This window comes from Proteus vulgaris (assembly GCF_016239305.1).
GTDB classification, from domain to species: Bacteria; Pseudomonadota; Gammaproteobacteria; order Enterobacterales; family Enterobacteriaceae; genus Proteus; species Proteus vulgaris_C.
In genome coordinates this window covers 57,672-115,342 of the sequence record NZ_JAEHOQ010000002.1, presented here as the reverse complement: position 1 = coordinate 115,342, position 57,671 = coordinate 57,672, and the positions used below count along the sequence as shown (strand labels likewise).

The 57,671-nt window shown below is 35.5% G+C and carries 55 protein-coding genes (2 of these 55 cut by a window edge); 23 read left to right on the top strand and 32 right to left on the bottom strand.

Annotation, left to right across the window (positions count from 1 at the left end):
• Positions 1-435, top strand: partial view of a Fe(3+)-hydroxamate ABC transporter permease FhuB gene (gene fhuB / locus JEP40_RS02040; RefSeq protein WP_198622228.1) — the 3' portion only. The gene continues 1,533 nt to the left of window position 1, outside the view; 435 of the gene's 1,968 nt are visible here — the last part of the coding sequence; its start codon lies beyond the left edge, outside the window; it ends in the stop codon at positions 433-435.
• Positions 436-498: 63 nt separating this feature from the next.
• Here fhuB and JEP40_RS02035 read toward each other — a convergent pair whose 3' ends face one another.
• Together JEP40_RS02035 and JEP40_RS02030 are read right to left on the bottom strand one after the other, a co-directional pair.
• Positions 499-675, bottom strand: coding sequence for a hypothetical protein (locus tag JEP40_RS02035; RefSeq protein WP_198622227.1), 177 nt, complete (start codon positions 673-675; stop codon positions 499-501).
• A 65-nt stretch (positions 676-740) separates the two neighbouring features.
• Positions 741-1,337 (bottom strand): TetR/AcrR family transcriptional regulator, encoded by a 597-nt coding sequence (locus JEP40_RS02030; RefSeq protein ID WP_198622226.1) that lies wholly within the window; start codon positions 1,335-1,337, stop codon positions 741-743.
• A gap of 152 nt (positions 1,338-1,489) precedes the next feature.
• On the opposite strand from JEP40_RS02030, the gene JEP40_RS02025 reads away from it, so the two are divergent.
• Entirely contained in the window at positions 1,490-2,992 is a 1,503-nt protein-coding gene (locus JEP40_RS02025; protein WP_198622225.1) for an MFS transporter, read from the top strand.
• 3 nt (positions 2,993-2,995) lie between these two features.
• On the opposite strand, the gene JEP40_RS02020 is transcribed toward JEP40_RS02025, so the two are convergent.
• Both JEP40_RS02020 and accA read right to left on the bottom strand, forming a co-directional pair.
• Complete coding sequence (locus JEP40_RS02020; protein WP_198622355.1) at positions 2,996-3,883, bottom strand: LysR family transcriptional regulator; 888 nt, start codon at positions 3,881-3,883, stop codon at positions 2,996-2,998.
• A gap of 78 nt (positions 3,884-3,961) precedes the next feature.
• Positions 3,962-4,924, bottom strand: a complete 963-nt coding sequence (gene accA, locus JEP40_RS02015; RefSeq protein ID WP_198622224.1) for an acetyl-CoA carboxylase carboxyl transferase subunit alpha — start codon at positions 4,922-4,924, stop codon at positions 3,962-3,964.
• A 303-nt stretch (positions 4,925-5,227) separates the two neighbouring features.
• Here accA and ydeE point away from each other — a divergent pair, with 303 nt between their 5' ends.
• The gene (gene ydeE, locus JEP40_RS02010) at positions 5,228-6,415 is read left to right on the top strand and encodes an efflux MFS transporter YdeE (protein WP_198622223.1); all 1,188 of its coding nucleotides are present in this window, start codon (positions 5,228-5,230) and stop codon (positions 6,413-6,415) included.
• Between the two features lie 189 nt (positions 6,416-6,604).
• Here the strand turns inward: ydeE and JEP40_RS02005 are convergent, their stop codons facing one another.
• Together JEP40_RS02005 and JEP40_RS02000 are read right to left on the bottom strand one after the other, a co-directional pair.
• Complete coding sequence (locus JEP40_RS02005) at positions 6,605-7,141, bottom strand: metallophosphoesterase (RefSeq protein WP_072068090.1); 537 nt, start codon at positions 7,139-7,141, stop codon at positions 6,605-6,607.
• 132 nt (positions 7,142-7,273) lie between these two features.
• A complete protein-coding gene (locus tag JEP40_RS02000) occupies positions 7,274-8,053 on the bottom strand; it encodes a helix-turn-helix domain-containing protein (RefSeq protein ID WP_232799124.1) in 780 nt (259 codons plus the stop codon).
• A gap of 282 nt (positions 8,054-8,335) precedes the next feature.
• Here JEP40_RS02000 and JEP40_RS01995 point away from each other — a divergent pair, with 282 nt between their 5' ends.
• Positions 8,336-8,890, top strand: coding sequence for a GNAT family N-acetyltransferase (locus tag JEP40_RS01995; protein WP_198622221.1), 555 nt, complete (start codon positions 8,336-8,338; stop codon positions 8,888-8,890).
• A 69-nt stretch (positions 8,891-8,959) separates the two neighbouring features.
• Here the strand turns inward: JEP40_RS01995 and JEP40_RS01990 are convergent, their stop codons facing one another.
• From JEP40_RS01990 to JEP40_RS01975, 4 genes are all read right to left on the bottom strand, one after another.
• The gene (locus tag JEP40_RS01990) at positions 8,960-10,243 is read right to left on the bottom strand and encodes a cystathionine gamma-synthase family protein (protein ID WP_198622220.1); all 1,284 of its coding nucleotides are present in this window, start codon (positions 10,241-10,243) and stop codon (positions 8,960-8,962) included.
• 281 nt (positions 10,244-10,524) lie between these two features.
• Positions 10,525-11,325 carry a MetQ/NlpA family lipoprotein gene (locus JEP40_RS01985; protein WP_198622219.1) on the bottom strand — a complete coding sequence of 267 codons (801 nt, stop codon included), beginning with the start codon at positions 11,323-11,325 and terminating at the stop codon, positions 10,525-10,527.
• A 217-nt stretch (positions 11,326-11,542) separates the two neighbouring features.
• Positions 11,543-12,076: a carbapenem self-resistance protein CarG family protein gene (locus JEP40_RS01980; RefSeq protein WP_198622218.1), complete on the bottom strand. Its 534-nt coding sequence runs from the start codon at positions 12,074-12,076 to the stop codon at positions 11,543-11,545.
• A 205-nt stretch (positions 12,077-12,281) separates the two neighbouring features.
• Complete coding sequence (locus tag JEP40_RS01975) at positions 12,282-12,659, bottom strand: lysozyme inhibitor LprI family protein (RefSeq protein WP_232799123.1); 378 nt, start codon at positions 12,657-12,659, stop codon at positions 12,282-12,284.
• Between the two features lie 554 nt (positions 12,660-13,213).
• Between JEP40_RS01975 and JEP40_RS01970 the strand changes: the two genes are divergently transcribed.
• Positions 13,214-14,302 carry an alpha/beta hydrolase family protein gene (locus JEP40_RS01970; RefSeq protein WP_198622216.1) on the top strand — a complete coding sequence of 363 codons (1,089 nt, stop codon included), beginning with the start codon at positions 13,214-13,216 and terminating at the stop codon, positions 14,300-14,302.
• 58 nt (positions 14,303-14,360) lie between these two features.
• Here JEP40_RS01970 and JEP40_RS01965 read toward each other — a convergent pair whose 3' ends face one another.
• Complete coding sequence (locus JEP40_RS01965) at positions 14,361-15,695, bottom strand: PLP-dependent aminotransferase family protein (RefSeq protein WP_198622215.1); 1,335 nt, start codon at positions 15,693-15,695, stop codon at positions 14,361-14,363.
• Between the two features lie 177 nt (positions 15,696-15,872).
• On the opposite strand from JEP40_RS01965, the gene JEP40_RS01960 reads away from it, so the two are divergent.
• Positions 15,873-16,748 (top strand): DMT family transporter, encoded by an 876-nt coding sequence (locus JEP40_RS01960; RefSeq protein ID WP_198622214.1) that lies wholly within the window; start codon positions 15,873-15,875, stop codon positions 16,746-16,748.
• Between the two features lie 66 nt (positions 16,749-16,814).
• Here JEP40_RS01960 and ddlA read toward each other — a convergent pair whose 3' ends face one another.
• Positions 16,815-17,915, bottom strand: a complete 1,101-nt coding sequence (gene ddlA / locus JEP40_RS01955) for a D-alanine--D-alanine ligase (RefSeq protein ID WP_198622213.1) — start codon at positions 17,913-17,915, stop codon at positions 16,815-16,817.
• 202 nt (positions 17,916-18,117) lie between these two features.
• Here ddlA and JEP40_RS01950 point away from each other — a divergent pair, with 202 nt between their 5' ends.
• The 3 genes from JEP40_RS01950 to JEP40_RS01940 all read left to right on the top strand — a co-directional run bounded on the left by JEP40_RS01950 (position 18,118) and on the right by JEP40_RS01940 (position 21,991).
• Positions 18,118-18,564, top strand: a complete 447-nt coding sequence (locus JEP40_RS01950) for a helix-turn-helix domain-containing protein (RefSeq protein ID WP_198622212.1) — start codon at positions 18,118-18,120, stop codon at positions 18,562-18,564.
• A 120-nt stretch (positions 18,565-18,684) separates the two neighbouring features.
• Positions 18,685-19,866 carry an MFS transporter gene (locus JEP40_RS01945; protein WP_198622211.1) on the top strand — a complete coding sequence of 394 codons (1,182 nt, stop codon included), beginning with the start codon at positions 18,685-18,687 and terminating at the stop codon, positions 19,864-19,866.
• A gap of 388 nt (positions 19,867-20,254) precedes the next feature.
• The gene (locus tag JEP40_RS01940) at positions 20,255-21,991 is read left to right on the top strand and encodes an ABC-F family ATP-binding cassette domain-containing protein (RefSeq protein WP_198622210.1); all 1,737 of its coding nucleotides are present in this window, start codon (positions 20,255-20,257) and stop codon (positions 21,989-21,991) included.
• Positions 21,992-22,048: 57 nt separating this feature from the next.
• On the opposite strand, the gene yqfB is transcribed toward JEP40_RS01940, so the two are convergent.
• From yqfB to JEP40_RS01925, 3 genes are all read right to left on the bottom strand, one after another.
• A complete protein-coding gene (gene yqfB / locus JEP40_RS01935; RefSeq protein ID WP_198622209.1) occupies positions 22,049-22,369 on the bottom strand; it encodes a N(4)-acetylcytidine aminohydrolase in 321 nt (106 codons plus the stop codon).
• A 60-nt stretch (positions 22,370-22,429) separates the two neighbouring features.
• Complete coding sequence (ada, locus tag JEP40_RS01930) at positions 22,430-23,278, bottom strand: bifunctional DNA-binding transcriptional regulator/O6-methylguanine-DNA methyltransferase Ada (RefSeq protein ID WP_198622208.1); 849 nt, start codon at positions 23,276-23,278, stop codon at positions 22,430-22,432.
• A 65-nt stretch (positions 23,279-23,343) separates the two neighbouring features.
• Positions 23,344-23,964: a DNA-3-methyladenine glycosylase family protein gene (locus JEP40_RS01925; RefSeq protein WP_198622207.1), complete on the bottom strand. Its 621-nt coding sequence runs from the start codon at positions 23,962-23,964 to the stop codon at positions 23,344-23,346.
• Between the two features lie 369 nt (positions 23,965-24,333).
• Here JEP40_RS01925 and JEP40_RS01920 point away from each other — a divergent pair, with 369 nt between their 5' ends.
• The gene (locus JEP40_RS01920; RefSeq protein WP_198622206.1) at positions 24,334-25,356 is read left to right on the top strand and encodes a methyltransferase; all 1,023 of its coding nucleotides are present in this window, start codon (positions 24,334-24,336) and stop codon (positions 25,354-25,356) included.
• A 64-nt stretch (positions 25,357-25,420) separates the two neighbouring features.
• On the opposite strand, the gene leuE is transcribed toward JEP40_RS01920, so the two are convergent.
• A complete protein-coding gene (gene leuE / locus JEP40_RS01915) occupies positions 25,421-26,068 on the bottom strand; it encodes a leucine efflux protein LeuE (protein ID WP_198622205.1) in 648 nt (215 codons plus the stop codon).
• A gap of 544 nt (positions 26,069-26,612) precedes the next feature.
• Here leuE and JEP40_RS01910 point away from each other — a divergent pair.
• Together JEP40_RS01910 and JEP40_RS01905 are read left to right on the top strand one after the other, a co-directional pair.
• Positions 26,613-27,725: an NAD(P)/FAD-dependent oxidoreductase gene (locus tag JEP40_RS01910; protein ID WP_198622204.1), complete on the top strand. Its 1,113-nt coding sequence runs from the start codon at positions 26,613-26,615 to the stop codon at positions 27,723-27,725.
• Between the two features lie 9 nt (positions 27,726-27,734).
• Positions 27,735-28,502, top strand: a complete 768-nt coding sequence (locus JEP40_RS01905) for a GNAT family N-acetyltransferase (protein WP_198622203.1) — start codon at positions 27,735-27,737, stop codon at positions 28,500-28,502.
• Positions 28,503-28,549: 47 nt separating this feature from the next.
• On the opposite strand, the gene JEP40_RS01900 is transcribed toward JEP40_RS01905, so the two are convergent.
• Together JEP40_RS01900 and JEP40_RS01895 are read right to left on the bottom strand one after the other, a co-directional pair.
• Positions 28,550-29,146, bottom strand: a complete 597-nt coding sequence (locus tag JEP40_RS01900) for a sugar O-acetyltransferase (protein ID WP_198622202.1) — start codon at positions 29,144-29,146, stop codon at positions 28,550-28,552.
• Between the two features lie 80 nt (positions 29,147-29,226).
• Positions 29,227-29,985, bottom strand: coding sequence for a DJ-1/PfpI family protein (locus JEP40_RS01895; protein WP_198622201.1), 759 nt, complete (start codon positions 29,983-29,985; stop codon positions 29,227-29,229).
• 85 nt (positions 29,986-30,070) lie between these two features.
• On the opposite strand from JEP40_RS01895, the gene JEP40_RS01890 reads away from it, so the two are divergent.
• On the top strand, positions 30,071-30,694 hold the full coding sequence (locus JEP40_RS01890) for a TetR/AcrR family transcriptional regulator (protein WP_198622200.1): 624 nt from the start codon (positions 30,071-30,073) through the stop codon (positions 30,692-30,694).
• Between the two features lie 24 nt (positions 30,695-30,718).
• Here JEP40_RS01890 and JEP40_RS01885 read toward each other — a convergent pair whose 3' ends face one another.
• Positions 30,719-31,444: a sulfite exporter TauE/SafE family protein gene (locus JEP40_RS01885; protein WP_332873023.1), complete on the bottom strand. Its 726-nt coding sequence runs from the start codon at positions 31,442-31,444 to the stop codon at positions 30,719-30,721.
• Positions 31,445-31,588: 144 nt separating this feature from the next.
• On the opposite strand from JEP40_RS01885, the gene JEP40_RS01880 reads away from it, so the two are divergent.
• The 6 genes from JEP40_RS01880 (at position 31,589) to glgP (ending at position 42,384) form a co-directional block, all read left to right on the top strand.
• Positions 31,589-32,470 carry a LysR substrate-binding domain-containing protein gene (locus JEP40_RS01880; protein WP_232799122.1) on the top strand — a complete coding sequence of 294 codons (882 nt, stop codon included), beginning with the start codon at positions 31,589-31,591 and terminating at the stop codon, positions 32,468-32,470.
• A 364-nt stretch (positions 32,471-32,834) separates the two neighbouring features.
• A complete protein-coding gene (glgB, locus tag JEP40_RS01875) occupies positions 32,835-35,018 on the top strand; it encodes a 1,4-alpha-glucan branching protein GlgB (protein WP_198622198.1) in 2,184 nt (727 codons plus the stop codon).
• 1 nt (position 35,019) lies between these two features.
• Positions 35,020-37,089 carry a glycogen debranching protein GlgX gene (gene glgX / locus JEP40_RS01870; protein WP_198622197.1) on the top strand — a complete coding sequence of 690 codons (2,070 nt, stop codon included), beginning with the start codon at positions 35,020-35,022 and terminating at the stop codon, positions 37,087-37,089.
• A gap of 21 nt (positions 37,090-37,110) precedes the next feature.
• The gene (gene glgC / locus JEP40_RS01865; RefSeq protein ID WP_198622196.1) at positions 37,111-38,460 is read left to right on the top strand and encodes a glucose-1-phosphate adenylyltransferase; all 1,350 of its coding nucleotides are present in this window, start codon (positions 37,111-37,113) and stop codon (positions 38,458-38,460) included.
• A complete protein-coding gene (gene glgA, locus JEP40_RS01860; protein WP_198622195.1) occupies positions 38,457-39,890 on the top strand; it encodes a glycogen synthase GlgA in 1,434 nt (477 codons plus the stop codon). Before glgC ends, glgA begins: the two co-directional genes overlap by 4 nt.
• Before the next feature lie 43 nt (positions 39,891-39,933).
• Positions 39,934-42,384, top strand: a complete 2,451-nt coding sequence (gene glgP, locus JEP40_RS01855; protein ID WP_198622194.1) for a glycogen/starch/alpha-glucan family phosphorylase — start codon at positions 39,934-39,936, stop codon at positions 42,382-42,384.
• Between the two features lie 84 nt (positions 42,385-42,468).
• Here glgP and JEP40_RS01850 read toward each other — a convergent pair whose 3' ends face one another.
• Positions 42,469-43,119 (bottom strand): helix-turn-helix transcriptional regulator, encoded by a 651-nt coding sequence (locus JEP40_RS01850; RefSeq protein ID WP_198622193.1) that lies wholly within the window; start codon positions 43,117-43,119, stop codon positions 42,469-42,471.
• Positions 43,120-43,212: 93 nt separating this feature from the next.
• Here JEP40_RS01850 and JEP40_RS01845 point away from each other — a divergent pair, with 93 nt between their 5' ends.
• The 4 genes from JEP40_RS01845 (at position 43,213) to JEP40_RS01830 (ending at position 47,120) form a co-directional block, all read left to right on the top strand.
• Positions 43,213-44,628, top strand: a complete 1,416-nt coding sequence (locus tag JEP40_RS01845; RefSeq protein ID WP_198622192.1) for an MFS transporter — start codon at positions 43,213-43,215, stop codon at positions 44,626-44,628.
• Between the two features lie 207 nt (positions 44,629-44,835).
• The gene (locus JEP40_RS01840; RefSeq protein WP_198622191.1) at positions 44,836-45,630 is read left to right on the top strand and encodes a hypothetical protein; all 795 of its coding nucleotides are present in this window, start codon (positions 44,836-44,838) and stop codon (positions 45,628-45,630) included.
• A gap of 127 nt (positions 45,631-45,757) precedes the next feature.
• Positions 45,758-46,159 carry a RidA family protein gene (locus tag JEP40_RS01835; RefSeq protein ID WP_198622190.1) on the top strand — a complete coding sequence of 134 codons (402 nt, stop codon included), beginning with the start codon at positions 45,758-45,760 and terminating at the stop codon, positions 46,157-46,159.
• Complete coding sequence (locus tag JEP40_RS01830) at positions 46,152-47,120, top strand: threo-3-hydroxy-L-aspartate ammonia-lyase (protein ID WP_198622189.1); 969 nt, start codon at positions 46,152-46,154, stop codon at positions 47,118-47,120. The genes JEP40_RS01835 and JEP40_RS01830 overlap by 8 nt, the downstream gene beginning before the upstream one ends.
• A 120-nt stretch (positions 47,121-47,240) precedes the next feature.
• Here the strand turns inward: JEP40_RS01830 and JEP40_RS01825 are convergent, their stop codons facing one another.
• The 12 genes from JEP40_RS01825 to JEP40_RS01770 all read right to left on the bottom strand — a co-directional run.
• Positions 47,241-48,152, bottom strand: a complete 912-nt coding sequence (locus tag JEP40_RS01825; RefSeq protein ID WP_198622188.1) for a dihydrodipicolinate synthase family protein — start codon at positions 48,150-48,152, stop codon at positions 47,241-47,243.
• An 18-nt stretch (positions 48,153-48,170) separates the two neighbouring features.
• Positions 48,171-48,776, bottom strand: coding sequence for a dihydroxyacetone kinase subunit L (locus JEP40_RS01820; protein WP_198622187.1), 606 nt, complete (start codon positions 48,774-48,776; stop codon positions 48,171-48,173).
• Positions 48,777-48,778: 2 nt separating this feature from the next.
• On the bottom strand, positions 48,779-49,774 hold the full coding sequence (locus tag JEP40_RS01815; protein WP_198622186.1) for a dihydroxyacetone kinase subunit DhaK: 996 nt from the start codon (positions 49,772-49,774) through the stop codon (positions 48,779-48,781).
• Positions 49,775-49,913: 139 nt separating this feature from the next.
• A complete protein-coding gene (locus JEP40_RS01810; protein WP_198622185.1) occupies positions 49,914-51,404 on the bottom strand; it encodes a tripartite tricarboxylate transporter permease in 1,491 nt (496 codons plus the stop codon).
• Between the two features lie 15 nt (positions 51,405-51,419).
• Positions 51,420-51,857: a tripartite tricarboxylate transporter TctB family protein gene (locus JEP40_RS01805; RefSeq protein ID WP_198622184.1), complete on the bottom strand. Its 438-nt coding sequence runs from the start codon at positions 51,855-51,857 to the stop codon at positions 51,420-51,422.
• Between the two features lie 31 nt (positions 51,858-51,888).
• Positions 51,889-52,833: a tripartite tricarboxylate transporter substrate binding protein gene (locus tag JEP40_RS01800; RefSeq protein ID WP_198622183.1), complete on the bottom strand. Its 945-nt coding sequence runs from the start codon at positions 52,831-52,833 to the stop codon at positions 51,889-51,891.
• Positions 52,833-54,077, bottom strand: a complete 1,245-nt coding sequence (locus tag JEP40_RS01795) for a PfkB family carbohydrate kinase (RefSeq protein ID WP_198622182.1) — start codon at positions 54,075-54,077, stop codon at positions 52,833-52,835. Before JEP40_RS01795 ends, JEP40_RS01800 begins: the two co-directional genes overlap by 1 nt.
• A gap of 314 nt (positions 54,078-54,391) precedes the next feature.
• Positions 54,392-54,706, bottom strand: coding sequence for an AzlD domain-containing protein (locus JEP40_RS01790; RefSeq protein WP_198622181.1), 315 nt, complete (start codon positions 54,704-54,706; stop codon positions 54,392-54,394).
• A complete protein-coding gene (locus tag JEP40_RS01785) occupies positions 54,703-55,416 on the bottom strand; it encodes an AzlC family ABC transporter permease (RefSeq protein ID WP_232799121.1) in 714 nt (237 codons plus the stop codon). The genes JEP40_RS01790 and JEP40_RS01785 overlap by 4 nt, the downstream gene beginning before the upstream one ends.
• 98 nt (positions 55,417-55,514) lie before the next feature.
• Entirely contained in the window at positions 55,515-56,366 is an 852-nt protein-coding gene (locus JEP40_RS01780; RefSeq protein ID WP_198622180.1) for an AraC family transcriptional regulator, read from the bottom strand.
• Positions 56,367-56,448: 82 nt separating this feature from the next.
• Positions 56,449-57,459, bottom strand: coding sequence for a LacI family DNA-binding transcriptional regulator (locus JEP40_RS01775; protein ID WP_198622179.1), 1,011 nt, complete (start codon positions 57,457-57,459; stop codon positions 56,449-56,451).
• A gap of 63 nt (positions 57,460-57,522) precedes the next feature.
• A protein-coding gene (locus JEP40_RS01770) for a sucrose-6-phosphate hydrolase (RefSeq protein ID WP_198622178.1) crosses the window boundary here: on the bottom strand, positions 57,523-57,671 show its 3' end. Its footprint extends 1,258 nt past the window's final position; the window shows 149 of its 1,407 coding nt (coding positions 1,259-1,407); the start codon falls outside the window, past its right edge; it ends in the stop codon at positions 57,523-57,525.

Sequence of the window (57,671 nt, the reverse complement as noted above, 5' to 3'; positions counted from 1 at the left end):
CGTGTTAACAGTGAACAGGCTCTCTATTTTGCATTCGCAATCACATTAATTGTAGGAGGCGTCTTTTTATTAACACGCTGGCTAGCATTAATATCAATAGGTCGAAGTTTTGCCTCAGCTCGTGGATTACACACGGAGCACGCAAGTATTATTTTATTAATCATCGTTTCACTATTATGTGCCTTAGTGACTTCAACAGTAGGCCCTATTGCCTTTATTGGCTTAGTTGCTCCTCATATGGCAGTTTTACTTGGTGCTCAAAAAATTAAATCACAATTAATGGTTTCAGGGTTAATTGGTGGAACCTTAATGGTTTGGGCTGATTGGCTTGGACAAATATTTATTTATCCCGCACAAATTGCCGCAGGAACTTTAGTGGCTATTTTAGGTGGTAGCTATTTCCTTTGCTTAATGTTGTTAAATCGTAGCCGTTGATTTGAAAAGCCTAAGATATTGGTGTTATTTTTGCTGATATGCTTAGGCTTTGAGCGTGATTAATTATGGATAGCTTTTGCTGTTTTTACGATTAATGCGTTGATAACCTAAAAATGCGATTAACATTACTAAAGCACTTGCTCCAATTGCAATCCATACGCCAGATTGAACACCAGAGTAATTTGGATGTTTTATTAAATAGCCTACGTACCTCAAAATAGTAAAAAATAACGAGGCCATTAATAGGTTTCGTTATTTTACATTAAAAGCGGATCTTTAATGTGACATTGTCACAATATGAGGTTTTACTTTAGCAACTGGGTAAATTGTTGATATAACATATAACCTAGTGTTTTTGCGGTATATTCTTCACTATGACCTAAATTATCTACAGCAGCATGCATACCATGATAAATCAATGTACTGGTTAATTCAGGCTGTGTAACGTGCCACGTTTTATTTTCAGTTCCTGCAATTAACAATGTCTGTATTTGTTGTAATGCTCTATTTTCATGAATATTACTGCTTTGATGAAAAACTTGATGAAAAAGCATATCGTGTAATTGTTGTTTTTCAACATAAGCAATCACACTAATTTCACACCACTGTTTTAATTTTTTACGGTGATTTTGCTGTGAACAGGCATTCATCGCACTCTCTATTTTATCCAAGTACCAATCCATATAGCGAGTTCTTAAAGCATCAAGAACATCTGTTTTGGCAGAAAAATAGTGATAGTAGGTTCCTTTGGCTACCCCGGCCTTTTTTACGATATCGCTCACGGTTGTTGCATCAAAGCCTTTATCCAAAAACAATGTTTCTGCTGCATTCATTAACTCTTCTAAACGAACCTCTGCGGGTTTTGTTCTTGGCTTATCTGTAGTTTGTTCTTCTAATGACATTGCTTATCTCCCTCAAAATCGCTTGTAAAGAGTACTCTATATTAAAGCGAGCCACAATGATGATAAATGAAACTCATTATCAATATTAATTGACCGACGGTCAGTCGAGTATTATTATGCCATTATTATTTATCATTAAGGCAATAAAGCTTATGACTTATTTAAAACGATTGTCACTTATCTGTGCCATTTGCTTAGGCACTTTTATGGCAACACTTGATATTAGTATTGTGAATGTAGCATTACCCACTATTCAAAATGATATCCATGCTGATATGGCAACCTTACAGTGGATTGTCGATGCTTATGCGCTTTGTTTATCAGCCTGTATTTTGTCATCTGGCCCTTTAAGTGATCGCTTTGGGCGAAAAAAAGTATGGTTATGGGGCGTGATTATTTTTACGGTGGGATCTGTGATCTGTGCTATTGCACAGCAACATGAAGTGCTTATTTTAGGTCGTATTATTCAAGGTATTGCTGCCGCTGCACTTATTCCTGGTGCTTTGTCTTTAATTACACATGCTTTTCCTATTGATATTGAGCGCGTCCGTATTATAGGTATTTGGTCTTCTGTCAGTGCGCTATCACTGATTATTGGCCCTATTTTAGGAGGGATATTAGTTCATACCAGCGGTTGGGCAAGTATATTCCTTATTAATATTCCTATTGGAATAATTACTGTATTACTAGGTTGGTATGGATTAAGTGAAAGCGCTGATCCTGAAAATGTAGCACTAGATCCTTTTGGTCAATTAACCAGTATGTTGGGGCTGGGGTTGCTGACTTATGGTTTAATTGAAGCCGGAACAGTAGGTTGGTCGCATTATCGGACTTTATCAACATTGATTATAGGCGTTATATTCCTCGTCCTTTTTTTAATGATAGAAAAACGTGTTAAACGCCCTTTATTACCTCTTACTTTATTTAAAGATCGTGCATTTTTTCAATATAACCTTTCTTCTTTCACTTTGGGTTTTGCCACTTATAGTAATGTTTTTTTTATTGCCTTTTTTCTGCAAAAAGCACAAGGCTGGAGTGCGTTAGAAACAGGTTGGCGAATGGCGCCTGAATTTATTGCAATGGCCCTATTTTCAATGTCTTTTGGTCGTTTATCTGCATATTTTTCAGTCAGAAAATTAATGATTTGTGGTTTCTTGTTTATTGCTATTTCCTCTTGTTTATTAGCGACATTGGCAACAAATAGCCACTATGGAATAACTGGAAGTTATCTATTTGTATTAGGTGCTGGGATGGGATTATCAACACCTGCAATTGGTGCGCTAGTGATGAAAAGTGTTTCACCATTTCGTTCTGGTATGGCGTCTGCAACCATGAATGCATTAAGACAAACAGGAATGACAATGGGGATTGCTTTACTAGGCACATTAATGGTGCAACAAGCAATCCATTATATGGCTATTCAAAGTCAGGTATTAGGAATATCTGTAAGCTATATCGATATTGTCAGTCTGGTAACTGAAAATACGACGGGCAATTTAGACAAAGGTGTCGTCACTCTGTTACCCGAGGCATTTAATTCAGGATTTGCTTATGCAATTGCAACGGCTGGGATCTCATGTTTTGTCACTCTATTTATCGTGTTATTTCCTTTTAAAACAAAACATAGCGCACTTTCCCAGCAAATAACGGATTAATATTTATAAACGTTGAGTGAGAAATTCAAGAAAAGATTCAATATTGCGAGAAAGCGTACTACGACTTGCATATATTGCGATTAAATTAATACTTGCGGGCTGTTGAGGAAACTCAATAGCTCGCAATTCCCCTGTTTTAATTGCATCAAAACAACAATGTTCAGCCAAAATAGCAAATCCTAATCCTTTTAATACGGCAGCTCTCGCCAATATGGCACTATTTACTCGATAGTGGCTATTTATAGTAACTTTTATTGGTTTTTTATGTTCATCAATAAATATCCATGGTTGCCCTTCTAGTGCGCTTAAACTAGAAATACAAGGCATTTGACTTAATTGTTCGATATGAGTTGGAACACCTGTTTTTTCTAACAACTCATTAGAGGCAACAACAATACTGCGCCACGATTTAATTAAACGTGAGTGATAACTGCTGTCTGCTAGATTTCCACGATGAAAAGTTAATAGTAAATCCATATCATCATCGATGATATTTCTTGGCATTAATTGGGTATCACATTGAATAAGTAAATTAGGATGAAGAACTGCAAAATCAGCCAAAATATCAGCAAGTAGCTCACTGCCATATTCACTTGGAATAGTTAAGCGGAATGTTCCTGTTAATGGGCCATCACTGGTGATATTGCTTACAACATTGTCTAACTCAGTTAAGGCTTTCTTTCCTTGTTGATAGAGTAATTTACCTTGTTCAGTAAGGCGCATCTTTCGAGTTGTTCTATCAATAAGTTTACAATTGAGTTGCTGTTCAAGCTGTTTAATTGCACGACTGATATTTGAAGTAGGCATCGATAATAGCCGAGCAGCAGCGGCAAATTGTCCTTGCTCAGCAACGGCAGAAAAAATACGTAATAAATTAAGATCGATTTGCATAAATAATTCACTGCCTACTGTATTTCTATTGCTTAATATAGGCAGTGTATCACTCATTTTCTTTTCTCTCGTTAATAATTAGCAGTAACCGTGAGACATGAGCTTTTGATAACGTTTATCCAAAAGCTCCTCGGTTGAATAGCTTTTTAATAAGGCTAAGTCAGTTAATAACTGTTGTTTAAGAAATTCAGCAGCTTGTTCATGATCACGATGAGCTCCACCTAGTGGCTCTGGAATAATAGCGTCGATAATACCTAATGATTGTAATTTAGGTGCTGTCATTCCCATGGTTTCTGCCGCTATTGGCGCTTTATCAGAACTTTTCCATAAAATAGAAGCACACCCTTCTGGTGAAATTGCTGCATAAGTGCTGTATTGCAACATATTAACTTTATCACCAACACCAATTGCTAGCGCACCTCCAGAAAATCCTTCACCAGTAATAGTGCAAATAATCGGTGTTTTTAATCGTGACATTTCAAGAATATTACGAGCGATAGCTTCTGCTTGTCCTCTTTCTTCAGCACCAACACCAGGATAAGCACCCGCGGAATCAATAAAAATAATAACCGGTAGATGAAAACGTTCAGCCATTTTCATTAAACGTAATGCTTTTCTATAACCTTCAGGTGATGGCATACCAAAATTGCGAAGAATTTTCTCTTTTGTATCACGTCCTTTTTGTTGCCCAATTACCATGACGGGCATTTTGTCTAAACGCGCTAAACCCGCAACAATCGCTTTATCATCGGCATAAGCTCTATCACCCGCTAACTCCTGAAAATCAGTAAAAATCGCTTTAATATAGTCAAGGGTATATGGACGCATGGGATGACGAGCAAGTTGCACAATTTCCCAAGCACCTAAATCAGTAAAAATAGATTTAGTCAGCGAAAGGCTTTTTTGCCTTAAACGTGCGATCTCTTCATCTAAATTAATACCAGTGGGTTCATCTTGGGATTGCTTAAAGGTAAGCAATGCATCTATTTTTTCGTCTAATTCAACAATAGGTTTTTCAAACTCAAGATGAATAAAAGACATAACGACCTCAGATTTAATGCAGTAAATAAAACAGTAATTGGTCCAGTTTAGAAAAAATAACGGTATGGTGATAGATAAGAATTTGATAAATACTATTATCAAAAATGGGATAATTAAATCTTACTACAAGATCAGCAAGAAAAAAGACAAGATCAAAAAGAGCTTTTTCTCGGACTTTAAGCTATACAGTAATTACTAAGTCATGTATTAATATACAGTGCGATTTTGTTCTTTTTGCACCTGTAAAAATCGCGCAAATTATAAAACACTCCATAAAATACAAATAATTAGAATAAAGATAATATGTTCTCAAAAAAAACACGATCAACAACTGCACTGCTATTTTCATCACTTCTTCTTACAATAGGAAGAGGTGCAACATTACCATTTATGGCGATCTATTTATCGCGGGAATATCAATTACCTGTTGATGATATCGGTATTGCCATGTCTATTGCATTAACAACTGGTATTTTTTTCAGCCTTGGCTTTGGGATGCTTGCTGATAAATTTGAGAAAAAACGTTATATGTTGCTATCTATTATAACGTTTATCTTTGGATTTGCTGCAATACCTATGGTTCACAGCACTGTTCTAGTGATTATCTTTTTCTCGGTCATTAACTGCTCTTATTTAGTGTTTTCAACCGTGTTAAAAGCCTATTTTTCTGAAACTTTGTCGGTTTCAGCGAAACCTAAAATATTCTCGCTAAACTATACCTTTATTAATATGGGGTGGACGGTTGGCCCACCTATTGGCACCTTATTATTAATGTATGGAACACAATTACCCTTCTGGCTTGCTGCTATTTCTGCCAGTGTTCCACTTTTTATGATCCAACTATTTGTTCAACGTTCTAAAGCGATAAATATAGGTGAAGAAAATAGTGTGAAATGGGATCCGAAAATAATGCTAAAAGATAGAGCATTAAGTTGGTTTGTGCTCTCGACTTTTTTTGGCACTTTAACATTTGGTTCTTTTGCATCATGTATTTCGCAATATATCTTAGTGGTTTATGACGCTAAATTAGCGGAGTCCGTTATTGCTGTTGTATTACCTGTAAACGCTGCTATTGTCGTTTCTTTGCAATATATTGTGGGTAAGCATGTTACAGCCGACAGATTGCGTAAATTAATGACCTTAGGCACGTTATTTTTTATGATCGGCTTACTTGGCTTTATGTTTGCTGGCGATAACTTAATATTTTGGGCATTAGCTATTGCCGTCTTTACTCTGGGTGAGTTAATTTATGCGCCCGGTGAGTATATGATGATTGATAACATTGCACCGTTAGGAATGAAAGCAAGTTATTTTTCTGCACAGTCATTAGGCTGGTTAGGCGCAGCACTAAATCCATTAGCCAGTGGTTTTATTTTAACGTCATTCCCTCCTATTTCTTTGTTTGCTATTTTAATGGTCGTTTCTGCATTAGCTTGGTTTTGTATGATCCAAGGAATGAATGCGAGTAAAAAAAGAGCGATTGCACTTTAATTTCTGTAAACTTCATAAACTAAAAAGACACCTTAAAGGTGTCTTTTTTATGGTTTGTAGGTGACTTATATTGTCTCTACTTTTTTCTGCAATAGATTAAGTAAGGCATATTTCTTCTCAACCTTGAGTTCTATGGTTAGTTAATGCCATACACTATTGAATTTTAAATAAAAATATTGAAAAATAAAACTATTTCGATGTTCTTTTGAGTATTGTTTCAATGCTAATTGGGAAGAAATCGTTGACATCGACACCGACATTAATTGCATTTTTTCCTAAAACATCTAAGCGCTTACGTTGAGTTGGATCTTTTTGTGAATTGTGCACATGACCATATAAATGAATGGCGTCACGGAAAAAACCACCCCATTCTAATATAGGGTAATGAAACATCACAATTTTTCGTTTTTTATAATCCAATTCAAAGTAGTCTTTCACCCATTCAAATACTGATGCGTCAAATTCCGGATCATCGAGAAATTTGTCATGATTTCCACGGATAAGGTATTTTTTACCGTTTAACCGACGTAAAATTCGGTTCGCATCTTGTCCAGTTCCTCGATAGAGAAAATCACCTAAAATATAGATTTCGTCATGATCAGATACATAAGCGTTCCAATTATGGATTAACGTATCATTCATATGGCTTACACTATTGAAAGGACGATCACAAAGATTGAGGATATTTGAATGGCAAAAATGTGTATCAGAAGTAAAATAAATCATAGTAATTTCTTAATAAGTAATAAAAATATTAACCTTAAGAAAATATTTTCCCTCGGTTTGTATAGTGATATTTTTTTAACATAATTACCTCCTTTAATTAAAAATAGAACAATAAATACAATATCATCTGTTTTATTGTCGTTGATGTTGTTTACGGTAACCAGATAAAGAATAACCAGTCTCTCTTTTAAAATATCGGCATAAATAAGAGGGATCATCAAAATGAAGCTTTATTGATACCTCATTTACTGAAAGCGAAGTGTGCATTAATAATGCTTTTATTTCAAGAATAACTTGACGATTAATCAAGGTCTTAGGCGAATCATTAAAAAATTGTTTTGTTATTTGTGATAAATAAAATGGCGTAATATTAAGACAATTTGCATAAAAAGCAACTTCCCTATGCTTTAAACAATGTTTTCCAATTAACTCCCAAAATTGCCAACAAAGCTTTTCTTTACGGCTAAATTCTTTTTTAGCGATAGAAAAATGTGTTGGTATTGATTCTGTGATCGCAAAGAAGAGATTTTGTAGGTGGTTTTTTAACATCAGTTTTCGATGTTCAGTATAGTGATTATCTATATATTTTAGTTGTTCTATCCATCTATTTAAGGCCGCTTTTTGTTCATTTTTTGGGAAACAAATGGGATTTTCATGGAGAAAGGCAAATAAAGTATTAGAAAGAGAATAAGCAATTTCTGAAGCAAAAGATTTATCGAGAAAACAATAAAATAAGCGAAAATTTACTGATTTTTGGCTCAAAACGGTCATCATATCATCGCCTAAAATAAGAATATGATTCGCTTTGATCACCTGTTTCTGAAAACCAATATTGATTACAGCCCTTCCTTCTAAGCAAACCATGACCACTATGTAGGACAATGGTAATGGATAATTAATTTCATTTGCCATACTGCTTTCACCCACAATGGCGTGTTGCGATGAGGTATTCAGTTGTGACAATACTTGGCTTAACATAAATCTATCGCCCTCTTTTTATTCTAATCTAATAGTTTTTATATTTGACGATATTAAACTTAATAACAAGTATTTCCTTTTATTTAGTTTTCAAAAGTACTGATTTTACCTCTTTTATGCCATTTGGTTTTTTATTTCTTTTCTTTAGAATGCACATACCTTAAAAACGTAAGATAAATCATAACGTATTGATAAAAAATAAGAAAAGTGATTAAAATGAGAATATTAAAAACAGAAAGACTTATACTACGGCCATGGAAACTCTCTGATGCACCAAGCCTGTATGAATACGCGAAAGATAAACGAGTTGGCCCTATTGCTGGTTGGCCAATTCATAAAAGTGTTGAAGAAAGTGCTGAAATAATTCGTACTATATTTATGCGAGATGAAGTTTATGCTGTTACATTAATTGATGATGATCGCGCTATCGGCTTAGTGGGTTTATCTTTTGCTAACGAGAGTAATTTCCCAATAGGTGATAATGATGCTGAAGTCTCTTATTGGATTGGAGTTCCGTTTTGGGGGAAAGGTTTAATTCCTGAAGCGGTGAGAGAAATTAGCCGGCATAGCTTTGAAACATTGGAATTAGATAGTTTATGGTGTGGATACTTCGCTGATAACAAGAAGTCACAAAAAGCACAAGAAAAATGTGGATTTAAATTTCATCATGTTATTGAAGAGCAATACGCAGAATTTTTAGATGAAGTGAAAGTTGAAAATATTTGTCGCTTAACTAAAGATGAATGGGTTGAAAACCAAAAACAGATGTAATGAAAATAAAACACCAGGTAACCGGTTGTTATCTGGTGTTTTTCCAATATAGACAGGCTAATCGTCTAATTAAGCGTTTGCTAATGCTTGAGATAAATCAGCAATTAAATCTTGCGGATTTTCAATACCAATAGATAAACGAATTGTAGAGTCTTGAATACCAATATTATGACGTAATGAGATCGGTACGCCAGAATGAGTTGTTGAACCAGGATGACAGGCTAAAGATTCTGTTCCCCCCAGACTAACTGCAAGTTTAAAAATTCTCATAGCATTAAGAAAACGGAAAGCTTCACTTTCTCCACCCACAATATCAAATGAGAATGTTGAACCGGCACCTGTACATTGTTTTGCAAATACTTGGCCTTCAACGGAGTTTTTATCCGCAAACGGCAAATAGTGAATGGTTTTTACTTTTTCATGATCACGTAGAAACTCTGCAACTAATAAAGCGTTCTGGTTCGCTTTTTCCATTCTAATTTGTAATGTTTCTAAAGAGCGACCAAGCATCCAACAAGAATGCGGATCAAGTTGTGTTCCTATTGCACCTCTTAGTAATCGGATTTGATTAATAAGTTCACGAGAGCCCATTGCTGCACCGGCAACTAAATCCGAATGACCACCAACATATTTAGTCAAAGAATAAACAGAAATATCCGCACCTTGCTCAATTGGGTGCTGATAAACTGGGCCAAGTAATGTGTTATCACAAACAATAATGGGACGATAGCCCTGCTTTTCTTCTAGTTTATCAGCAACAATTTTTAATGCGTTAATATCGACTAATGAATTAGTTGGGTTTGCAGGTGTTTCTGCAAAAATAACGGCAACACGCCCTTTTTGACTAGCGTTATCGGCTTGCTCTTGGATCAAAGAAAGGTTTAAGCCGTCAGTAAATGGAGTGGCTTGAATACCAAATTTAGCCAGTGTTTTTGCAATTAATGTCTCTGTTCCACCATAAAGAGGTTGAGAATGTAAAATGACATCACCAGGCTGAGTTAAGGCCATTAATGTCGTGGTGATTGCAGACATACCTGAAGAGAATAATACACAAGATTGTGTATTTTCATAAACAGCAAGTCTATCTTCAACAATTTCACTATTGGGCTGATTAAAGCGAGAATAAACCAAGCCTGCTTTTTCACCTTCAGGTAAAGGTTTTCTTCCGCTCACTGTATCAAAGAAAGCTTTGCCTTCTTCTGCACTTTTAAAAATAAAGGTAGATGTTAAAAATACAGGTGGCTTTACCGAACCTTCAGAAAGCAATGGATCATACCCATAACTCATCATAAGTGTTTCAGGTGATAGTTTGTGTTCACCGATATATTGTTTTTTTAGTTGAGAGTCAGCCATTTTTTTATTTCTTCTGTGTAATGGAGGATGAGTTATCATACTGAAAAAAATTCATGTTGTTAGAATGTTTTATAAAGTATAAAAACTAGCGGTTATATAAAAATAGCGAAATTAGGAATAAAAATAAGGTTTAATAATGAAATGATAAGAATTGAGTGATCTTTAGACAAGAAAATACACCGAAGAAGAGAGAATTATTCTAGGGAAAAAGAGCAATTAAGGTAGAAAAATAATGAGAACTTAAAGATAAAAAGAACTCTCTCTATCTTTAAGTTAGGACGTTACCATGCTCTTACTGCATCACCTTTATACATTTCTTTAAACTTCAACTCGATTTGTCGTGAGTGAAGCACTGAAATCAGCTTTTTTATATTTTCATCATCTTTGTTATCTTCGCGGGTTACGATAACATTGGCATAAGGGGAATTTTTATTTTCTAGAATTAACCCATCACGAGTTGCAATTAACCCAATTTGAGACGAAAAATTATTATTAATAATCGCCATTGTAATTACTGGATCATTTAATGCTTCAGTGAGCTGTGGCGTATCGACTTCAATAAACCTAATTTCTTTAGGGTTATAGATAATGTCATCTAATGTTGGGGTGAAGCCAACGTTCTCATTGAGAGTAATAAGATGGTTTTCTGCTAATAATAAAAGTGCTCGACCTTTCATACTGGCTTCATTTGAGATGGCAACGAGAGATCCTGATTGTAATTCATTTATATCGCTAATTTTTTTAGAGTATGCTGCTAAAGGAAAAATATAGGTTTTACCCACGATATGAAATTTATAACTATTTTCTTTCATCTGTGTTTGAAGGTAAGGAATGGATTGAAATACATTCGCATCTACTTCTTTATTATTTAATGCTTTATTAGGGAGTACATAATCATTAAAAGCGATAACTTCAACGTCTAACCCTTCTGTTAATTTCGCTAAACGAATAACTTCATCCCAAATCACTTGATCAGGTCCTGTATTAATTGCCACCTTTACCTTATGTGTATCTTCTTGTGAACAAGACACGGTAAATAGTGATATTGAGGCTAGAAGTAAACCCGTGATAATCTCCTTCATATCTCCCTCTTAAACAGCCCCCGATAAGAACAACACTATTAATATCATTTTGATTAAGAAATATCCTAACAGTAGATTAATAACAAGGAACAAGAAATGATACAAGTACTCAATGAATATAAACAAAGGAATATTCTTTGTATTCTTACAATTCATTGTTTTATAAAATAAAAAATAACACATCAGAATGTGATGTATTTGTTAGCAACTTGTAGATTTATTCATTAATAATTTTATTTATACAAGCATCAGAATATGAATCTTCAACGCTAAGATAAGATAATTCAGTGACGCAATAAGTATTAAACTGCCATTTAAACTGAATTTCATCCCCCAGTTTCTTTTCTGATATTTCATAACTAGAAAAACGAATAGGCGTTGGCTGTTGTAAATTATTTCCTATTTTTTCAGCACTTAATAACACAACTCGACCCTTTTTTTCAATGAATTCGAAATCAGAAATAGTGATATCAGTACCTTTAATCTTATTGTTGTAAAGACTTAACGAATTAGAATATATGGATGGGACAATATACACTTTTTGATCGCTGCTTTTGATATAAACAGTAGCCATATCAAAAGATGATGAGTCATTTAATGATCGTCGAGACTTAACTACAACATCAGGAACACCGTCACCATTAAAATCGATAAGATTTACTCCATATTCGAGTTTAATTTCAGATGATGTTGAAGTAAAAGGTAATGATGCAAAAAGTAATCCTAGCCCAAGTTTTAATCTCTTATTCATTGTATTCGCTTCTTTTTTTGCTTATTACTTGAGCATCAGACTACTTTGTGGCAATGATTAGTCAAGGCATTTTGTGTTTCAAAATAATACAGAAGTTACAATTATATCACTTATGAAATATTTCTATGCTAATGACCTTACTTATTCGACCATTATAAAATGATTTGTTTTTTATTTTCTATTCTTTTAAGGATTAATTTTTTATTTAATATAAAGCAATGTAATTTTTAAGATCATTAATTCTTTCTTTCGTTTTATCTTTTAGGCAACTGCTATATACCATTGGCGCTAAACTACCACCTTGATAATAGTCAGCTTCATACTGACAAGAGAGATCTCTAAAATTAATCCATACTAACTGTGCTTGCTTTAATTGCTCTTTTCTAGTGCTATCTAACTTGGCATAATATTGCTGATAAATGTGGTTAAGTTCTTCATCTTTTTGCTGAAAATCTTGATGTACACATTGGTTTATTTCAGTTTGTGTTGCTGCATTTCGGCAATCAAAGTTATCTGCTTGTAAATGTATAGACCAAAAGAGTATACCGCCAGATATTACACTTAATAGAATAAGTTTTTTCATCGCACCGTCCATTTTTTGATTAAAAATATCGCTAAAGATATTTATTTCACTCCTTTAGTATTTAATTTAAAGGATGAGGATAAAGTAAAGTCTTTATCATTTTAGCAATACTTCTCATATAACAATTACGTGAAGACAACACAAAATCTCTCTATTTAAGATAATCTAAATAAGATAAAAGCATTAACATCTAGTAATTATACTGATATTTTTTTAGAAAAAATATTTATTTAAAACAAATTAAAAAAAATAATAACTTAATATCTTTTCTCTTTAACAAGAAATATTATTTGAAAAAATATTAAGCGAAATAGAGGTCATATTCTATTGTTTGTTTTTTTCCATTGGATCATTTTTATTAAAAATATCTAATTAATTTCACTTCAACAAGCTACTCATCTTACCTGTTCCCATTTAAGCAAGTTTTAATAAAACTAGCTCAATTAATTAGACTATTCAGTCTAATTAATGCATATTATTTAATACAATCATAAATGGTTTATTTATAATACTCACGGGTCTATACCCATGGCCCATGGCGGATTTTTCAGAATATGAAAAAATATTTCAGATCAATTTGGTCTTATTTAGGACTTATCACACTTATTCTTGTGATTATCATTAGTGGTGGTCAGTATTTTGACTTTGAATTAGATGATAATACATCAACCATAATACCGATTAGTTTTGTTTCTAAAACAGGTACTTTATCTGGTACATTAATTTTGCCTAACCATAACAATATAAAAGCAGTTGCTATTCTTGTTCATGGCGATGGTGCCCAAGATCGCTTTTCTAATAGTGGATATTTACCATTAATTAATAGCTTAGTAGATGCTGGTATTGGTGTTTATACGTGGGATAAAGCTGGTGTAGGAGAAAGCCAAGGAAATTGGTTACTTCAATCTATGCAAGATAGAGCGGATGAAGCACAAGTAGCATTACATGTTATTCAAAAAAAATTTATCTATACAGAGATTAAAGTTGGTTATTTGGGTTTTTCACAGGCTGGATGGGTTATTCCTATTGCAGCGACGCAATCTAAACCTGATTTTTCCGTTATTATTGGCGGTGCTGTAAACTGGCGAGATCAAGGTGCTTATTATCATCAAGTACGTTTAAAAGCCGACAATATTGATGATAATGAAATTACCCGAAGGGTCTCAGAGCAATTGCAACAAAACGATCGTGTGTTTGGCGTCAATGGGAGTCATGATATTTCAGCTCAGGGAGATATGTCTGATAATCGCTTCTATTTTGTTATTCAAAACTATTTGAGTGATTCATCTAAAGATTTACCTCATATGCATGGGCGAGTACTGGCTATGTTTGGTGAGTTAGATCTTAATGTTGATGCGCCAAAAAATGCATGTTTATATCGAATATTATTGGAAAATCATGTTGATAAAACAGTCACTCTATTTCCCAATGCTTCTCATGGTTTATTAAAGGCACCTTTCTTTAATTACCAATTAGATAATCAATGGCCTTGGTGGAAACAGATGCTTTTTATTTATCAGGGGCGGGATAGTTACTCCCCAGATGTTTTAAACTACTTAACATCATGGATCACTGAAGAGACAACAATACCTTCTGATTACATTGATTTTAAATGTGAAAATATCAGTTTAGAATTAAGATAAAATGTAGATAACATCTAAAGACTAAGCGTTTTTTTAGGTGCTATCTAATTAGTAACATTTATAAATCAATGTGATATTTAATGATATCCCTTATTTTTATTAACGCATCACGTAATAAATTAATTTCAACTGAAGCTAATGCGATACGAATAGCATGAGGAATATGGGGCGTAGTGGCATAAGGCTCAGCGGTGGCGACAGATATTTGTAATTGATGCAAGGAAGCGACAATTTTATCAGCCCTAACTTCTTCTGGTAATGGGATCCATAAAAAGTAAGAAATGGGATGATGAATATAAGCTATTCCTTCAAAGATTTCGCTGACGATTTTTTGCCGTTGCTGTGCATCTTTGCGTAATAATCGTTCTAATTTATCAACAACGCCCTCTTTAATCCATTGACAGACAATTGATGTCATCAGTGCTGGCGTATTCCATGTTGTCACCCGCATTGCTCGTTCTAATAATGGAATTGAATTCGTTGGTGCGACAATAAAACCGACTCTTAACCCTGATGCAATATTTTTAGAAAACCCTGAAATGTAAAAGGTAATCTCTGGCGCTAAGGTCACAATGGGAGCCGGCGATTTTTGAACTAAGAAAGCGTAAGTGGCATCTTCAATGATAATAAAGTGGTACTTTCGCGCTAAAGCAATTAAGTGTTGTCGTTGTTGTAATGTTAATACCCACCCCATTGGATTATGCAGTGTAGGAATACAATAAAGTGCGCGAACTGCTCGCTTCTTGCATAATTCCTCCAATTTTTCTAAATCAGGACCTAATGGTGTTATCGGAATAGGTAATATTTCCAAATGATGAGCTAATGCCGCTAATTTAAATCCAGGATAGCTTAATGCATCAACAGCAACGACATCACCTGGTTTTAATACACCTAATAATGTAATTGCAATACCCTGTTGTGCACCGTTAGTGATAATAATATTTTCAGGTTCAACTGTGATTTTTTTATTTTTAAGATATTGCGAAAACACTGTTTTATCGTGTAATTTGCCACTATGTGGTTGATAGCGGAGTAATGATTCAATTTCACCAGAAGTCGATAATCTTTTTAGCTCAGAGCGTAATAATTCAGCTTGAATAGGTAATGATGGATAATTGAAATTTAGATCCAACATATCTGTTGCCGCTGGATTTTCTATTCCATGATTGCTGGGTAATGATAATTCACGAACAAATGTTCCTCTCCCTGTTTCACCAATCACTAATCCCATATTTTCTAATTCGGCATAAACACGACTTGCGGTGGCTAATGACATTTTATGTTCTGTTGCTAAATGTCGATGTGTCGGCAACTGCATGCCTGGTAATAGTTTTCCTATACGTATTTCATGTGCCAATTTATCAACTAAAGATTTATAACGAGGTTGAACCATAGAAATTGTATCCATGACAATTATTTGATTGTCATGATTGTGGCCCATAAGATAGCGCTCAGCAAGTACATTATAGATACAATTATTTTTAATAAATTTTATCTCTCCACTTCTATGTAAGAAGTATAATTAATTGTTTTTCAATGAGAATTAATCATAATAATTATGGAATATCGTATGCAACAAATAAAACAAAAAACGCAAACTAATGGTTGGATAAATGGCTTTATTGGTATGCTAATTTTTAGTGGATCGTTACCTGCTACAAAAGCAGCAGTATTAGGTTTTGAACCTTTATTTCTAACAGCCGCAAGAGCTAGTATTGCTGGATTATTATCTTTATTGATGTTGTTGTTATATAAAGAAAAATTACCCGTGTTTAAGCAATGGGTTTCATTAACAATCGTTTCATTAGGTGTCGTGGTAGGTTTTCCTCTGTTAACCGCTATTGCATTACAAGAGATAACATCAGCACATTCCCTCGTTTTTCTTGCTTTATTACCATTATCTACCGCAATTTTTGCTGTAATACGTGGTGGTGAAAAGCCTCGTCCTATTTTTTGGCTTTTTTCTATTGTTGGCAGTTTATTAGTTATGGGATATGCCCTTTCTCAAGGTGGGGCATCATCCATCAATGCTGATTTATTAATGATAGCATCAGTAATTGTTTGTGGTTTAGGTTACGCAGAAGGCGCAACATTAACGAAACAGCTAGGTGGTTGGCAAGTTATCTGTTGGGCGTTAATCGTATCATTGCCTCCAATGCTTATTCTTAGCTTTATTCTCATGCCAGAAGAGTTAACAAAAATTAGCCTTTCTGCATGGGCCGGTTTAGGTTATGTCTCACTTTTTAGTATGTTGATAGGTTTTATATTTTGGTACAAAGGATTATCGCAAGGTGGGATCGCAGCAGTAGGACAGCTTCAATTATTACAGCCTTTCTTTGGATTAGGTTTAGCTGCCGTATTACTTCATGAATCTGTCAATTTGTTGATGTTGCTAGTAACCGTTGGCGTTATTTTTTGTGTTGCAGGTTCACGAAAATACGCTTAATTAATATCAATCTCTAAAAGCTAAAAAACACGCTAAATAAAAATATTTAGCGTGTTTTCATTTTAATTAAAGCTCACACTTCGTTTTCAAAGTAGCCGTTTTTTTATGGTGATCCAGTGCTAACTCAATTAATTTAGTAATTAACGACTGATAACCTAAACCAGCACTTTGCCATAATTTTGGATACATACTGATATTTGTAAACCCTGGCAATGTGTTTATTTCATTAATTACAACTCGGTTATCTTGAGTTAAGAATACATCAACACGAGCCATACCTAAGCAGTTAAGAACGCGGTATGCTTTTAATGCCACTTGGCGAATATGTAAGCTAGTGTCTTCGTTCATTACTGCTGGAACAACGACTTTCGCGCCGTCGTCATCAATGTATTTTGTGTTATAGGCATAAAAGGCATCGTTTAAGACTATCTCGCCACAAGGGCTGACCTCAGGATTTTCGTTACCTAAAACTGCACACTCGATTTCACGACCCACAATAGCGCTTTCAACAATCACTTTAAGATCATACTCAAACGCCATTGCTAATGCTGCATTAAATTCTTCTTCATTATTAACTTTGCTTATTCCTACAGAAGAACCTAGATTTGCAGGCTTAATAAATAAAGGAAGTCCTAATTGACGAACCATCTCGTTGTAAGGAATATCATTAATTTGATGCGCCATGATCGTAATAAACGGTGCGACCGCTAATCCAGCACCATCAAGAAGGCGTTTAGTAATGTCTTTATCCATACAAGCAGCGGAACTCATGATATTTGGGCCAACATACGGTATATCAATCATGTGTAATAAACCTTGCAATGTACCATCTTCGCCATAAGCGCCATGGACAATTGGAAATACGACATCAATTTGAGGAAGCGCTTTACCGTCTTCTAAAGAAATGAATTGATTTTTTTCACTACCTGGAATAATTGCAACTGCTCTTAACGGTTTGCTTAATGAGATAGTTTTAGGATTATCGCTATTGAGTAGATAGTCAGCTTCTGAATATTCATGCCACTGCCCTTGTTCATTAATACCGATTAAGCAAAGGTCGAATTTCGTTCGATCTAATTCATTAATAATATTTTTTGCTGATTGTAATGAAACTTGATGTTCTGTGGATTTTCCACCAAAAATAATAGCGACTCTTAATTTACTCATTTTCTAACCTTTTATAGGACAGCTATAGCGAATGAGTAGCAATATATCATGATAAAAACCCCCAATGTAGGTAGATAGTTCTTATCTGCAAAAAATTACGATAAAATGATGAAATTCTATGATTTAGAGTGTAAAAACATCACTCCTTCAAGAGATAACAGCTCAATAACGATAACAATGCTATTCGCATAAGGTAAACGCCATGTCTGGTATAAAACAATCGATTGAAATGGATATTACCGAAGTCTCGAAAGCCACAGGACTCGCCTCTTCAGCGATCCGTTATTATGAGAAAAAAGGACTTATTTATTCAATAGGACGAAAAGGACTTAAACGTGTCTATCATCGAGATGTACTAAGTCGTTTAGCATTAATTTCTTTGGCACAACAAGCGCATTTTTCTTTAGATGAGATAGCCCAACTTAGTACTAATCAAAAAATTCTTGTTATTGATAGAAATATTGTTCATTTAAAAATTGAAGAAATTGATAATAAGATCAATGAACTTAAACGTCTTAAAAAAGGTTTAGAGCATATTCAAGTTTGCCCTGAAGAAAATCATTTTCAATGTAGCCGATTTCAAAAAATCTTAGCGCTAAGCTTAAAAAAGAACAAGAAACGTATGAATAAAAAAATAACGATAAAGTAAGCTTTGCTATAAATAGCCACTCCCAATTCTCACCATTTTTGATACCACTTGACTTAAAGTTAACTTTAAGTTGTAAGATGCCTATCTCTTAAATTTATTATTGTATTAATGGAGATATTTATGCCTAAATCAGTATGGTGGTTGGCATTTTCTTTGGCACTTTTTACAACAGGAAATGCATTGGTACTTTCTGTTGCTGTTCTTGTGGGAGAGCAACTGGCTAAAGATCCCATCTATTCTACAGTTCCTTTATTAAGCCAATATATTGGGATAATTACCGCAAGCATTCCAATGGCACATTTTATGATGAAATACTCACGTAAAGCCGGTTTTATTATTGGCAGTATAGGTGGGTTGATTGGCGCATTATTATCTATTACAGGTATTTATTATCATAATTTAATGCTGTTTTCATTCGGCACTTATTTTACTGGAATAGCGATTGGTACAGCACAGCAATATCGCTTTGCTGCGCTTGAAGAAGCGCCTATTAACATGCATGCGAGAGCAATTGGGTTAGTAATGAGTGGAGGTATTGTAGCGGCAATTATTGGACCAACTTTAGCTGTAGCAACACGCCAGTTTTTTGCAGATTATCCATTTATTGGGCCATTTACTGCATTGAGTATAATTTACATTTTAGCCTTTGCCTTGTTATTAAAAATCCCTTTAAAAAGTGGAATGAAATCAAAAACTCAATCTAATGAAAAATTAAGAAGTTATTATCAATTATACAGTCAGCCATTATTGTTTTTAGTAACTATTGTTAGTGCATTAGGTTATGGTGTTGTCGTGTATATGGTTGGTGCTATTCCGCTGTCTATGAAACAAAATGGTTTTGAATTTGCCTCGATTGCTTTTGTATTTCAATGTCATATTTTAGGTATGTTTGCCCCCTCCTTTATTACTGGGCAACTTATTCATCGATTTGGCGTTAAAGTTTTCTTTTTTACTGCAATACTATTATTAATCATAGCGTTAAGTATCAATTTACACGGTAATACTTTTTACCATTACCTTATTAGTTTTGTTTTAATTGGTATTTCATGGAATTTAAATTTGATTAGCTCCACTCATTTATTGTCTAAGACTTATTTATCTCACGAGCGAGCAAAAGTTCAAGGAACTAACGACTTTTTAGTTTTTTCCTTTGGTGCGCTAGGAAGTATCACCGGTGGTGTTACCTTTTATTTAATCGGTTGGCAAAATACCAATCTTGTCGGTATTGCAATTGCTGTTAGCATTTTATTGTCTGCAATCAAATTGAGGAAATACTTGCCTATGGCGGTATTAATAAAATAATTTTTTAAAATCATATTGTTACATTTTGTTATTAAAAAACCGAATAAAAAGCACTCTATTTACTCATAATTAGCTGAAGCCCGCTTAATAGTGGGTTTTCACACGAAATAACATGTTTTATCTTCGCTATTAGATTGCATATAAGAAATCTATCTTGATAGAATCAAGTTACCGATTAACATTTAAACTTAGAAAAGGAGGCTAATTATGCTTTTGTGTGATCTTATTGAATACTCACACTTCTTTGGTAATCGCCATAGCTCAGGCTTTCACAGTATTTTACTGCGTTAACCTGCCTGAGCGACGTTAACTATGACCTCTCCTCGGCTTACAGGGTTATCGCGAGATATTACCCAAGGCGTTATTACGTCTAAAAAATGAGTAAGCTATGAGCACATTATTATCTACACAAAATCTGTCTTTTCATAATAACCACGGATTATTACTAAATGATATTTCTTTAGCACTAATTAAAGGTGAGAAAATTGGTCTAATTGGCCATAACGGTTGTGGAAAAAGCACATTATTAAAACTTTTATCACACCAATTAACACCGAATGAAGGTGTTATTTCCATTGCCAATCAAACTGTAATGGCTTATATAGAGCAGCACCTACCTCAAGAGCTACAGCCAATGACATTAATGGATGCTGTACTTCATAAACTCCCTGAAGAATACAGATTATCTGAAGGTTGGCGCGCAGAATTACTACTTAGCGAAATGGGCTTCACGTTTGATGAAAAAGATCTACGCGTTTCACAATTAAGTGGTGGCCAACATACTCGTTTATTATTAGCGAGGGCGTTAATTATTGAGCCTGATCTATTATTACTTGATGAGCCAAGTAACCATCTCGATTTACCGACTATTTTGTGGTTGGAAGCATTTCTCAAATTGTGGCGTGGCAGTTTTATCTTGGTTTCACATGATAATACGTTATTAGACAATGTAACGAATTGTACATGGATCATTCGTGATAAATCGCTATCTATTTTTCGTTTACCTTGCTCTCAAGCTAGAGCGGCACAAGAAGAGCAAGATATCAGTGCACAACATCGTCATAATGCACAACAAAAAGAGATAGATAGAATTGCCCAAAGTGCGAAGCAACTTGCAATATGGGGACACGTTTATGACAACGAGAGTTTATCTCGTAAAGCGAAACAGATGGAAAAACATATTGTTCGTTTAAAAGATGAACAAACTGAAGTCACTGCAGGAAATCAATGGGTATTAAAGTTCTCGGGAACGTTATTACGCGCGGATAGACTTTGTGAATTAAACCAATTGTCTGTTATTCCTGCTGAAAATGCCCCCATTTTATATACTGTAGAAAATCAGCGTATCAAAAGTGGTGATCGGGTGGCAATAATTGGTGCTAATGGAACCGGAAAGTCATCACTATTGAAGATGATCTGGTCACTTAGCTCAGTTAAAACAAATGAACTAAATGAAATAAGGTTGCATCCTCGTGTTGAACTGGGTTATTACGATCAAAAAATTGCTCAATTGATTGATAATGATACGCTTTCTGATGCATTAAAACCTTTTGCTCCATTAACAGATGAACAACGTAAAATGGCACTGATTAGTGCAGGCTTTGTCTATGCTCGTCATGGACAAAAAGTCAGCACATTAAGTGGTGGTGAACGTGCTCGCTTATTATTTGTTGGACTGAGTTTAGCTAAGTATTCTTTTCTCATGCTAGATGAACCCACTAATCATATTGATATGGAAGGTAAAAAAGCATTAGCTGAACAGATCAGTCAATTCCCTGGAGGGGTGTTATTAGTTAGCCATGATAGGGAATTGATTGAAAATAGCTGTAATCGGTTTTGGTATATTCATCATGGCGTTTTAACAGAGCATCATGATATTGAAACGATCTATCAGCTTATTTCATCTGAAGAAATACCCGAAGTTCAGCCAGCGGATGATTTACTGAATATCTCATCAACGCCATTAGTTTCACATGATGATGATGAAAAACTCTTGAAGTTAATTGAGTTAGAAGAAAAATTAGATGCTGATTTAGCGCGCAAAACTAACCATCAAAAACCTGCTTTGCAGGCCCAATGGAAATTAGAGATTAGTCAGCTAAAGCAAGCACTTAAATTAATTTAGGATAGATAAAATTTTGTTTAAACAAAAAGGATCACTCAGTGATCCTTTTTATTGTTCTTATTTTACTAATTCATACTCAATAAGATATAAAGACTGAGTTGTCGGATAAATATCTTTAATCAACATTTTTAACACAGGAAGTGTCATACCTTCTTGTTGTGCATGATATGCATTAATATCATCATAAAGTAAAGGTGATACTGCTATAATTTTTAATTTACCATAGTAAGTGCGATGTTCGTTAGCATATAACTCAACCACACTACCTGGCTTATAATAGCTTTCACTTTCATCTCGAATAGTAATTACTTTTATTTCATTAAGAATTGAAGGAATTAAACGCTCAAAAAAAGTAATTTCTGTAGGGTTCGTTGACATAGCATTACTCACGAATAAATTGATAACTTACTGATTATCTTACCATGCTTTACTACTCTTTTATCTCTTTTTGCTAATTACTGTGTTATTTGATGCTTCTGTTTGAAGCAATTTTGCTTTACGGTCGATCCCCCACCGATAGCCTGATAACTCACCATTTTGACGAATAACTCGATGACAAGGTATCGCCACTGCAAGTTTATTAGCTGCACAGGCATTTGCTACCGCACGATATGCTTTAGGTGAACCGATTTTATTGGCAATTTCTTGATATGTCATAGTACTACCAAAAGGAATATCTAATAATGCTTGCCATACTTTTTGTTGAAAAACAGTACCTTGAATATCAAGAGGTAAAGACAATGGTTGTTTTGGTAATTCAATAAAACCGATGACCTGCGCTATTATTTGTTCAAACTCTTTATTTGCACCAATTAATTCAGCGAGAGGAAATTGTTTTTGTAAATCTTCTAATAACTGCTCTGCATCATCCCCTAACATAATAGCGCAAATCCCCCTTTCGCTTTGAGCCACAAGAATATTTCCTAAAGAACACAATGCAATCGCAAAAAAGATAGCAATATTCTTACCACCAGTACGCCAATTTGTTGGCGTCATTCCTAATATTGCAGCTGCATTTTCATAAAAACGGCTATTAGCATTAAAACCTGATTGATAAATTGCATCTGTAATACTGCCATCTTCTATTAGGGCTTTTTTTATTAGTTTTTGGCGGTAGGCATTGGCATAATCTTTTGGGGTGATACCCATAATCGATTTAAAGAGACGATGAAAATGATATGGGCTTGCCATAACATGCTCAGCAATACGAGCCAGTGAAATATCACCGTTATTTTTTTCAATAAAACGGCAGGCTTGTTCAATAAGTTGGTTACGCTTATTTTCCATTATGACAGTCCTTTAATGCGGGATTATGGTTATTATCAACAACCATAATAAATAAAGAACTCCGTTTATTGCGCACTGTTTTCGGGCTCTTTAGATAATGCCCATAAATAAAGCGATGCGGTAGAGCCATAAGGTGAATACCGCTTACGATAACGCGCAAAACGTGCTTTATCTAATGTTTTATGACGATAAAGGCGCATGATCCCACGTTGAATAGCCAAATCCCCCCAACTTAAAATATCAGGGCGATTAAGCGAAGAAATTAATAGCATTTCGGCAGTCCAAATCCCAATACCTTTTAGTTGAATTAAAGTCTCAATAACCTCTTTATCTGTCATATCTGGAATTTTATTTAATTCTAAATGTCCAGAAATTACTGAGTTTGCAATACCAGTAATGTAACCTGCTTTACGCATTGTCATACCACATTGCTGAATTTCTTGTTCTGTTAATATGGCAATACGTTCTGGTGTATAAACACCGTCACATAAATTCAATAGCCGTTGATGCACCGTTGTGGCAGCAGAAACAGAAATTTGTTGTTCTATAATATTTTTAACTAACGCTGTAAATAAATCAGGTGTAAGAGGACGCTTAATATCTCCCATTCTTTCAATGAGTGTAGCTAAACGCTTATCGCGTTGTTTTAAAGTTTTTATTTCTTTTTCACCATACTGAAAGTACATAAATTCACTCAGATAAATAGGAAACATTAGAATTAGTATAGCGTGAAAATAGATATACTATGCACTCCATTTCTTGCTTTTTCTTTATATAGATCTAATAAAAGAGTAAAAATCACCTAACGTAATTATTACTGAAATATTCATATTACATAAAAAGATGTAAGTAATAATTTAATATTTTTTATATTGTTATCTTAACAGAAGGAACCTATTTACTCATATAACAATAGAATGTAAATATTATCACAATTAAAAATCATTAAAATTAAATAAGAAAATAATAAAAATCAAATTAATCATCTATAATTTATTTGTTTTAATATTTTTATTTTAATCAATTGTTAATTACATTTAATCATAAGGTTTAATATGAAAAATAATACTTTTAATTTAAAAAATAAATCAGCTGCTTTAGATTTAATGAAAAAAACAATGCTCTTTACTATTCCTGCTGCATTAAGAGCCGCCTCATTATTAAAAGTGGCGGACTTACTTAAAGAGGGTCCTAAAAATGTAAATGAATTAGCTAAAGAAACAAATACATTACCATTAGCATTAAATAGAATATTAAGGATCCTCGCTTCTGAAAATATTTTTTATGAATCAGAAGGGTTAAATTATTCACTTGCCCCAGCAGGGCATTTTTTACTAAGTGATCATGAATATACATTGCGTGACTCTATATTAATGTTAACCAATGAAACATTTTGGCGACCAGTTGGGGAAGTCGTTGAATCTCTTAAGGGAAATCCTGCTTTTGAGAATCTCTATGGTATGTCCTTCTATGAGTATTGGAAAGATAATGTTCGTGAAGATCATGATTTTCAAGTAGGAATGAATTCACTGTCAAAAATAGAAAATCACTTTATTGTGAAACATTATGACTTTCCTAAAAATATAGTAGTTACCGATATTGCTGGCGGTTTAGGGGGGTTATTATTAGAAGTATTAAAAACCAATCCAACGTTAAAAGGACAGCTATTTGATCGCAAACATGTATTAGAAAGAACTCGATTAGTTGAACTAGGTGATGATAGTCGATGGAAATTAATTGAAGGCGATCTTTTTGGTGATTTCCCTGAATCAGATATTTATTTAATTAAATATATTATTCATGATTGGGATGATCAAAGTGCAGTGACTTTCTTTAAAAACTTTAGAAAAGCAATGAAACCAGATTCTAAAGTTCTTATTATAGAACCGGTTATCTTTAAGAAAAATATACCCGACACAGCGAAATATATGGATGTGATTTGTATGAGTGGATTTCCTGAATCAGGTGAAAGAACAGTCGATGAATTTGAAAGATTATTAGATCAAGCAGATTTGAAGATAAACAAATTTATTAAAACAGACACTTATCACGTTATATTAGAAGTTATCATAAAATAATATTATTTATTAAAAAAGCCACTACATAGTGATATGAAGTGGCTTTTACATTTAAAATTAAATCTTAAGCTGTTAAAGCAAGCTTGGCACCAAAAAGTAAGAAAACCGCACCTATACAACTATTTGATAATGATGCTAATCGTTTGTTATGTTTAACTTTATTAGTAATTGCCACACCGCCAAAAATAAGAATTGATAAATAAATCATACTACATGTTTCTAAAATTGCCCCTAATACAAAAAATGGAACACCCGCATTTTCATATTTAGGGTCAATAAACTGAATAAAGAAAGAGACATAAAAAATGATCATTTTAGGATTAAGCATACTTAAAAATAAAGCCTTAACATAAAGACCATCTTTTGCTTTGATTGCTACTTCTGATACTTGCTCAGTTGCCTCTTCTTTTTTGTGAAACGTTGCATACAATGTCTTTAAACCTAAATAGGTTAAATAAAGAGCACCTGCATATTTAATAACAATAAAGAAAACGGGTGAAGTCTTGACTAATGAAGCAACCCCCAAAAATGCCAAAAAGATTAATAATGCATCACCCGTAAAAACACCAAGGGCGGCTTTATACCCCCCTTTTACACCATGCTTCGCACTGGAAGTCAGGACGAAAATCGAGTTTGGACCTGGTACTAAGGTAATAAAAATAACGCCTAAAAGGTATGTCCAAATATTTGAAATACCGATACTTTCTAACATACGACGCCTTTTTAAAAAAATAACATGCTGAATATATGAGCTATCATATCCATAATAATATTTTTGTAAAACAATAATCTTCATACTGCGTAAAGATAAGTTAATTAATCTAACTTTATTAATAAAAAGCAGTTAATAACTCCAATTTAGGTGTTTATTTTAGATTAAAAAACCAGTTTGATTGTGGGTTATAGTATGATGCTGAAATTAAAATTTATACAGTTATAAAATTCAAAATAAAATATAATAATAGTCCTATATACTGCAAAAAAGATAAATATCAGATGTAATATCCTGTTGTTTGTTTTATGTTATAGTTCTTTATTCCTTTTGTGATCTACATTTATCAGATATTGTCAAAAAAGAAATAAAAATAGTAACTATCTTTATGAAAAATAATGATTTTTATAAATACATCATTGAATGTATTAGCACAAAAAGTGAGAGGATAAATAAGATTATTTTTCTCAAAACCATTATTCTGTGTTTTTTTATATTTAGCATAAAAATAACCTTACCTATCATTTACCGTTAAGAGAATAAAATGGATAAAAGCAAATCATCGCTATCTCAAAAACCACAAAAGAAAATTATTATTGTTGGTGCTGGCATAGTTGGTGTAATGCAAGCTTGGTATCTTGCAAAAATGAGCAATATGCAGATTATCTTATTAGATAAAGCGAATGCGGGAACTGGCGCAACGAGTGCTTCATTTGCTTGGCTAAATGTCTCTTATGGTCGTCCAGATGCTTATCAACAATTACGAGCAGAAGCGATTCATTGTTGGCGAGAATTAGATAAAGAGACACAAGGAAAACTGAATATTGATTGGACTGGTGCAATAAGTTGGATGTCTTCTGACAAAGAAACTGCTCAATTTATTCAATCACATCATCAAGCCGGTTTTAATGTCCAAGCATTAAATAAAGAGCAATTGATTCATAAAGTACCCAATTTATCTAAAGCTCCGGAATTATCTGCCTTTGCAAGCGATGAAGGTGCCGTTAACCCTTTTCATGTTATTGACACATTATTACGGCAAGCCCAAGAAATGGGCGTGAAATACTGTGCTAATACTGAAGTCATTCGCTTGATAGAAGAAGATCATCGCATTATTGGTGTAGAAACTAAGAATATTAAAATGCATGCTGATCACATTATTTTAACCGCGGGAGTGGGTGCTTTGGCACTATTGTCTGAAAAAGGTATTGATTTACCTTTATATGCATCTCCTAGTATTTTAATCAAATTAACAACTGATGCAGATACGCCATTTTTGCCTTGCATTATATCAACGCCAGAAATGGAGTTACGTCACTTTGCTCAAAATGAGATTATTGCGGCTGAAGATTACATTGATAATAGTGATGAACATCACCCTGAGCACATTGCATGCCATGCACAAGCGACTTTTTATGATAATTTTACGCAAACAGGTAAACTAACGATTGAACAGGTTGCTGTTGGTGAAAGGCCCATGCCTAAAGATGAAATGCCAATTATTGGAGAAATATCTCCTTATCAGGGACTGTATCTTGTTACTATGCACGCCGCCGTGACGTTGTCACCTTTATTATGTAAGTTGGTTGTACAAGAACTAATTTACGAAAAAGCGAATCCTCTATTAACTCCTTATCGCTTATCACGATTTAGCTAGAGAACCATTATGGATGCACAACTGTATAAAGAATTTAAAATAGTAGAAAAAGCATTTTGGTCAGAAATTTGTGAAAATAATATTCGTATTGGTGATCATACTCATTGCTTTATGACACCAATGGATGCGCCAATTTTTAACTTTATTTATTTACGTCAAGGTGCAACAGAAGGCTCGTTCCAGCAGGCCAGTACCCTTTTCTCTTCGCAACAAAAAGATCATATTTTGGTTTTACCTGAATCATTATTGCCTGAATTTGAAGAAATTATAAAAAATGCAAACTATACCGGTGACGGTATGACAACAGCTATGTATTTAACATTGTCAGAAGCGGTGTATCCTTCTTATCGAAATAATCCTTGCGATATTATTCTCACTAATCATAACCTCGAACAATGGGCTCATCCGTTAAAAACGGCTTTTCCTGTGGGGGATGATAATGATGATACAATTGTTAATGAATATATTCGTTATCATCAAAAAGCATTAGATAATGGCGCGACTATTTTCCATTATGCTTTGTTAGTTGAAGGACAACCCGTATCGTCATTAACGCTGACGTTACATGATAAATTAGCGCGTTTTGATGATATTGGGACAGATGTTGCTTATCAAGGCAACGGCTATGCCACTCATTTGATTAAACACGTTTTAGAGTTCTGCCGTGAGCAAGGTGTAGAGCGTTGTTTCTTAGATGCATCCGCAGATGGTTTAGCGCTATATCGTAAATTTGGTTTTAAATCACTTTTTAACTATTTAAGTTTCATAAAAGAGTAACTGTACCACAAGGCTCAATAAACTTATTGAGCCTTGATTTTCAACAATTAAAGTTTCAACCTTCTTTCTGCGTCTGTTTTATCTTTATCACTGATTTGTCTTATTACACGACAGGGATTGCCAACAGCAACACAATTAGCTGGAATAGACTTTGTTACTACACTGCCCGCACCAATAACACAATTATCACCAATAGTTACGCCGGGTAAAATAATGCACCCTGCACCTAACCATACCGAATTACCAATAATAATAGGTAATGCGTATTCAAGTTCATTGCTGCGTATTTCAGGATCAATCGGATGAGTTGCAGTTAAAATGCTAACATTAGGCGCGCACATCACATTGTGCCCAATTTTTACGGGTGCACAGTCTAATATCGTTAAATTAAAATTGGCATAAAATCCTTCACCAATTTCAATCAATTCACCATAATCACAATGAAATGGGGGTTCAATAGTAAAGTTATCGCCTGTTTTACCTAAAAGTTGTTTTAAATATGCCTTTCTTTTTTCAATTTCAGATGGTCGCGTCATATTAAAATCATAAATAATTTCACGCGCTTTTACTCTAAGTGGCTCTAAACTATCATCTTTACATGCATGATAAAGATGACCGGATACCATTTTTTCGTATTCTGTCATTATAATACTCCGAAATTGAATGAAACAGTTTAGATAAACTTCAATATTTATTACTTCATTCTAGCGTGAATTAATTTAACTTAACGGCGTTTTTTGAGGCCATTACGTGCTGCTTGATGAAATTGAGCATTTAAATTAGCCGTCAAATTTTGTGAGATAGCAGTCATTTCAGATCCTGCCAGTGTGGGGGAGCCGGTTCCAAAAGGAGGTCGAGGATCATATTCAATCGCGAGTTCAACCAATTGAGCAAAAGGCGTGCCGAGTAATTGTTCTAATACTAATAATGAGGCATCGAACGAACCTGTTGCTGGTCCCGAAGTATAAATATTACCATCAATCACAACATCACTTCCTTCTATAGCTATGGCTCCCAAATCAGGTAGCATCGGAACGACATTTGAATTACTGGTTGCTTTTTTACCTTTTAATAATCCTGCCGCACCTAAAACTAAAGAGCCGTAACATGTACCAATAACATAACGTGCTTTATTACCCATATTGGCAAAAAATGTCAGTGTCTCTTCATCTTCAACAATTTCTGGTGGTACCATTCCAACGACTAATACATCAAGATCCTCAGGACATTCATCAAAAGTCATGGTGGGCATTGTTGGCCAACCAATATACCCTTCAACTAACTCTTTCTTTTTCCAAATTAAATAAATTTCAGCACTCGCAATCGTAAAGACTGATTGAGCACCATTTATATCCATAGGCATAAAACCTGGGCAGACAAAAATACCTATTTTTAATGGCTTTAATTGCTGCTTACGCCCTTCTTCAACAAGTTTGATAATAGAGGGCATATTTTTTCCATACAGCATTTCATTGTGATTCATTTTACTTTCCTATTTTGTACTGGTTAGTAAAATAATGACATTTGTTTTATACTGAGTAAATAAATTTCTTACTAATTGGTATAAAATGCAAAAAAAAGGTCGCCCTCGTCGTTATGATAGCGATACCGCTCTTGAAAAAATAATGGCATTATTTTGGCGAAAAGGATTTACCGCAACATCGATGGATGACTTGGTCATTGAAACTCAGATGAATAAGCCAAGTCTTTATGCTGCATTTGGTAATAAAGCCGCATTATATGAAAAAGCCATTGAACGCTTTAATCATATTGCTTCTACACGTTATCGCCATGAACTAGAAAAACAGTCACCGAAAGATAAAATTACTGCAAGAGTAAAACGTTATCTGAATTCGGCTATCCATTTTTATACGGATAATGACGGATTAACCGGTTGTATGGTACTTTCAACCGCGGTGACTGAAATTGCCGATCCCGCAATCAAGGCCATGCTTAATCAGGTTATTAATGCACAAACTCAGCAAGTTGAAGATGCTTTACAAGATGCGTTAGAAGTGGGTGAATTAAAAGAAGGAACTGATATTCACACCATTGCATTGGGGGTGGTCTCGCTATTGCATTCCATTTCCTTAAGAGCAAGATCAGGAGCTACAGTTGATGAATTGTTGCCACTCACTGATCTCTCACTGATAATATTAGCGCCTTATTTATCAGATTATTATGATCAATAAAAAATAAATTATTACATTCGTTATTTAAGAGAAAAAGCCATTAAAAAGCAGAGAGCCACCAGCAAAAATTAACATGACATCTAATAGCCCTTGGAATAGTTTAGGTGTCAGTTTTAATACCAGCTTTTTACCAAGGAAATTTCCTATGGTTAAGCCACAGCCCACTAACATTCCACTAATTAGGATAAAGCTATTAACTGCACCAAGTTGGCTAAAAGTTAGGGCTTTGGTGAGATAAATAACAAACGAAGCGGCCGCTTCTGTTGCTAGTAATGGCCCTAGCGTTAGCCCATATGCAGAAAATATCGGAATAGTTAAAGGACCAGTAGAAAACACAACCCCCGTTAAATAGCCGATAACTGCACCAGCAATAATTACTTGGTAAGTTTTCATTTTAATTTGATGTTGGCGTAATAAATGAATAATTGGGATCATCAAAATAAAGAACAGTCCCATCCCAACATTGAGCCATTTTTCAGGCATAACCCATAATGTATTTGCACCTAAAATAACCGCGGGAATACCTGGTAATAAATAATAAAAAAGTGGCTTAAAACGGATACTATGGCGCCATAAATAAATGCGAGATAAATTTCCCATTACGGAGGCAAGTGCCATGATAGGCACCGCCTCTTTAGCGCCAAATACATAGGTCAATGCAGGAATAAGTAAAATAGAAGAGCCTGTTCCAACCACTCCGCTTATGACACCAGAAAGCACAGCTAATAAAATAACCGCGATAAAACTCATTATCATCCTTTAAGTTCAATAAGTTAAAGACGTTGTATCATACCTGCCTTCTTTATTTTTACCTGTGATAAAATATCACCGTACTGTGAGTTTTAATCAGAAAGACTGCTTTATTGGCGAGAAGTAAACTATGATGAGAAAATTATGATGAGAAACCTTCCTCCATTACCTTCATTGCGTGCTTTCTTAGTTGCTTGTCATAGCCAAAGTTATACAGAAGCAGCACAAACACTATGTGTAACTCATGGTGCGATTAGCAGACATATTCAAGTTGTTGAAAAATGGTTTGGTGTCACGTTATTTAACAAACAAGGTTTACGTCGTGTACCAACCCCATATGCATTAACATTGGCACAAGAATTAAGTGATGTTTTTGATAAACTTAATGACATTGGTGTTCGTTATGGCAATGGTGGTAAAAACGATATTTTAAATATCAGTGTTCCTACAACATTATGTTTAAAATGGCTTATCCCAAGAATGGAGGATTTTTATCTTCAATATCCTAATGCCAATATTCAAATTGCGTCAGCAAATAGTGAGCGATTTCACTTAATCAGTCATGATGATTTAATTATTCGTCCTCAACCCCAACAACAAGAATATTCATCTATTGTTTTTCTAAAGGATGTACATTGTTTAGTTGCTTCTGAAAAGTTACTTAAACGTTACAACGTCACTAACTTAGAAGACATTTTTAATTGCCCTGTTATTGACACACTCACTCGCCCTGGTCATTGGCAACAATGGCTAATAGCGGCTCAGCTTAATACTCAGCGATCATTTTTGCGTCAGTATCGCTTTGATCACTTTCATATTTCTCTTCAAGCAATTATCGAAGGTTTAGGAATAGGCATTGGCCCAATCTCAATTTTATCGAATGAGATAAATCGTGGAACTTTAAAAATCTTATTTCCTAACATTCAAATAGCCCCTCTTTATTACTATGCTTTAACGCCGATAGGTGTACAAAAAACCAAAACACACCTCGATTTTGAGCAGTGGCTCACACAACAAAAAAGTTAATTCTGCTAATGAAATAAGTCTTTTCTTTTCATAAAAATGACGATTTCACTCTTATTACTTATACTTTTTAAAACTTCATTTTAAGTGTTTAATTAAAAATATTTAATATCAAATTCTTTTTTAGATTAGGTAAAGTCGCTATTTATGCTGTATTTATAATTCGCGATCTTACTCTGCCCTCCATATCAAATACATTTTAATTCAATCAATTAAAGGTAAATATTAAGTATATTAACCCATGATGATTATTTTATTTTTAAATAATCTGTTAAAAACACTTATTGTTTAACTTAAATTAACGTTCTATGCTGATATCTATATATAAAATTTATTAATTTATTTGCTGGCAACGAAGGACGATAAGATGTCTGTAGCTGTAACAAGAAAAGCAATAGAAAAACTAATTAATGGGTATGAGTCTGATCCTTTTGCACTTCTTGGTATGCATGAAACATCGGCAGGTTTAGAAGTTCGTGCATTTTTACCTGATGCTGTTTCAGTCAGTATCATCGATAGAAAGAATGGCAGAAAAGTCGCGACATTAGAACGTAAACATCCTAGTGGTTTTTTCTGTGGTGTAATCCCTCGACGTAAACGTCGTTTTAGTTACTGTTTAGATGTTACTTGGGAAAATGCACAAGGTATTGTTGATGATCCTTATCAGTTCGGTATTTTACTACAAGAAATGGATATTTGGTTTTTAGCACAAGGTCATCATTCTCGCCCTTATCAATGTTTAGGTGCTCATCCTGCTAAATTAGGTGATATTGATGGTATTACTTTTGCTGTATGGGCACCAAATGCGCAAAGTGTGAGTGTAGTTGGCGATTTCTCATTTTGGGATGAAAGACGTTTTCCTATGCGGTTACGTCGTGAAAGTGGTATTTGGGAGCTTTTTATTCCACAAGCTCATCTTGGTGATTGCTATAAATACGCTATTTTAGATGCCAATGGAGAACGTCGATTAAAAGCGGATCCTTATGCTTTTGAAACACAGATACGTCCTGAAACTGCATCAATTATCAATACATTACCTCCCATTAAGCCAATGCCATTATCGCGTCAGAGAGCGAATCAACGTAATGCGCCTATCTCTATTTATGAAGTTCATTTAGGCTCATGGCGCCGACATACTGACGATCAGAGTTGGTTAAGTTATCGTGAATTAGCTGAACAGTTAATTCCCTACGTTAAAGAAATGGGCTTTACCCATATCGAATTATTGCCTATTAATGAGCACCCCTTTGATGGCTCATGGGGATATCAACCTCTGGGGTTATATTCACCAACTCGTCGCTTTGGTTCACCGATGGATTTCCGTGATTTTATCGAAGCGGCTCATCAAGCTGAAATTAGCGTTATTTTAGATTGGGTTCCTGGCCACTTCCCTGAAGATGACTACGGTTTACGTAATTTTGATGGTACATCGCTCTATGAATATGCTGATAGGCGAGAAGGCTTCCATCCTGATTGGAATACCTTAATTTATAACTATGGTCGTAATGAGGTACTGAATTACCTTTCTGGTAATTTATTGTATTGGCATGAACATTTTGCGCTTGATGGTTTCCGTTTCGATGCGGTGGCCTCCATGCTCTATCGTGACTATAGCCGAAAAGAAGGTGAATGGATCCCGAATAAACACGGTGGTCGAGAAAACTTAGAAGCCATTGATTTTCTTCGTTATACTAATAAATTATTGGGTACAACTTGCCCTGGCACCATAACAATTGCTGAAGAATCTACCGATTTCCCAGGTGTTACCTTACCGCCAGATGATGGGGGTTTAGGTTTTAACTATAAATGGAATATGGGATGGATGCATGACACGTTGGCATATATGCAACGTGATCCTATCTATCGTAAATATCACCACAATCAAATGACCTTTGGCATGCTCTATGCCTATAACGAAAACTTTATTCTGCCTCTTTCTCACGATGAATTTGTGCATGGTAAAGGTTCGTTGATTGGTCGCATGGTGGGTGATGATTGGCAAAAATTTGCTAATTTACGTGCATATCTTGGCTTTATGTGGGCTTATCCCGGTAAAAAACTGCTATTTATGGGATGTGAATTTGCACAATGGCGTGAATGGAACCACGACAGTAGCTTAGATTGGCATCTTCTTGAAACACCAAACAGCCCACACCAAGGTGTTCAACACTTTGTACGAGATTTGAATCTTTCCTATCAGGCCAATGCTCCACTTTATGAATGTGATTTTGAACGCGAAGGCTTTGAATGGCTCACCGTTGATGATCATGACAATTCTGTTTTCGCTTTTTGCCGAAAAGATACACAAGGCAATGAAATTATTGTTATCAGTAATTTCACTCCAGTAGTTCATCACAACTATGTCGTGGGTGTTAACAAAGTAGGTGCATATCAAGAAGTACTCAATAGTGATTCTGAGTTTTACAACGGAAGTAACGTGGGAAATTTAGGTGAAATAGAGACAACAGCAAGTACATTTAATGGCAAACCTTACTCATTGTCATTAACGTTACCGCCACTTGCGACACTGTATTTAAAATTGAAGGATTAATATGTCTTTAGATTATGGTCGCCCTTTTCCTATGGGCAGTCATTATGATGGCTATGGAGTAAATTTTACACTCTTTAGTGAAAATGCCACTAAAGTCATACTCTGCCTATTTGATAAAGCAGGCAAAGAGATCCGCTATCCATTACCCGGCAAAACGGGATCTATTTGGCATGGATACTTACCTGGTGCAGGGCCGGGCTTGCATTATGGTTATCGTGTAGAAGGCGAATGGAACCCAGAACAAGGATTATTCTATCAACCTCAACAGTTGTTATTAGATCCTTATGCGAAACAAGTCACAGGCATTGTGAACAACACCTTGCCTTATACATCTCCTGTTTTTAATGCATTAGAACATGATGATAGTGCGATAACACCTAAAGCAGTTATCACGGATGATAGTGGTTATTTTTGCCACTATTATAAAGAAAAAGGCACTTATCAACGCTTAAATACACCTTGGTCTGAAACTATTATTTATGAAGGGCATGTCAAAGGACTAACAAAACTTCATCCAGATATACCTGAAAAAATTGCGGGAACTTATGCTGCATTAGGCCACCCTGCTTTTATTTCTCATCTGAAAAAACTAGGTATTACGGCATTGGAATTATTGCCAGTTCAATATCATTTAACAGAGCCACATCTTCATAAAATCGGATTAAAAAATTATTGGGGTTATAACGTATTAGCGCCTTTTGCTTTATCGACACAATATTATTCCAACACAGGCCGGAATATTATTGATGAATTTCGAGAAGCAGTAAGATGCTTACATAAAGCCAATATTGAAGTCATCCTAGATGTAGTATTCAATCACACTGCGGAATTAAGTGACCAATTTGAAGGTTATATTGTTTCTCAACGCGGTATTGATAACCAAAGCTATTATTGGTTAAACGATGAAAACAAAGCTCAAAATTGGACGGGGTGTGGCAATACTCTTAATTTAAGTCGCCCTGAAACAGTGCAGTGGGTAATGGATTGCCTACGCTATTGGGTTACTGAATTTCATATTGATGGTTTCCGCTTTGATTTAGCAACAAGTCTTGGTCGTGTTCCTTATTTTGATACACAATCGCCATTATTAACGGCTATTCGCCAAGATCCGCTTCTCTCACGCATTAAGCTTATCGCAGAGCCATGGGATTTAGGCTCTGATGGTTATCAAGTCGGCAATTTCCCAGTTCCATTTACAGAATGGAATGACCGCTATCGTGATGTTATTCGTCGTTTTTGGTTATGGCGAGATGTGTCTATTGCAACATTTGCAGACAACATTACTGGCTCTGCAAAGCTATACCATAAAAACGGACGCCCTCCCTATTCTAGTGTCAATATGATAACGAGCCATGATGGCTTTACACTACGGGATTTAGTGAGTTATCAGAATAAACATAACGAGGAAAATGGAGAATCAAACCTAGATGGACATAACACCAATTACAGTGTGAATTTTGGTGAAGAGGGTTTGATAGTTAACGAAAAAATAGGTCAATACAGATTGCTTGCGACTAGGAATATGTTGGCAACCTTACTGCTTTCTAGGGGAACACCTCATTTACTTGCTGGTGATGAAGTGGGTAATACGCAATATGGTAATAACAACGCTTATTGTCAGGATAATAAAGTCAGTTGGATCAAATGGTTTCAACAACCTTATAACTTAACTGATTACATTCGCCACCTTATTGAATTACGTCACCAAATTACACCTTTAAGTTCTCTTAAATGGTGGGAAGAAGATAGCGAAAATGTTATTTGGCTTAATCAAGATGCTCAACCAATGAGCTATGAAGATTGGCAACAACTTCCGCCCTCACCATTACAACTTTTTTTAGCGCAACAATGGATTTTAATGATTAATCCATTAAGAAACAGAGCTGTCTTTTCTTTACCTGATGGGTCTTGGTCTTGCTTGCTTGATACGGCTAGCTGGCCTCTTTGTCACCCAACACAATCTCAGCATTGTGAAGTACAACCTAACAGTATCACCCTTTGGCGAAATAGCGTTTTTTATACTCAGTCTTCTACTGAAAAATTACCCAATATTTCCTCCCAAGTTAAGTAATTTGATTGGAGTGCTATAACTATGATGACAACAGAACAAGGCCAAAAATTAATGTTGGCACAACAACTTCCTAAAGAGGCAATTGCGCTCGTTTTAGCTGGAGGTCGTGGCACGCGTTTAAAAGCATTGACAGCGAAACGTGCAAAACCGGCGGTTTTCTTTGGTGGGAAATTTCGAATTATCGACTTTACGCTATCAAACTGCCTTAATTCAGGGATCCGTCGCATTGGTGTAATAACTCAGTATCAATCGCACTCCCTCGTCCAACATATTCAACGCGGTTGGTCGTTTTTTAACGAAGATATGAATGAATTTGTTGATTTATTGCCGGCTCAACAACGTTGTAATACTGATCATTGGTATATGGGGACGGCTGATGCGGTATATCAAAACCTTGATATTCTTCGTAGTTACAAAGCTAAATATGTGGTGATTTTAGCGGGTGATCATATTTATAAAATGAATTATGCGCGTTTATTGCTTGATCACGTTGAAAATAAATCAAAATTTACCGTTGCCTGTATTCGAGTTCCCAAAGAAGATGCATTTCAGTTTGGTATTATGGATATCGATGAAAATCGTCGCGTACTAAATTTTCTAGAAAAACCATCAAACCCACCATGCATTCCTGATGATCCAAATCATTCATTAGCGAGTATGGGGATTTATGTTGTTGATAGAGATTATCTATTTGATTTATTAGAAGAAGATAGCCGTGATCCCGACTCACATCATGATTTTGGCCAAGATATTATTCCTAAAATCACTGAACGTGGTGATGTGTTAGCTCATCCATTTGAACTATCTTGCGTTAGCTCTGATCCATCTGTAGCCCCTTATTGGCGTGATGTAGGAACCATTGAAGCCTATTGGTCTGCAAACCTTGATTTAGCCTCAGTGACACCAGAGCTTGATATGTATGCCAAAGAGTGGCCAATTCGTACCTTTATGACCCCTCTACCACCTGCAAAATTTGTACAAGATAATCATGGTGAACATGGGCAAATGATGAACTCTTTGATTGCAGATGGCTGTATTATCAATGGTTCAACCCTCTATTCTTCTGTCTTATTCCCATTGGTTCGCGTTGAATCTTTCTGCCACATTGAAGATTCTGTCATTTTACCTGATGTTACCGTGAGTCATCACTGTTACTTAAAACGTTGTATTATCGAACGTAGTTGTACTATCCCTGAAGGGACAGTCATTGGTATGAATGCAGAAGATGATACGGCACGTTTTCACCGTACTGAAGAAGGTATTGTGCTAGTGACAAGAGAAATGCTTGAGCTATTAGCGCATCAAGAAAAAGAAAAACCAACTGAAAAAAATGCAGAACAAAAACCTCAAAATGAGGAGGCATTTTCGTGAATGTGCTTCACTGTTGTTCTGAGTTATTCCCTCTGCTAAAAACAGGGGGATTAGCTGATGTTATGGGCTCTTTGCCTCTAGCTCAGAAAAAAATAGGCTTAGATGCGCGGGTTGTTATACCTGCGTTTCCTGCGATTAAAGATAATATTGCTGATCTTAAATTAGTCACTAATGTTGATACTTTTGCAGGTAATATTTCTTTGCTTTATGGACAATACCAAGGTGTTGATATTTATCTTATTGATGCACCTCATCTTTATCAACGAGCAGGCAGTCCTTATCACGATGAATATCAACATGCCTATAGTGATAATGTTTTTCGTTTTGCCCTATTAGGTTGGGTTGCCAGTGAATTAACCGCGGGATTAGATCCTTTATGGCATGCTGATATTGTTCATGCTCACGACTGGCATGCGGGGCTAGCTTGCGCTTATTTGGCTGTAAAACACTACCCTGCAAAATCCGTTTTTACAGTTCATAACCTAGCTTATAAAGGCGAGTTTTCACCTTCTCATCTACATCAACTTGAATTACCTGATTACAGCTTTTCAATTAATGGGCTGGAATATTATGGGCAAATTTCGTTCTTAAAAGCGGGCTTATTTTATGCAAATCATATTACGACGGTTAGCCCAACGTATGCCAAAGAGATAACTCGCCCTGAATTTGGTTATGGACTTGAAGGCTTATTACGTCAACGTACGGATGAACATCGATTAAGTGGCATATTAAATGGCATAGATGAGGCGATTTGGGATCCTGCAACGGATAACTTAATTACACGTCGCTATGATGTAAATAACCTCAATAAGCGTCTAGAAAATAAAATCGCCTTACAGAAAAAATGCGGTTTACCTGTTAATAACAATGCCCCTCTTTTTGCTGTTGTGAGCCGTTTAACATCACAAAAAGGACTTGATTTAGTGATTGACGTATTACCTGATATTGTTGATCAAGGCGGTCAATTTGTGTTGTTAGGCACAGGTGATAGTCATCTTGAATCGTTATTTTTACATGCTCAACAACAATACCCTCAACATGTTGCTACTCATATTGGCTATGACGAAAGTTTTTCACACCAAATTGTCGCAGGTGCTGATGTGATTATGGTACCTAGTCGTTTTGAACCTTGTGGGTTAACTCAGTTATATGGCTTGAAATACGGTGCACTTCCTTTAGTGAGACACACCGGTGGATTAGCTGATACGGTGAATGATTGTTCATTAGAAAACCTAGCCCGTCACCAAGCCACAGGTTTTGTTTTCCATGAAGCAACACCTGATGATTTGCGTCTTGCTATCAATCGAGCATTTACCTTGTGGGGAATGCCAAAACAATGGCAACAAGTTCAAACAGATGCCATGAGCCAAACTATTTTTAGTTGGGAAACGGCGGCAAAGACATATGCAACGCTGTATCACCGTTTATAGACACATGTCTATTTGACCTGTAGATCACTAAAAGAGATTTATAATGAAAAGTTTATGTGAATTTGATTATTTATCACCAAATAAGGATGTTGAATCGTTAAAACGTTCTATTGTCTATAAACTGATGTTTATTGTTGGTACTTCGCCTAAATATGCCACGCCAACAGATTGGTTAAACGCAACATCCTACGCTATACGAGACCGTTTAGTTGAACGTTGGTTAAAATCAACTAAAGCGGAACTTTCACCGAAAGTAAAACAGGTTTATTACATTTCGATGGAGTTTCTTATGGGGCGTTTTTTAACGAATGCAATGCTCTCTTTAGGGGTTTATAACGAAGTTAAAGAGGCATTAAAAGAATTAGGACTTGATCTTGAAAAGCAAATTGAACTTGAGCCAGATCCAGGTTTAGGTAATGGTGGTTTAGGTCGTTTAGCAGCGTGTTTTATTGATTCTTGTGCCACATTAGGTTATCCGGTGACAGGCTATGGTATTCGCTATGAATACGGTATGTTCCGCCAGCAAATTCAAAATGGTGAACAACATGAAGTTGCGGATAATTGGCTTGAAAAAGGTAATCCTTGGGAATTTCCTCGCCATGATGTGCAATTTGAAGTAGATTTTGGCGGGCGTTTACAACAAGAAGGCGAGAAAAGTTATTGGGTTGATACCTTAAATGTGCTGGCTCAACCTTATGACTCTATTGTTCCTGGTTATAATACACAAGCAACAGATACCATCAGGTTATGGTCTGCTAAAGCAAATGGTGCATTTAATTTAGGTAAATTTAATAAAGGTGAATACCTTGAGGCGACAGAAGCCAAAGATCGCTCTGAAAATATCTCTCGTATTCTTTACCCTGATGACTCAACTATATCAGGTAAGATGTTGCGTTTGCAGCAAGAATATTTTTTAGTCAGCGCTTCTATTCAAGATATTTTGCAACGTCATTATCATCTTCATCAACGCTTCGATAATTTAAAAGACTTTATTGCTATTCACCTCAACGATACTCACCCTGTTCTTGCTATTCCTGAATTAATGCGTCAGCTTATTGATAATCATGGATTTAGCTGGGGTGAAGCATGGGAACAAACAATCTGTATATTCTCATACACCAATCATACATTAATGGGTGAGGCATTAGAAACTTGGCCTGTTGATATGATAGGACGCGTACTTCCTCGCCATTTACAAATTATTTTCCAAATCAATGATAAATTCTTAAAACAAGTTAGAGAACAATATCCTAATGATAACGATTTATCACGTCGTGTTTCTATTATTGATGAAGAAAATGGACGTAATATCCGTATGGCTTGGCTTGCGGTAATTATTAGCCATCAAGTTAATGGTGTTTCTGAACTCCATAGCCAATTAATGGTGCAATCCTTATTTGCTGATTTTGCGATGATCTATCCTAAGAAATTCTGCAATATTACCAATGGCATAACACCACGTCGTTGGCTGGCTTTAGCCAACCCTTCTCTTTCTCAAGTCATTGATAACCAGATTGGTACTAACTGGCGAACCAATTTAGAACAATTAGGTGAATTAATGCCACTGGTGAAAGATAACGATTTCTTACACCAATTAAAAGATTCAAAGAGACTGAATAAACAAAACTTAGCTAATATTATTCAGCAAGATTTGAATATTACAATTAATCCTGATGCGTTATTTGATGTACAAATTAAACGTATTCATGAATATAAACGCCAACTTCTCAATGTGTTAGGTATTATCACTCGTTATAATCGCATTTTAGAAAATCCAGAGAAAAACTGGGTACCTCGAGTATTTATTTTTGGAGGTAAAGCTGCATCAGCTTATTATAATGCGAAGAAAATTATCAATCTTATCAACGATATTGCCAGTAAGATTAATAATGACGAGCGTATTAAAGATAAACTAAAAGTGATCTTTATTCCTAACTACGGCGTAAGTTTAGCGCAACACATTATCCCCGCGGCAGATTTATCTGAACAAATATCATTAGCAGGCACAGAAGCTTCTGGTACAGGGAATATGAAATTTGCCCTAAATGGCGCATTAACTATCGGTACACTTGACGGTGCTAATATTGAGATTGGTGAGCATGTTGGTTTTGATAATATGTTTATCTTTGGTCACAATGCACAAGAAGTGGCAGAGTTAAGACAGCGTTATTCTCCACGTCGTTATTACGATGAAGATATTGAATTACACACTGCTCTTAATCAAATCGCTAATGGTTTCTTTAATCCAAATTGCCCTGATAAATACAAATCAATTTTCGATAGCTTAATTGAGTTTGGTGATTATTATCAGGTATTAGCTGATTATCGTAGCTATGTTGATACGCAAGATAATGTTGATGTGCTTTATCAAGATGAAGATGCTTGGTTGAAAAAATCTGCATTAAATATCTGCCAAATGGGCTATTTTTCTGCGGATCGTGCGGTAACAGAATATATGCAACGAATTTGGAAAGCGTCTGCGATTACATTGTAAAAACTAAGCTAAATTTCTAAGGACAGAACAGTAACCGCGCTTTAATGCGCGGTTTTTGCTTTTATTGTTTTAGGCTTAATAAAATTAGATTTTAATACGGTAGGCACAACGTCTCGCGCCTTCTAAGATATATTCAACACGTTGCAGTTCTACTCCTAGTGTTTCAGAAAATATCTCTTTCTCTGTATTACAAAAACCTTGGCACACTTTAGCTGCTGCACAAATTGGGCAATGATCTTCAATAAATAGATATTCGTTATCTTTTACTTGCTCCCAATGCGCCATATAGCCTTCTTGACTACGTAGAGTGGCTAAAATATCTAAGCGTTCTGTTAGTTCATCTGCTTCTCTTATCGCTTGTGTGTAGCGTTCATAACTCTGTTTTTTTCGTGCTAGAATAATTTTATCAATTGCACCTTCACCCAATTCTTCACGAATAGTCATCAGAATTTGCGCTGTTAATTCAGCATGAGTATCTGGAAATTGCTTTTGTCCTAATTCTGTTAAGTGCCAATATTGAATAGGTCGTCCAACCCCTCTTGGCTCTGTTATTGCTTCAACCAATCCTGCGCTGGCAAGCTTTACAAATTGTTGTCTTGCCGCTTCGCTACTTGTACCAAGACGTTGACCAACATCATTTGCTTGCATTGGCCCATGTTTTTTAATTAAAAATAGAATTTTATCGCCAACACTACGTTGAGCAGGATAATTATATTCCAAGTTTTTTCTTGACATATTAGGCGTCTCAGTATTTATTAATCCAAGTTTTAACTTGGTAATTTAACGAAGCTATGTCGTAATAGCAATAAAAGAAGGATATTTTTTCTAATGATCCCAGATAATAATAGCCAGTGGCGTGATCTTTTCTCAGGACGGAATGGGGCAATTTCATTTGCACTTTCATTTGGTGTCGTTATCCACGCAATTAATATTTTAATGGCGACCACAATTTTACCCTCAGTCGTAACCGATATTGGCGGAATGGGATTATATGCATGGAACACCACGCTGTTTGTTGCCGCCTCTATTATTGGCTCAGTATTATCTGCACGCTTATTAAGTTTATTAGGTGCCAAAGGTGCCTATCTGATCGCAACGGTACTTTTTTTTATTGGTAGTTTATTGTGTGCAATCGCACCTAAAATGGAAGTCATGTTAATTGGCCGATTTGTTCAAGGCCTTGGCGGTGGGCTTTTATTTGCGCTTTCTTACGCTATGGTGAATATCGTTTATGACCAAGCATTGTGGCCACGAGCAATGGCATTAATTTCAGGCATGTGGGGTGTTGCTACATTAATTGGTCCTGCTATTGGTGGAATTTTTGCCCAATTAGATGCTTGGCGTTATGCCTTTGGTATTATGTTACCTATCATGCTTTTTTATGGTATTTATTTGTGGTTTATTTTACCAAAGAATGACAATGATGCTCCAAAATCAACATCACAAAGCCTACCTTATCTTCAACTAATAATTTTAACAGTAGCAGTTCTGCTTATTTCCTCTGGTAGTCTTTCTTCCTCCCTTACCATTAATTTACTCAGTATCGTGACTGTGTTTGGTTTAATTGGCGTACTTATTTTTTGTGAGAAACGCCTTACTGTTCGGTTATTACCCGCCAATACATTTAAAGGTCTTTCTTTACATGCGCTTTTGTATCTGACTATTTCGTTATTAGCGATTGGTATGACGTGTGAGATCTTTGTTCCTTATTATCTACAAAGCTTACATCTGCAAACACCTTTAGCATCTGGATATATGAGTGCATTAATGGCGCTAGGCTGGACAGTTGCTGAAGTCATTAGTGCAAGCTGGCAAGGTGCTAAAATGCGTTTTAGTATTTTAAGTGGTCCTATTATTGTTTTTGCTGGTTTATTAGTGTTAGCGTTTGTTATTCCAAACCCACTGCTACAATCAGAAAACGCAGTTAGTCTTTCTATTATCTTATTCGCTTTATTCTTAGTGGGATATGGTATTGGTTTTGGTTGGCCACACCTATTAACACGAATATTACAAGTCGCGTCAGAACAAGATAAAGATATTGCGGGGGCCTCTATTACCACGGTACAGTTATTTGCAACTGCACTCGGTTCTGCTCTTGCAGGTATGATAGTAAACTTAAATGGCTTTAATAGTGGTACACCGGAAGGGCTATCTTCTTCTGCATCTGCCCTTTTCTTATTTTTAGCGTTAGCACCATTAATGGCGATTTATACAGCGTGGAAAATAACGCGCTGCTCATACTAAAGTTACTATACTCAAACTATTAAGGGGTGTTTTTTGCACCTCTTTTTATTTATTGTTTACGTTATTTTTTGACGACTTACATATTTCACTCTTTTTTTATCTTTGAATTAAAAATAAATATAATCGTGCAATTTCTAAAAGACGTATTTAATTATTAGCTTAATAATATAAGAAAATATTATTTTTATATATTTAAAGGGTGATGAAATGAGAAATATTTTATTTGGAAATAAGTATGGAGTATCTCGTGCGATAGATCAGAAAAAATCAGTAAAAATTGATGAAATTTCAAATTATCAATCGTTATTAAAAAATATTAATGAAGCAAAAAACACATTTGCCTCATTGAGATACAAAGAAAAATCAACAGACATTAATCTCAAAGATGTAAGTCAAAGACTCGCGATTATGATGCTAGAAAGCACGGTAAAAGATTTAAACTCGCCAACAGCCAAGAAATTGACACTAGAGCAGATGATAGGAAAATGGAAAGAAGAAGAAAGAGTTACGCTTATATCAGCCATAATTAATAGAGAAATTGATCATATTTGCGCTAAAAAAAATAAACATTTAACAGGTGAAAATCGAAAAGAAATATTTGTTGAATTGAGCAAGGAGTATAACATTGAAATAAACAGTAAATGTGCCCAAAGCTCTATTATTCAATCACTATTACGTGATACTCATGTAATGGAAAAAATATCTTCACTAAAGATAGATGAAATCTTAAAAAATAACTTAACTATTAAACCTCTTAAAAATGAATTGGTAAAAATAAAAAACAACACTCAAGAAAATAATAACTCCATTACTACTATCCTCAATGAAAATAATATGATGATAAATATGGAATATTCAAAAATAAAAGGAGATTTGTATAATGACTTAGCAAAAAATGTTTATAACACATTATTTTATAGTGATAAAAGTAAACCGATCCCTTTTGACGAGATCATTCAAAAGGTCAACTATTTAACATCAACGATAATGACAAAATCATAATAGTTCTTTGATTTTCTAAAAAATAAATTTATTAGCAAATAAATGAAATAAACTATTGATCTAAGATTAGACATTATGTATAAATAAGTATACATTTTATCCAACTTAAGTGAAATAGGAAAACACTATGGCCTCACATCTTATACTACAAAATATTGAGTCCCTCACCTCACCTGGTGGGCATTACTCCCATGTAGTTACTGCAAATAATATGTCGTTTATTTCAGGACTATTACCTTTAGATAAACAAGGTAATCCATTGACAAACAAACCGGTTGAAGTTCAAATCACACAAGTGCTTGAAAATTTAACTGCTTGTCTTCTCGGAATAAATGCAAAGAAAACCGATATTGCTCAAGTTAAAGTCTATGTGACAGATATTAACGAGTGGCCTATCGTTAATGAACTATACGCAAAATGGATTGGTGAACACAGACCAGCAAGATTAGTCGCGGGTGTAAAAGAACTGCATTTTGGAAGCAAAATTGAAATTGAAGCCGTGGTGATCAGGGAGCAATCTCATGAATAAGTTGCCTATTCCTACCTATAAAGATGTTGCCGAAGCCCATCAACGCATTTTTCCTTATCTTAATAAAACACCTGTTTTAACTTCTCGTACTATTAATGAGCTAACAGGAGCTCAGTTTTATTTTAAATGTGAAAACTTTCAGCGTATGGGGGCATTTAAATTTCGAGGTGCAATGAATGCGTTATCACAATTTACCACAGAACAGCGTAAAAATGGTGTCGTGACTTTCTCATCAGGCAACCATGCTCAAGCGATTGCATTATCAGCAAAGCTGTTAGGTATTCCTGCAACAATTATCATGCCTGAAGATGCACCCAAGGCTAAAATAGAAGCGACAAAAAGCTATGGTGGTCGAGTCATCACCTATAACCGCTACACAGAAGATCGCGAAGAAATTGGCCAGCAACTGGCACAAAAAGAAGGATTAACGTTAATTCCGCCTTATGATCATCCTCATATAATTGCAGGGCAAGGTACTGTGGCAAAAGAGTTATTCAATGAAGTTGGGGAATTAGATATGTTATTTGTTCCATTAGGTGGAGGTGGCCTACTTTCTGGCTCTTTATTATCAACCAAAGCCCTTTCCCCACAGTGTAAAATATATGGCGTTGAGCCTTTGTCAGGAAATGATGGGCAGCAATCACTGCGTAAAGGCGAAATCGTTCATATTGATACTCCAAAAACAATTGCAGATGGCGCGCAAACACAGCATCTAGGCAATTATACGTTTGAGATTATCCGTAACAATGTGGACGATATTTTAACTGCAACAGATGAAGAGTTAATTTCGAATATACAGTTTTACGCCCAGAGAATGAAAATTATTGTAGAGCCAACTGGTTGTTTAAGTTTAGCGGCAGCTCGTCAATTTGGTGATAAATTAAAAGGTAAGAAAATCGGTATTATTATCAGCGGTGGTAATGTCGATATCGCACAATACGGTCATTTTTTAGCGCAATAAATCATTGCATCTTATGTCTATTCTGACATTAAAAAAGCAGTATAGAAAAACCTATACTGCTAAAAGGATCAACATACAACCAATCAACTAAAATAACGGGGATGTTTGTTTAACCACTATTTAATTAAGTGAAAAAGTAATACCCGCTTCTTTACATAATTGAGTTAAATCTTCTTTTAATTGTTGATTTTCTTCAGATAATAAATCGAGTTGTGGTAAACGCATATGACCGCCATCTAAACCACGCATGGTTAATGCCGATTTAAATATTGCCATATTTGCACCTGATTTGAGTGCATCACTAAATTTCACACAAAATTGTTGCCAATGTTTTGCTTCTTGCTGATTACCTGCAATATAGGCTTTATACATATTCACAAATGGCTCAGGGAAAACACAAGCACAACCTGAAACGGTGCCATCGCAACCGGCATCTAATAAACCTAGGAATAATTTATCATAACCATGAAGCACTGAAAAATTATCGGCTACGGCAAGGTAGCTTAATGTTGTATTGTTATCAGCAAAACTGTATTTAATCCCAATCACATTTTTACACTGTTGTTGTACTTTTGCAGCTAATTCTGGCTTGATATTATTTGCCGCACATTGTGGAATGTTATACAGGTAAACAGGAAAATTATCTGGCACACTGTTTGCTACCGTCACAAAATAGTTTTCTAATTCTCTATCTGTTGCACCAAAAAATTGTGGCGTCACCACACCAATTCCATCAGCGCCAATATCAACGGCGTGTTTCGCTAATTCAATGGTTTCTGTTAATGTCATTGCACCAACATGAATAAAAACAGGTAAGCGTTTATTGGCTGTTTCAACAACAGTTTTTGCAACACTTTTACGTTCTAAAGCCGATAAACGTAACATTTCTCCCGTAGTGCCACAAGGATAGAGGCAATCAACACCTTGAGTGACCAACATGTCAGTTAATTCAGATAACGCTTTAATATCGACATTATCATTAGAATCAAACGGAGTAATCATTGCCACTGTAACACCAAATAATTTTTTCATATTAAGACCTTTATTAAATCAGATTGCTTCAACAATAACTTTAATTGCCAACATGCCAGGATCATCTAAACCAATAGATTTTTCTGGGAACATACGCGCTCGACCTAATAAATTAGGTTTTTGACGAAATTCATTAAGCGTATTATCAATACTCTGTAAGGCTACTGTTTTTAATTCTGATAGAGATAAAATGGGTTTTAGTGCTTCAGCTAATTGGTAAATAATATCAAGTACCGATTTTTGCCCTAACTCCCCTTTTCCTCTCGTCATCATGCTTTGATACGCAACGGTTAAAAGTGGTGAAATATCGGTGGGTGTTATTTCTTGCAGTTGATTTTCTTTGCAATACTTCGCCATTGCCATAAAAGCGGTTGCTTGCAATGTACCAAAAGAAGAAGCGCAGGCTTTTTGTAATGATTTACTGCATTGAAAAAGTGATTTACTTAAATCATCAGGCCAATCTTGTGCATCATCTGCAATTTGTCGCCATCCTTTTTGCATGGTGATCCCTAAATCACCATCACCTAAACGACTATCAGCTTCACACAGCATTGACTGAGATTGCTCACAAGCTGTTGCAATACGTGCAACAGCTTGTTTTAGCATATCAAGAGTGATATTCATCGCTAGACTCTCCAAAATGCACAATGAGCAGGCGCATTCATTAAAGCTTCGAGTTCATCATCTAATTTACATAGTGTTAAACTCACGCCCGTCATTTCCATTGATGTAGCATAACGGCCAACTAATGGATGAATAATCGTAGCTCCAATTTTCTCAACAAGCTGTGCAACTTTGCTATATAGAATATAGAGCTCTTCGAGTGGTGTTGCGCCTAATGAATTGACTAAGACTGTAACCTTATCATCTGGTTTGAGTGATAATTCAGCTTGTAGACGTTCGAACATTTCTTGAGCAATTTCATCAGCACTGCGTAGCTTATCGCGCCAAATTCCCGGTTCACCGTGAATTCCCATGCCCATTTCCATTTCATCCTCACCAATTTCAAAGGTAGGATGCCCTACGGCTGGTAAGGTACAAGATGTTAACGCACAACCAATCGTTCGGGTATTTTCCATGGTTTTTTGAGCAATACGTGTCACTTCATCAAGTGATGCGCCTTCTTCTGCTTTGGCGCCCGCCATTTTAAAACCATAAATCATCCCAGCTACACCACGGCGTTTATGTGCGTCTTCAGGTTTGGCTGAAGCGACATCATCTGCAACTAATACAGTTGTGCAACGAATATTATCTTCAAAATCAACCGTTTCACTTGCCATGTCAAAATTCATCACATCGCCACCGTAATTGCCATAAAGTAGCAATACACCTAAGCCACTATTTGCTTCACGAATAGTATCAGCCATTAAATCGGCTGAAGGTGAAGCAAAAACATCCCCTACAGCGGCCGCATCTAATAATCCCTCACCGACATATCCAGTGAATACAGGCAAATGACCAGAGCCACCGCCTGTTACAATACCAACTTTGGGTTTATCTGTTTTTTTTGAACGAGCAATCAATCTTGGCTGTGGTTGACGATAAATATGGCTATGCGCAAGGCATAAACCTTTTAATGTTTCATCGACATAATTTTCTGGCTTATTTAATATTTTTTTCATTTGATCACCCGATATTTTTTATTTATCTGCTGATTTCTAACATCTTAAAAAACGTTATTTTGCTTATTTAAGATGAGCTTTCCCTGATACTTAAAAAGTATCTTTATATTTAATTTATTTGGTATAAAAACGAGATACGTTATTTAGCTTTCAATGCACCTCTAATTTGCATAATAACAATGAGAAGAAATACACTGGCTAACACCATCGAAATTGGTCTATTAACAAAACTAATTAAATCACCGTCAGATTTCATTAATGATGAGAGTAAATTCTTTTCTAACATAGGCCCTAATATCATGCCTAAAATAATTGGAGATATTGGAAATTTTCGTTCTTGAAGGAAATAGCCAATAACACCCATAACTAACATAACCACAATAGAAGACATCGTATTTGTGATTGCATATGAACCCACGATACTAAATAGGATGATTGCTGGGTAAATAATCGCATTATCGATGGCAACAATCTTTTTCAATAAATTGACAACAATAAAAGCAATTGGCAGTAAAATAAGATTAGCAATAAAAAAGATAATAAAGACAGCATACAATTTATCGGGATTAAATAAGAATAGCGTAGGCCCCGGTTGCATATCTTTCATATACAGTACACCGATAATAATTGCAGCAGCAGAATCACCAGGAATACCAAAGACTAGCGATGGGATCCAACTTCCTGCTAAACTGGCATTATTACTGGCAGATGCATCAACAATACCTTCTTCAGAACCATGACCATATTTTTCTGGTTTTTTAGATAATTTTTTTGAAACTGCATAGGAGATCCAAGCTGCAATATCGGCGCCAGCACCGGGTAAAGCACCAATAAGCGTTCCGATGATCCCACTACGAAAAATCCCCCCTTTACGTTGACGAACAATGCCACCCACACCTTTAAAGATATTGTAAGAATTATTTTCCACATTCACTTCTGTCAGTGTAATTTGCTTTTCTTTCCAACGTTCAACGTAATATTTGATAGCACCAGAAATAGCAAATAATCCTATCATTGCCGGAATAAAGCTGACTCCTTGCATTAAAGAAACTTCACCGAAAGTAAAGCGGGCTTGACCTGTAAATTCATCATAACCAATGGTGGCTAATGCAATACCAAAGAACAGTGCTAATAAGCTTTTTCTAATATGTGAGCCTGAAACAATGGTTGCACAACTTAAACCAATTAAAGACAACCACATATATTCGTAAGAACTAAATTTTAAAGCAAACTCAGCTAATATTGGCGCTGTTGAGGCTAATATAATTGTTCCAATTACGCCACCAATTACAGAGCTGGTTAATGACATGCCTAATACACGGTTCGTTTTACCTTCTTTTACTAATGAATGTGCATCATTCGTATAAGCTGCTGATGCTGGTGTACCTGGTATATTTAATAAGGCTCCGGGGATATCCCCAGCAAATATAGACGATGCTCCAACGGAAATCATTAAGGCTAAAGCTGGAATGGGATCAAGAAAAAAAGTAAATGGCACCATTAATGCAATAGCCATTGTTGATGTTAATCCGGGAATTGCACCAACAAATAAGCCAAATAGACAAGCACCAATAACGACAAGAATTGTTGTGTAATCAATATAAGCAAGTGCGCTAATTAATATATCCATACTGTTGTTCTCTATTTATGAAAATAGCTGAGGTAGCGGTACTAACAGTACAGCGGTAAATAAGTAATACACACCTAACACCACTCCAGTTGAAATAATAAAACTATATATAGATTTTACTGTTGCATATTTCATCATTAATGGTGCAGTAATAATTAATCCGGTTAAAATAAAACCTAAATAATCGGATGCAAGCACATAAAAAAGAATAATACTGATAATTAATAAGACAAATTTTATTTCATGCCATGTCACTAATGGAATATCACTTTCTTGTTTACGTGAAAATATATCTATTAATGAAAATATAATCATGCCACCACCAATAATAGAAGGCATAAACGCGGCACCATATTCACTAAAATCGCCTAATGAATAGGCACTATAAACAATAAGGAATAAACCAAAGCAACAAAATATGAGCGATAAAATATGACGATTTAGCATAGGCATAAAAACGGCCGTTGTTCAGCCGTTCCCTCAGTTATTTCTTTATAATTTCGCCAAACTTTTTATCTTCATTGGCCATAAATTGAGTGGCATCATCGCCATATAATTCAATAACTTCAAAGCCTTGTTTATTTGCAAATTCGGCTAATTCACCAGATGCATATACTTTTTTCATGGCTGCGGTGAGTTTATCTTGAACTTCTTTATCAAGACCTTTAGGGGCAACCAACATATTCCACGCTTGCAGATCCCAATTATAAGCTGTAGCGTCTTTGAATAATGGTACATTTGGGTAAAAGACAGATTTCTCGTTGGACATAATAGCCATATGTTTTACTAAACCAGCTTTTACCATACTGTCGGCTTCACCTAATGAAGATGTCACGATATCAACCCCCCCTGATGCTAACTCTTGTAATGCTGCACTCGCACCTTGAGAAGGGATAAAGCGAATAGCATTATCTGGTAATCCAGCAGCACGCAACATACCAATAGTATTCAAATGCCAAATTGAATTTAAGCCACTGCCTGATGCTTTTAACTTACCCGGATTTGCTTTCGCGTAATCAAGAATTTCCTGTGCATTTTTAAATGGTGATGATTTTCCAACTTGCAATCCACCATAGATAACCGCAAGGCGTGTGATAGGTGTGTAATCTTGGTAGGTTAAATTGGTCATCCCTTGATGATGCATCATGGTAATTTCAACCGTTGCAATTCCTAGTGTATAGCCATCAGGTTTTGCATTTTTAATAGCATCATGACCCACAACACCACTGCCACCTGTTTTATTGACTACATTAACAGTCACGCCCAATTCTTCTTGTAGCCCTTTAGCTGCTAGGCGTGCAACAGTATCGGTATTACCGCCAGCAGCCCAAGGAACAACAATAGTAATCGGTTTCTCAGGGTATTGAGCGAAAGCCGGAAGTGAAAAAATGGAACTGCATAGGGTAAATGCCAGAAGTGTTTTTTTCATTATATGCACCTTTTCTCATTGCAGATTATTTGTGGCCGAATATCTTCAAGCCTTGATTTAAGGCGAGCCTGAACTTGGGAAAGGACAGGCATTGCTGTTACGCCTTTTTGTTCTATAAATGCAGAGAGGAAAGCACTGGCAAATAATACACTCTCATGCATTGTGCCTCCTGCTGCTATCTTTGATGCAAATGCGCCGTTAAACGCATCTGTCGCAGCCATCGTATCGACACGTAATGATGGCATAGGTGGAATATGAAATGTGGCTCGACCATCGAAATAAACCACACCAAGCTCATCCATATAGATAATCACTTTCTTACTTTCGTCACCGGAAATAATACTGATCGCCTGCTTTGCATCATTAATATCGTTTATTTCAATATCAGCCCAATGGGACGCTTGATTTGCATTTAAAGTAATAAAATCAAGGTATATATAAAGCTGTTTTAGGTTTTCGTTATAAGGTGCAACATTCAGTATGATGATTTTATTAACTGACTTAGCAAATAAGGCCACTTTTATATTGGCTTCTATATTTATTTCGCCTTGAAGCAATAACACATCGGCTTCACTTACATAAGGCAATGAAATATCAATCTCTTGTTCAGAAAAGGTATTATTAGCGCCTAAATAAGTTGCTGTAATATTATTTTGTGTTTTGTCAGCCAAATAACTAATTGAACTGCCTGTTGGCTCGGTTTCTGTTTGAAAAATAGTGAAAGAATCAATGCCACTTTCTTGTAAATATTTATAAGCGTATTTACTAAAATGATCTTCACCGACTTTCGTTATTAAATGGACTTTAGCATCAGAAAAGCTTGCCGCTATAGCCTGATTTGTTCCTTTGCCACCAGGGCCTATCGAATTACTTTTTGAATTAACTAATTCACCGACTTTCGGAAAAGATTCGACATTGGCAATAATATCCACCACAAACGATCCTAAAACACAGACTTTACCTTCCGGTTTTCTATCTTTACGTTCTCTAATAATTAATAAGTCGTGCAATAAACATGAAATATCAAAACTATCACTGAATTTACTTATTTTTTTAATTTCTTGTTTCCCTAGTATGGCGCCACCATGACAACGTTTGATCAACCCTTCTCCTTCAAGGTATTTCAAATCACTACGAATAGTCTCCAATGTGACATTGAATTTTTCCGCAAGCTGAGCCACTTTAACTTTTTTTTGTTCTCTGATGATGGTGTAGATTTCCTGTCGCCGTTCTTCTGAAAACATATAAAGTGCCTCCGTATCATTGATAACGAGAATAAGGAGATCAGGCCTGCGATTCTGCGATGGTATTCAAAACAAAAAACCAAAAGCAGAAGCAAAACCAAATCGAAGCAATTTAGATCACATTTTTTTAACACAACATCAATTGGTATACGTTAAAAATGAGAGGTGAAACGAGTCGGATAATGAATGAGAATATAGAAAAGAGAGGTAGGATCAGCCGTTCAAAGACGGCTGATAAAATAACGAGTTATATTAATACAGGAATGATTATTTTTAAATGTAAATATTACGTTAAATAAAATCACCTTTGGTATTTAGTTTAACAAGGCATTAAGCAGATAAAAACCAACCAAGGTCAGTAAAACCACCACTAAAGTGTTGCGTATTTTCAGTGCTAGTCCAACACACAATAAGGTACCCCAAAGATAAGGATTATCAACAATACCTTTAAATTCGCCCTTTTCTAACAACACTATGGGTGCACAGATGGCTGTTAATAAACAAGGTGCAGAATATCCTAAGGCTTGCCTGATCACTGACGGTAACTTAACGGGTACCGCAGGTTCAAGAAAGAAATAACGCAGAAGAAAAATAACGAATGCCAAAATTAATAATAGTGACCATGTCATTTTTGTTCTCCTCTTATTCTTGCAACACAAACCGCGATAAACATACCAGTTAGCCCGCCTATAACTACGCCACCTTCTATATTTAACCAACTAAAGAGAATAGAGAGACAAAAAGAGACAATAACGCCCACTAACGTACTGAATGTTTTTATTAGTGGAATAACAATAGCTAATAACGTTGCAACAATAGAGAAATCAAGATGATAACGTGATAAATCAGAAACTTGGCTCGCCATAATAATGCCAACAATACTGACCACCACCCACGCTAAATAAAAACATAATCCTGCACCGATCATATAAGCAGGTGTTAGTTTCACTTTAGGTTGTGCTGAAACTGCAAAAAGCTCATCTGTTAATAAAAAGCCAATTGTAATACGTTGATACCATTTTAAATGAGCAACATGGGGGCGTAAGGTTAAACCATATAAAAGATGTTGGGCGGTAATAAAAAAGACTGAAACAATAATGGTTAGCATTCCTGCACCTGAAACAACTAACCCTAAAGTCACTAATTGCGCCGCACCTGCAAAAATAATGGCAGACATTCCGATACTTTGCGCGAAAGTTAGCCCAGCATCAACAGCCATTGAACCTGCAAGTATTCCCCAAGGGATCACCGCAAGGCATAAAGGCAAAACATGCAAAGCACCTAAACCAAAGGCACGCATAGTCTGCTTATCATCAGTGTTATTTTTGATTTTTTCCATTTACCTGTCTTCACGTCGAATACATTAATTCTATAGAGAATGATTATCAGTCAGTAAAGATAAATGGGATTGTATAAAATTGCTCTTTTATTTTTTTATTACAGCAAAGGAGATTTTAGAGAGGAAGACAATCGAAGCCCTTTTAAATAGTTCCCCGGTGTAACACCAATGGCATTTTTAAAATGACGATGGAAATGGCTTTGATCTGAAAAACCACAACGTTGTGTTACATCGGTAAGTGTGTGACCTAAAGAGAGTAACTGCCTTGCTTTACGAATACGGGCTTGAATAAGCCAAGCATGGGGTGTCATGCCTATTTCTTTTTTAAACTGACGTAAAAAATGCCATGGGCTTAAATTCACCATTTCAGCTAATGTATTGAGTGAAAATTCATTCTCTGGTGTGTCATTCATTAATTCACTCACCCACTGTAACCGTTGCCCTATAGCGCTTAATGGTTTTTCTTGGGTTCTTGTTTTACTATAACGCAAAATCAACATTGCCATTGTTGAAAGTAATATCGACTCTTTTAAAAGATAATTATTGGGTTGTTCCAGTAATGAAAAAAGCAATAAAAGTTGTTGGCTTAAACCGGGATCGTGAATAACGGCATCAGGAAACCAAGGCGTTGCACCCTGCTCTTGTTGTAGATCACGCGTTAATGTTTGCAGATATTCGGGTGTAGGATAAATAGCTTGATAAGCCCAGCCCGATTCAACTGCAGAGGAGCCGGTGTGGACTTCATCAGCATTAACAATAATGATGTCACCTTTAGGGGCGATATGTTCGCTTCCTGTGCGATAAAACTGTTGTGCGCCATCATCAATCACACCAATACAAAAGCCTTCGTGGGTATGACGTGAAAAAGTTTGATGCAAATATTCAGCTTGCAGATAAGCAAGACTATTAAGCTCAGGAAGGTGAATAAGTTTGGCCTGCTCTTGTCGCATCGAATATTGACTCCATCAACGGTAAAAATCATCAGCTTGTATCATAAATACTATACTGATGATTGCATGAAATTGCTCAGCCTTACTCATGTCGTTGATGAATTTTTGCTGGAACAAAAATTTGATGAACTTCTAAGTTTGTCTGGTTAATTAATCCCATAACCAGATGAAAACAGTGTAATGCTAATTCAGGATTATTTTGCGCAACCGTATCTATTGGTATTGATAATGAATCATACAAATAGTGATCATCAAAACCTGCTAAATAAACGTCAGTTTGCATAATTCTATTTTGACTTAGATAGCGCAATACACCGTCTAATAAGCCACAAGCAGAAGTAAAAACAAATTTTGGAGAGCGACCTAAAGATGCACATAAAGAGCCGAACATTTCATAACCTGAACTTGGGTGATAATGTCCATGTATGATCCATTCTGATTTTAGGTTGACTTGTGCTTGTGAAAGCCCTTGCGTAAAACCTAAAAGACGATCTTTAGTCGGTGAAAGCGTTGATTGTCCACCTAGAAAATAAAATTCATCAATGCCTTTTGTCGAAGCAATTTTTGCAATAAGTTGTTGTGTTGCCGTTATTGAATCTGTGACAACAAAAGGTAATGTTGTTCCTTCAAAATACCGATCAAATAATACAACGGGTATTTGTTTACTTAAACGTTGATATTCAAAATCGCTTTGTAAACAAGAAGCCACAATCAAACCGTCAATTTGTCGTGATAACAGATGTTCTATTGCCAGCGTTTCTTGAGCTGCATTTTCATCAGTACAGGAAATAAGTAATTGAATGCCAGCTTCTCTGCATAATATTTCTAGTTCATACGCCACAGAAGCAAAACCGTAGTTAGTAATATCAGGAATAACCAACCCTAATGCATAACTACGGTTATCACGTAAAGAGCGAGCATGAATATTAGGCTGATACTGATATTGTTCCGCAATAGCCGTAATACGCGCGATAGTATCATCAGATACACGCATCTCTTTACCACGGCCATTTAACACTAAACTTGCGGTTGTTTTGGAAACACCCGCTATTTTTGCAATATCTGTAATGGTAATACGTTTTTGTTTTTTCACTGTTATTCTACTTAATACCACATTCGCTAAACTTAAATTATCTTATTGTTTATATAATTTTATTCAACTTGGTAATGCATCTGTTAATTGCCAGGTTGTTAGTTTTATTTCGTCTTTACCTAAAAATAGGATTGCTTGTTTTTCTGAAGGAAAAAAACGACTGCTCATCACACCCATACCGTGATTAAAGAAAATCTCTACACTAGAACTAT

Coding starts and splice junctions, on each gene's coding strand:
- JEP40_RS02035 (WP_198622227.1), bottom strand. CDS start 675: ATGGCCTCGTTATTTTTTACTATTTTGAGGTACGTAGGCTATTTAATA.
- JEP40_RS02030 (WP_198622226.1), bottom strand. CDS start 1,337: ATGTCATTAGAAGAACAAACTACAGATAAGCCAAGAACAAAACCCGCA.
- JEP40_RS02025 (WP_198622225.1), top strand. CDS start 1,490: ATGACTTATTTAAAACGATTGTCACTTATCTGTGCCATTTGCTTAGGC.
- JEP40_RS02020 (WP_198622355.1), bottom strand. CDS start 3,883: ATGCAAATCGATCTTAATTTATTACGTATTTTTTCTGCCGTTGCTGAG.
- accA (WP_198622224.1), bottom strand. CDS start 4,924: ATGTCTTTTATTCATCTTGAGTTTGAAAAACCTATTGTTGAATTAGAC.
- ydeE (WP_198622223.1), top strand. CDS start 5,228: ATGTTCTCAAAAAAAACACGATCAACAACTGCACTGCTATTTTCATCA.
- JEP40_RS02005 (WP_072068090.1), bottom strand. CDS start 7,141: ATGATTTATTTTACTTCTGATACACATTTTTGCCATTCAAATATCCTC.
- JEP40_RS02000 (WP_232799124.1), bottom strand. CDS start 8,053: ATGGCAAATGAAATTAATTATCCATTACCATTGTCCTACATAGTGGTC.
- JEP40_RS01995 (WP_198622221.1), top strand. CDS start 8,336: ATGAGAATATTAAAAACAGAAAGACTTATACTACGGCCATGGAAACTC.
- JEP40_RS01990 (WP_198622220.1), bottom strand. CDS start 10,243: ATGGCTGACTCTCAACTAAAAAAACAATATATCGGTGAACACAAACTA.
- JEP40_RS01985 (WP_198622219.1), bottom strand. CDS start 11,325: ATGAAGGAGATTATCACGGGTTTACTTCTAGCCTCAATATCACTATTT.
- JEP40_RS01980 (WP_198622218.1), bottom strand. CDS start 12,076: ATGAATAAGAGATTAAAACTTGGGCTAGGATTACTTTTTGCATCATTA.
- JEP40_RS01975 (WP_232799123.1), bottom strand. CDS start 12,659: ATGAAAAAACTTATTCTATTAAGTGTAATATCTGGCGGTATACTCTTT.
- JEP40_RS01970 (WP_198622216.1), top strand. CDS start 13,214: ATGAAAAAATATTTCAGATCAATTTGGTCTTATTTAGGACTTATCACA.
- JEP40_RS01965 (WP_198622215.1), bottom strand. CDS start 15,695: ATGGTTCAACCTCGTTATAAATCTTTAGTTGATAAATTGGCACATGAA.
- JEP40_RS01960 (WP_198622214.1), top strand. CDS start 15,873: ATGCAACAAATAAAACAAAAAACGCAAACTAATGGTTGGATAAATGGC.
- ddlA (WP_198622213.1), bottom strand. CDS start 17,915: ATGAGTAAATTAAGAGTCGCTATTATTTTTGGTGGAAAATCCACAGAA.
- JEP40_RS01950 (WP_198622212.1), top strand. CDS start 18,118: ATGTCTGGTATAAAACAATCGATTGAAATGGATATTACCGAAGTCTCG.
- JEP40_RS01945 (WP_198622211.1), top strand. CDS start 18,685: ATGCCTAAATCAGTATGGTGGTTGGCATTTTCTTTGGCACTTTTTACA.
- JEP40_RS01940 (WP_198622210.1), top strand. CDS start 20,255: ATGAGCACATTATTATCTACACAAAATCTGTCTTTTCATAATAACCAC.
- yqfB (WP_198622209.1), bottom strand. CDS start 22,369: ATGTCAACGAACCCTACAGAAATTACTTTTTTTGAGCGTTTAATTCCT.
- ada (WP_198622208.1), bottom strand. CDS start 23,278: ATGGAAAATAAGCGTAACCAACTTATTGAACAAGCCTGCCGTTTTATT.
- JEP40_RS01925 (WP_198622207.1), bottom strand. CDS start 23,964: ATGTACTTTCAGTATGGTGAAAAAGAAATAAAAACTTTAAAACAACGC.
- JEP40_RS01920 (WP_198622206.1), top strand. CDS start 24,334: ATGAAAAATAATACTTTTAATTTAAAAAATAAATCAGCTGCTTTAGAT.
- leuE (WP_198622205.1), bottom strand. CDS start 26,068: ATGTTAGAAAGTATCGGTATTTCAAATATTTGGACATACCTTTTAGGC.
- JEP40_RS01910 (WP_198622204.1), top strand. CDS start 26,613: ATGGATAAAAGCAAATCATCGCTATCTCAAAAACCACAAAAGAAAATT.
- JEP40_RS01905 (WP_198622203.1), top strand. CDS start 27,735: ATGGATGCACAACTGTATAAAGAATTTAAAATAGTAGAAAAAGCATTT.
- JEP40_RS01900 (WP_198622202.1), bottom strand. CDS start 29,146: ATGACAGAATACGAAAAAATGGTATCCGGTCATCTTTATCATGCATGT.
- JEP40_RS01895 (WP_198622201.1), bottom strand. CDS start 29,985: ATGAATCACAATGAAATGCTGTATGGAAAAAATATGCCCTCTATTATC.
- JEP40_RS01890 (WP_198622200.1), top strand. CDS start 30,071: ATGCAAAAAAAAGGTCGCCCTCGTCGTTATGATAGCGATACCGCTCTT.
- JEP40_RS01885 (WP_332873023.1), bottom strand. CDS start 31,444: ATGAGTTTTATCGCGGTTATTTTATTAGCTGTGCTTTCTGGTGTCATA.
- JEP40_RS01880 (WP_232799122.1), top strand. CDS start 31,589: ATGATGAGAAACCTTCCTCCATTACCTTCATTGCGTGCTTTCTTAGTT.
- glgB (WP_198622198.1), top strand. CDS start 32,835: ATGTCTGTAGCTGTAACAAGAAAAGCAATAGAAAAACTAATTAATGGG.
- glgX (WP_198622197.1), top strand. CDS start 35,020: ATGTCTTTAGATTATGGTCGCCCTTTTCCTATGGGCAGTCATTATGAT.
- glgC (WP_198622196.1), top strand. CDS start 37,111: ATGATGACAACAGAACAAGGCCAAAAATTAATGTTGGCACAACAACTT.
- glgP (WP_198622194.1), top strand. CDS start 39,934: ATGAAAAGTTTATGTGAATTTGATTATTTATCACCAAATAAGGATGTT.
- JEP40_RS01850 (WP_198622193.1), bottom strand. CDS start 43,119: ATGTCAAGAAAAAACTTGGAATATAATTATCCTGCTCAACGTAGTGTT.
- JEP40_RS01845 (WP_198622192.1), top strand. CDS start 43,213: ATGATCCCAGATAATAATAGCCAGTGGCGTGATCTTTTCTCAGGACGG.
- JEP40_RS01840 (WP_198622191.1), top strand. CDS start 44,836: ATGAGAAATATTTTATTTGGAAATAAGTATGGAGTATCTCGTGCGATA.
- JEP40_RS01835 (WP_198622190.1), top strand. CDS start 45,758: ATGGCCTCACATCTTATACTACAAAATATTGAGTCCCTCACCTCACCT.
- JEP40_RS01830 (WP_198622189.1), top strand. CDS start 46,152: ATGAATAAGTTGCCTATTCCTACCTATAAAGATGTTGCCGAAGCCCAT.
- JEP40_RS01825 (WP_198622188.1), bottom strand. CDS start 48,152: ATGAAAAAATTATTTGGTGTTACAGTGGCAATGATTACTCCGTTTGAT.
- JEP40_RS01820 (WP_198622187.1), bottom strand. CDS start 48,776: ATGAATATCACTCTTGATATGCTAAAACAAGCTGTTGCACGTATTGCA.
- JEP40_RS01815 (WP_198622186.1), bottom strand. CDS start 49,774: ATGAAAAAAATATTAAATAAGCCAGAAAATTATGTCGATGAAACATTA.
- JEP40_RS01810 (WP_198622185.1), bottom strand. CDS start 51,404: ATGGATATATTAATTAGCGCACTTGCTTATATTGATTACACAACAATT.
- JEP40_RS01805 (WP_198622184.1), bottom strand. CDS start 51,857: ATGCCTATGCTAAATCGTCATATTTTATCGCTCATATTTTGTTGCTTT.
- JEP40_RS01800 (WP_198622183.1), bottom strand. CDS start 52,833: ATGAAAAAAACACTTCTGGCATTTACCCTATGCAGTTCCATTTTTTCA.
- JEP40_RS01795 (WP_198622182.1), bottom strand. CDS start 54,077: ATGTTTTCAGAAGAACGGCGACAGGAAATCTACACCATCATCAGAGAA.
- JEP40_RS01790 (WP_198622181.1), bottom strand. CDS start 54,706: ATGACATGGTCACTATTATTAATTTTGGCATTCGTTATTTTTCTTCTG.
- JEP40_RS01785 (WP_232799121.1), bottom strand. CDS start 55,416: ATGGAAAAAATCAAAAATAACACTGATGATAAGCAGACTATGCGTGCC.
- JEP40_RS01780 (WP_198622180.1), bottom strand. CDS start 56,366: ATGCGACAAGAGCAGGCCAAACTTATTCACCTTCCTGAGCTTAATAGT.